This is a genomic window from Streptomyces sp. GDS52 (genome assembly GCF_052246875.1).
GTDB lineage: Bacteria > Actinomycetota > Actinomycetes > Streptomycetales > Streptomycetaceae > Streptomyces > Streptomyces cathayae.
Genome location: NZ_CM125966.1, coordinates 3,356,113 through 3,411,630 on the forward strand (window position 1 = coordinate 3,356,113; position 55,518 = coordinate 3,411,630).

51 protein-coding genes (2 of these 51 cut by a window edge) are annotated in these 55,518 nt (G+C 71.6%); 16 read left to right on the forward strand and 35 right to left on the reverse strand.

From position 1 onward, the window contains the following. On the reverse strand, positions 1-1,248 hold the 5' portion of the coding sequence (locus ACTWJ9_RS15205; RefSeq protein ID WP_443295889.1) for a serine/threonine-protein kinase. The gene continues 861 nt to the left of window position 1, outside the view; 1,248 of the gene's 2,109 nt are visible here — the first part of the coding sequence; the start codon lies at positions 1,246-1,248; the stop codon falls past the left edge of the window. Between the two features lie 304 nt (positions 1,249-1,552). On the opposite strand from ACTWJ9_RS15205, the gene ACTWJ9_RS15210 reads away from it, so the two are divergent. The 3 genes from ACTWJ9_RS15210 to ACTWJ9_RS15220 all read left to right on the forward strand — a co-directional run bounded on the left by ACTWJ9_RS15210 (position 1,553) and on the right by ACTWJ9_RS15220 (position 4,567). Next, a complete protein-coding gene (locus ACTWJ9_RS15210; RefSeq protein WP_443294302.1) occupies positions 1,553-2,908 on the forward strand; it encodes an aspartate aminotransferase family protein in 1,356 nt (451 codons plus the stop codon). A 149-nt stretch (positions 2,909-3,057) separates the two neighbouring features. Further along, on the forward strand, positions 3,058-3,765 hold the full coding sequence (locus ACTWJ9_RS15215; RefSeq protein ID WP_388703915.1) for a GntR family transcriptional regulator: 708 nt from the start codon (positions 3,058-3,060) through the stop codon (positions 3,763-3,765). Between the two features lie 151 nt (positions 3,766-3,916). Continuing rightward, the gene (locus ACTWJ9_RS15220) at positions 3,917-4,567 is read left to right on the forward strand and encodes a hypothetical protein (protein ID WP_279334762.1); all 651 of its coding nucleotides are present in this window, start codon (positions 3,917-3,919) and stop codon (positions 4,565-4,567) included. Between the two features lie 153 nt (positions 4,568-4,720). Here the strand turns inward: ACTWJ9_RS15220 and ACTWJ9_RS15225 are convergent, their stop codons facing one another. Beyond that, on the reverse strand, positions 4,721-6,004 hold the full coding sequence (locus ACTWJ9_RS15225) for an adenylosuccinate synthase (protein WP_279334763.1): 1,284 nt from the start codon (positions 6,002-6,004) through the stop codon (positions 4,721-4,723). Between the two features lie 185 nt (positions 6,005-6,189). Between ACTWJ9_RS15225 and ACTWJ9_RS15230 the strand changes: the two genes are divergently transcribed. Next, entirely contained in the window at positions 6,190-7,047 is an 858-nt protein-coding gene (locus ACTWJ9_RS15230; protein ID WP_443294303.1) for a diacylglycerol kinase family protein, read from the forward strand. Positions 7,048-7,056: 9 nt separating this feature from the next. Here ACTWJ9_RS15230 and ACTWJ9_RS15235 read toward each other — a convergent pair whose 3' ends face one another. Together ACTWJ9_RS15235 and ACTWJ9_RS15240 are read right to left on the reverse strand one after the other, a co-directional pair. Next, a complete protein-coding gene (locus tag ACTWJ9_RS15235; RefSeq protein ID WP_279334765.1) occupies positions 7,057-7,647 on the reverse strand; it encodes a Uma2 family endonuclease in 591 nt (196 codons plus the stop codon). Positions 7,648-7,726: 79 nt separating this feature from the next. Continuing rightward, positions 7,727-8,230 (reverse strand): GbsR/MarR family transcriptional regulator, encoded by a 504-nt coding sequence (locus tag ACTWJ9_RS15240; protein WP_388703923.1) that lies wholly within the window; start codon positions 8,228-8,230, stop codon positions 7,727-7,729. A 103-nt stretch (positions 8,231-8,333) separates the two neighbouring features. On the opposite strand from ACTWJ9_RS15240, the gene ACTWJ9_RS15245 reads away from it, so the two are divergent. Together ACTWJ9_RS15245 and ACTWJ9_RS15250 are read left to right on the forward strand one after the other, a co-directional pair. Further along, entirely contained in the window at positions 8,334-9,359 is a 1,026-nt protein-coding gene (locus tag ACTWJ9_RS15245) for an ATP-binding cassette domain-containing protein (RefSeq protein ID WP_443294304.1), read from the forward strand. Then, positions 9,356-11,017, forward strand: a complete 1,662-nt coding sequence (locus ACTWJ9_RS15250) for an ABC transporter permease (protein WP_443294305.1) — start codon at positions 9,356-9,358, stop codon at positions 11,015-11,017. The genes ACTWJ9_RS15245 and ACTWJ9_RS15250 overlap by 4 nt, the downstream gene beginning before the upstream one ends. Before the next feature lie 390 nt (positions 11,018-11,407). On the opposite strand, the gene ACTWJ9_RS15255 is transcribed toward ACTWJ9_RS15250, so the two are convergent. Together ACTWJ9_RS15255 and ACTWJ9_RS15260 are read right to left on the reverse strand one after the other, a co-directional pair. Beyond that, positions 11,408-12,628: a cytochrome P450 gene (locus ACTWJ9_RS15255; protein WP_443294306.1), complete on the reverse strand. Its 1,221-nt coding sequence runs from the start codon at positions 12,626-12,628 to the stop codon at positions 11,408-11,410. Positions 12,629-12,735: 107 nt separating this feature from the next. After that, positions 12,736-13,629 carry an aminoglycoside phosphotransferase family protein gene (locus ACTWJ9_RS15260; protein ID WP_443294307.1) on the reverse strand — a complete coding sequence of 298 codons (894 nt, stop codon included), beginning with the start codon at positions 13,627-13,629 and terminating at the stop codon, positions 12,736-12,738. Between the two features lie 98 nt (positions 13,630-13,727). On the opposite strand from ACTWJ9_RS15260, the gene ACTWJ9_RS15265 reads away from it, so the two are divergent. Then, on the forward strand, positions 13,728-14,270 hold the full coding sequence (locus ACTWJ9_RS15265) for an MOSC domain-containing protein (RefSeq protein WP_443294308.1): 543 nt from the start codon (positions 13,728-13,730) through the stop codon (positions 14,268-14,270). Positions 14,271-14,321: 51 nt separating this feature from the next. On the opposite strand, the gene ACTWJ9_RS15270 is transcribed toward ACTWJ9_RS15265, so the two are convergent. Then, positions 14,322-14,513, reverse strand: coding sequence for a DUF397 domain-containing protein (locus ACTWJ9_RS15270; protein ID WP_279334772.1), 192 nt, complete (start codon positions 14,511-14,513; stop codon positions 14,322-14,324). 8 nt (positions 14,514-14,521) lie between these two features. After that, a complete protein-coding gene (locus ACTWJ9_RS15275; RefSeq protein WP_279334773.1) occupies positions 14,522-15,373 on the reverse strand; it encodes a helix-turn-helix domain-containing protein in 852 nt (283 codons plus the stop codon). A 225-nt stretch (positions 15,374-15,598) separates the two neighbouring features. Here ACTWJ9_RS15275 and ACTWJ9_RS15280 point away from each other — a divergent pair, with 225 nt between their 5' ends. Then, on the forward strand, positions 15,599-16,030 hold the full coding sequence (locus tag ACTWJ9_RS15280) for an ATP-binding protein (protein WP_443294309.1): 432 nt from the start codon (positions 15,599-15,601) through the stop codon (positions 16,028-16,030). Here ACTWJ9_RS15280 and ACTWJ9_RS15285 read toward each other — a convergent pair. The 9 genes from ACTWJ9_RS15285 to ACTWJ9_RS15325 all read right to left on the reverse strand — a co-directional run bounded on the left by ACTWJ9_RS15285 (position 16,000) and on the right by ACTWJ9_RS15325 (position 25,771). Continuing rightward, positions 16,000-16,665 carry a response regulator gene (locus tag ACTWJ9_RS15285; protein ID WP_443294310.1) on the reverse strand — a complete coding sequence of 222 codons (666 nt, stop codon included), beginning with the start codon at positions 16,663-16,665 and terminating at the stop codon, positions 16,000-16,002. The genes ACTWJ9_RS15280 and ACTWJ9_RS15285 overlap by 31 nt on opposite strands. Next, positions 16,662-18,026: a sensor histidine kinase gene (locus ACTWJ9_RS15290; protein WP_443294311.1), complete on the reverse strand. Its 1,365-nt coding sequence runs from the start codon at positions 18,024-18,026 to the stop codon at positions 16,662-16,664. The genes ACTWJ9_RS15285 and ACTWJ9_RS15290 overlap by 4 nt, the downstream gene beginning before the upstream one ends. Before the next feature lie 119 nt (positions 18,027-18,145). After that, on the reverse strand, positions 18,146-18,808 hold the full coding sequence (locus tag ACTWJ9_RS15295) for a response regulator transcription factor (protein ID WP_279334777.1): 663 nt from the start codon (positions 18,806-18,808) through the stop codon (positions 18,146-18,148). Next, on the reverse strand, positions 18,805-20,187 hold the full coding sequence (locus ACTWJ9_RS15300; protein WP_443294312.1) for a sensor histidine kinase: 1,383 nt from the start codon (positions 20,185-20,187) through the stop codon (positions 18,805-18,807). Before ACTWJ9_RS15300 ends, ACTWJ9_RS15295 begins: the two co-directional genes overlap by 4 nt. Positions 20,188-20,197: 10 nt before the next feature. Further along, a complete protein-coding gene (locus ACTWJ9_RS15305) occupies positions 20,198-21,436 on the reverse strand; it encodes an acyltransferase family protein (protein WP_443294313.1) in 1,239 nt (412 codons plus the stop codon). Further along, positions 21,429-22,385 carry an alpha/beta hydrolase gene (locus ACTWJ9_RS15310; protein ID WP_387036055.1) on the reverse strand — a complete coding sequence of 319 codons (957 nt, stop codon included), beginning with the start codon at positions 22,383-22,385 and terminating at the stop codon, positions 21,429-21,431. Before ACTWJ9_RS15310 ends, ACTWJ9_RS15305 begins: the two co-directional genes overlap by 8 nt. A 185-nt stretch (positions 22,386-22,570) precedes the next feature. Continuing rightward, complete coding sequence (locus tag ACTWJ9_RS15315) at positions 22,571-23,440, reverse strand: alpha/beta hydrolase (protein WP_443294314.1); 870 nt, start codon at positions 23,438-23,440, stop codon at positions 22,571-22,573. A 224-nt stretch (positions 23,441-23,664) separates the two neighbouring features. After that, a complete protein-coding gene (gene kynU / locus ACTWJ9_RS15320; RefSeq protein ID WP_443294315.1) occupies positions 23,665-24,948 on the reverse strand; it encodes a kynureninase in 1,284 nt (427 codons plus the stop codon). Next, complete coding sequence (locus tag ACTWJ9_RS15325) at positions 24,941-25,771, reverse strand: tryptophan 2,3-dioxygenase family protein (RefSeq protein ID WP_279334783.1); 831 nt, start codon at positions 25,769-25,771, stop codon at positions 24,941-24,943. The genes kynU and ACTWJ9_RS15325 overlap by 8 nt, the downstream gene beginning before the upstream one ends. Positions 25,772-25,941: 170 nt before the next feature. Between ACTWJ9_RS15325 and ACTWJ9_RS15330 the strand changes: the two genes are divergently transcribed. Beyond that, on the forward strand, positions 25,942-27,117 hold the full coding sequence (locus ACTWJ9_RS15330; protein WP_279334784.1) for a PP2C family protein-serine/threonine phosphatase: 1,176 nt from the start codon (positions 25,942-25,944) through the stop codon (positions 27,115-27,117). Between the two features lie 18 nt (positions 27,118-27,135). On the opposite strand, the gene ACTWJ9_RS15335 is transcribed toward ACTWJ9_RS15330, so the two are convergent. The 3 genes from ACTWJ9_RS15335 to ACTWJ9_RS15345 are packed head-to-tail and all read right to left on the reverse strand — an operon-like array spanning position 27,136 to position 30,871. Further along, the gene (locus tag ACTWJ9_RS15335) at positions 27,136-28,560 is read right to left on the reverse strand and encodes a sugar porter family MFS transporter (protein ID WP_279334785.1); all 1,425 of its coding nucleotides are present in this window, start codon (positions 28,558-28,560) and stop codon (positions 27,136-27,138) included. Beyond that, positions 28,557-30,023, reverse strand: a complete 1,467-nt coding sequence (locus ACTWJ9_RS15340) for a glucose-6-phosphate dehydrogenase (protein ID WP_443294316.1) — start codon at positions 30,021-30,023, stop codon at positions 28,557-28,559. The genes ACTWJ9_RS15335 and ACTWJ9_RS15340 overlap by 4 nt, the downstream gene beginning before the upstream one ends. Then, complete coding sequence (locus ACTWJ9_RS15345) at positions 30,020-30,871, reverse strand: SMP-30/gluconolactonase/LRE family protein (protein ID WP_443294317.1); 852 nt, start codon at positions 30,869-30,871, stop codon at positions 30,020-30,022. The genes ACTWJ9_RS15340 and ACTWJ9_RS15345 overlap by 4 nt, the downstream gene beginning before the upstream one ends. Positions 30,872-30,984: 113 nt before the next feature. Here ACTWJ9_RS15345 and ACTWJ9_RS15350 point away from each other — a divergent pair, with 113 nt between their 5' ends. Both ACTWJ9_RS15350 and ACTWJ9_RS15355 read left to right on the forward strand, forming a co-directional pair. Next, positions 30,985-32,232, forward strand: coding sequence for an FUSC family protein (locus tag ACTWJ9_RS15350; protein ID WP_443294318.1), 1,248 nt, complete (start codon positions 30,985-30,987; stop codon positions 32,230-32,232). A 222-nt stretch (positions 32,233-32,454) separates the two neighbouring features. Further along, the gene (locus tag ACTWJ9_RS15355) at positions 32,455-32,877 is read left to right on the forward strand and encodes a DUF3151 domain-containing protein (RefSeq protein WP_279334789.1); all 423 of its coding nucleotides are present in this window, start codon (positions 32,455-32,457) and stop codon (positions 32,875-32,877) included. Between the two features lie 21 nt (positions 32,878-32,898). On the opposite strand, the gene ACTWJ9_RS15360 is transcribed toward ACTWJ9_RS15355, so the two are convergent. The 7 genes from ACTWJ9_RS15360 to ACTWJ9_RS15390 form a co-directional block, all read right to left on the reverse strand. Next, on the reverse strand, positions 32,899-34,431 hold the full coding sequence (locus ACTWJ9_RS15360) for an MFS transporter (protein WP_443294319.1): 1,533 nt from the start codon (positions 34,429-34,431) through the stop codon (positions 32,899-32,901). A gap of 63 nt (positions 34,432-34,494) precedes the next feature. Next, complete coding sequence (gene fbaA / locus ACTWJ9_RS15365; protein WP_279334791.1) at positions 34,495-35,526, reverse strand: class II fructose-bisphosphate aldolase; 1,032 nt, start codon at positions 35,524-35,526, stop codon at positions 34,495-34,497. 179 nt (positions 35,527-35,705) lie between these two features. Continuing rightward, positions 35,706-36,254 carry an orotate phosphoribosyltransferase gene (gene pyrE, locus ACTWJ9_RS15370; RefSeq protein WP_279334792.1) on the reverse strand — a complete coding sequence of 183 codons (549 nt, stop codon included), beginning with the start codon at positions 36,252-36,254 and terminating at the stop codon, positions 35,706-35,708. 20 nt (positions 36,255-36,274) lie between these two features. After that, positions 36,275-37,099, reverse strand: coding sequence for an aldose epimerase family protein (locus tag ACTWJ9_RS15375; RefSeq protein ID WP_387038718.1), 825 nt, complete (start codon positions 37,097-37,099; stop codon positions 36,275-36,277). Between the two features lie 70 nt (positions 37,100-37,169). Further along, entirely contained in the window at positions 37,170-38,078 is a 909-nt protein-coding gene (locus ACTWJ9_RS15380) for an SRPBCC domain-containing protein (protein WP_443294320.1), read from the reverse strand. Between the two features lie 112 nt (positions 38,079-38,190). Next, on the reverse strand, positions 38,191-39,801 hold the full coding sequence (locus ACTWJ9_RS15385; RefSeq protein ID WP_279334795.1) for a polyamine aminopropyltransferase: 1,611 nt from the start codon (positions 39,799-39,801) through the stop codon (positions 38,191-38,193). Positions 39,802-39,890: 89 nt separating this feature from the next. After that, a complete protein-coding gene (locus tag ACTWJ9_RS15390) occupies positions 39,891-40,409 on the reverse strand; it encodes a DUF2617 family protein (protein ID WP_279334796.1) in 519 nt (172 codons plus the stop codon). A gap of 784 nt (positions 40,410-41,193) precedes the next feature. Between ACTWJ9_RS15390 and ACTWJ9_RS15395 the strand changes: the two genes are divergently transcribed. Beyond that, positions 41,194-42,381: a pyridoxal phosphate-dependent aminotransferase gene (locus ACTWJ9_RS15395; RefSeq protein ID WP_279334797.1), complete on the forward strand. Its 1,188-nt coding sequence runs from the start codon at positions 41,194-41,196 to the stop codon at positions 42,379-42,381. 104 nt (positions 42,382-42,485) lie between these two features. Here the strand turns inward: ACTWJ9_RS15395 and ACTWJ9_RS15400 are convergent, their stop codons facing one another. After that, positions 42,486-42,866 carry a peptidase inhibitor family I36 protein gene (locus ACTWJ9_RS15400; RefSeq protein WP_387038709.1) on the reverse strand — a complete coding sequence of 127 codons (381 nt, stop codon included), beginning with the start codon at positions 42,864-42,866 and terminating at the stop codon, positions 42,486-42,488. Between the two features lie 1,161 nt (positions 42,867-44,027). On the opposite strand from ACTWJ9_RS15400, the gene ACTWJ9_RS15405 reads away from it, so the two are divergent. Continuing rightward, positions 44,028-45,206 carry a serine hydrolase domain-containing protein gene (locus ACTWJ9_RS15405; protein ID WP_443294321.1) on the forward strand — a complete coding sequence of 393 codons (1,179 nt, stop codon included), beginning with the start codon at positions 44,028-44,030 and terminating at the stop codon, positions 45,204-45,206. Positions 45,207-45,323: 117 nt separating this feature from the next. Here the strand turns inward: ACTWJ9_RS15405 and ACTWJ9_RS15410 are convergent, their stop codons facing one another. Continuing rightward, entirely contained in the window at positions 45,324-45,851 is a 528-nt protein-coding gene (locus ACTWJ9_RS15410; protein ID WP_443294322.1) for a YbjN domain-containing protein, read from the reverse strand. 188 nt (positions 45,852-46,039) lie between these two features. Next, entirely contained in the window at positions 46,040-48,637 is a 2,598-nt protein-coding gene (clpB, locus tag ACTWJ9_RS15415; protein ID WP_443294323.1) for an ATP-dependent chaperone ClpB, read from the reverse strand. Positions 48,638-48,787: 150 nt separating this feature from the next. Here clpB and ACTWJ9_RS15420 point away from each other — a divergent pair, with 150 nt between their 5' ends. After that, entirely contained in the window at positions 48,788-49,204 is a 417-nt protein-coding gene (locus ACTWJ9_RS15420) for a pyridoxamine 5'-phosphate oxidase family protein (protein WP_279334802.1), read from the forward strand. A gap of 197 nt (positions 49,205-49,401) precedes the next feature. On the opposite strand, the gene ACTWJ9_RS15425 is transcribed toward ACTWJ9_RS15420, so the two are convergent. Beyond that, a complete protein-coding gene (locus tag ACTWJ9_RS15425; RefSeq protein WP_387038699.1) occupies positions 49,402-49,737 on the reverse strand; it encodes a hypothetical protein in 336 nt (111 codons plus the stop codon). 360 nt (positions 49,738-50,097) lie between these two features. On the opposite strand from ACTWJ9_RS15425, the gene ACTWJ9_RS15430 reads away from it, so the two are divergent. Beyond that, positions 50,098-51,066: a helix-turn-helix transcriptional regulator gene (locus tag ACTWJ9_RS15430; protein ID WP_387038697.1), complete on the forward strand. Its 969-nt coding sequence runs from the start codon at positions 50,098-50,100 to the stop codon at positions 51,064-51,066. Next, positions 51,063-52,040: a helix-turn-helix transcriptional regulator gene (locus tag ACTWJ9_RS15435; RefSeq protein ID WP_387038695.1), complete on the forward strand. Its 978-nt coding sequence runs from the start codon at positions 51,063-51,065 to the stop codon at positions 52,038-52,040. The genes ACTWJ9_RS15430 and ACTWJ9_RS15435 overlap by 4 nt, the downstream gene beginning before the upstream one ends. Here the strand turns inward: ACTWJ9_RS15435 and ACTWJ9_RS15440 are convergent. From ACTWJ9_RS15440 to dnaJ, 4 genes are all read right to left on the reverse strand, one after another. Next, positions 52,003-53,034: a helix-turn-helix transcriptional regulator gene (locus tag ACTWJ9_RS15440; protein WP_387038692.1), complete on the reverse strand. Its 1,032-nt coding sequence runs from the start codon at positions 53,032-53,034 to the stop codon at positions 52,003-52,005. The genes ACTWJ9_RS15435 and ACTWJ9_RS15440 overlap by 38 nt on opposite strands. A 249-nt stretch (positions 53,035-53,283) precedes the next feature. Further along, entirely contained in the window at positions 53,284-54,390 is a 1,107-nt protein-coding gene (locus ACTWJ9_RS15445; RefSeq protein ID WP_387038689.1) for a sugar ABC transporter substrate-binding protein, read from the reverse strand. 377 nt (positions 54,391-54,767) lie between these two features. Further along, a complete protein-coding gene (locus ACTWJ9_RS15450) occupies positions 54,768-55,220 on the reverse strand; it encodes a heat shock protein transcriptional repressor HspR (protein WP_202280005.1) in 453 nt (150 codons plus the stop codon). A 5-nt stretch (positions 55,221-55,225) separates the two neighbouring features. Beyond that, a protein-coding gene (gene dnaJ, locus ACTWJ9_RS15455) for a molecular chaperone DnaJ (protein ID WP_279334815.1) crosses the window boundary here: on the reverse strand, positions 55,226-55,518 show its final stretch. 898 nt of this gene lie beyond the right edge of the window; only the last 293 of its 1,191 coding nucleotides appear in the window; its start codon lies beyond the right edge, outside the window; the stop codon is at positions 55,226-55,228.

Here is a 55,518-nt window from a genome sequence, read left to right on the forward strand (position 1 = left end):
CACCGGCGCCCCGTCACCGGGGGTGCCCGGCGCGGGCGGGGCGGGTGCGTGGGGCGGGGGCTCCGGTGGGGCGGAGGCGTCGGGGGCGGGGGCGTGCTCGGGGGTGGCGGCGGGCGCGGAGCCGTCCGGTCCGGGAAGCCCAGACGGCGCAGACGGCGTGGACGGTGCGGGGAGCGCAGCCGGTGCGGGCGGCCCGGGCGGTGCGGACGGCGTGGGCTGCCCGGCGGCCCCTGCCGCACCCGCCGCCGCTGCCGCCGCTGCCGGGGGTGCCGCCGCTGCCGGGAGTGCCGGGGGCGCTTCCGGGGCCTCCGCGTCCAGCAGCCGCACGGCGTGCCGGCCGAGCTGGGCGACCAGGGCGCCCGGCAGCCAGGGATCGCGGGAGCGGCCGTCGACGACGGTGTCCTCGGCACCGGTGCGCTCCAGGATCTGGTCGAGCGTGGGCCGCTGGGCGGGGTCCTTCCTCAGGCAGTCCCGCACCAGGTCGGCGAGGCCCTCGGGGACCCGGCCGAGGTCGGGTTCCTCCTGGGCGATGCGGAACATCAGGGCGTGCACACCGCTGTTGGCGGTGCCGAAGGGAAGCTCCCCGGAGGCCGCGTAGGCGAGCACCGAGCCGAGGCAGAAGACGTCGCAGGCGGAGGTGATCCGGTCGCCGCGCACCTGCTCCGGCGCCATGAACCCGGGCGAGCCGACGAGCGCGCCGGTGCGGGTGAGTCCGCCGTCGGTCACGGTCTCCATCGCCCGCGCGATCCCGAAGTCGATGACGCGCGGCCCGTCGATGGTGACGAGCACGTTGGACGGCTTGAGGTCGCGGTGCACGATGCCGACGGCGTGGATGTCCTTCAGCGCGTGCGCGAGACCGGCGGCGAGAATGCGGACCGAACGCTCGGGCAGCGCGCCGTGGTCCCGCCCGACCACCTGCTGGAGGCTGGGCCCCGCGACGTACCCGGTGGCGACCCACGGCACCGGGGCCTCGGTGTCCGCGTCCAGCACCGGCGCGGTCCAGGCGCCGCCGACCTGCCGTGCGGCCTGTACCTCCTGGCGGAAACGGGCCCGGAACTCCTCCTGCTGGGCCAGCTCCTCGCGGACCAGCTTGACGGCGACGGTGCGTCCCCGGTCGGAACGGGCCAGGTAGACCTGCCCCATTCCGCCGGCCCCGAGCCGCGCGAGCAGCCGGTACGCGCCGATCCTCTCCGGGTGCCGGTCGCCCGGCGCCCCCGCCGCGGCGTCCCCCGGCCCGTGCATCTCCATCGTTGCGCCGCCTTCCCCCACAGTGAGCAACAGCCCGAGAATAGACCGGGCCGGGTCCGGAGTGACCAGGGCTTCGTCCACGGTTCCGTAACAGGAGGGCCCGGTTCGTCGCGCACGGCGGACAGGCGTTCACCGCGTGGACCGCCTGTGCGAACCCCGCCGCGCCGCACGCCTCCACCGCGCCGGTCGCCGGTCACCGGCTCCTTCGGTAGCGACGGCCGTCGACGCTCTGTCGCGGAAGGCGGCGGGCCGCGGACAGCCCGCCGATGTCGCGCGGCCGGTGCCACGGCCTACCCTCGGCGCCATGACTCCTCAGCCGAACCCCGAGGCCGGGGCCGCCGTGAAGGCCGCCGACCGTGCGCACGTCTTCCACTCCTGGTCCGCGCAGGAGCTCATCGACCCGCTCGCCGTCGCCGGGGCCCAGGGGTCGTACTTCTGGGACTACGACGGCCGGCGCTACCTCGACTTCACCAGCGGCCTCGTCTACACCAACATCGGCTACCAGCACCCGAAGGTCGTCGCCGCGATCCAGGAGCAGGCCGCGCGGATGACGACGTTCGCGCCCGCGTTCGCCGTCGAGGCGCGGTCGGAGGCGGCACGGCTGATCGCCGAGCGGACACCGGGCGACCTCGACAAGATCTTCTTCACCAACGGGGGCGCGGACGCCGTCGAGCACGCCGTGCGCATGGCGCGGCTGCACACCGGGCGGCCCAAGGTGCTCTCCGCGTACCGCTCGTACCACGGCGGCACCCAGCAGACCGTGAACCTCACCGGTGATCCGCGCCGCTGGGCCTCCGACAGCGGCACGGCCGGGGTCGTGCGCTTCTGGGCGCCCTTCCTGTACCGCTCCCGCTTCCACGCCGAGACCGAGGAGCAGGAGTGCGCGCGGGCGCTCGAGCATCTGGAGGCGACGATCACCTTCGAGGGGCCCTCGACGATCGCGGCGATCATCCTGGAGACCGTCCCGGGCACGGCGGGCATCATGCCGCCGCCGCCCGGTTACCTCGCCGGGGTGCGTGCGCTGTGCGACACGTACGGCATCGTCTTCGTCCTGGACGAGGTCATGGCCGGGTTCGGCCGGACCGGCACGTGGTTCGCGGCGGACCTGTACGACGTCGTGCCGGACCTGCTGACCTTCGCGAAGGGCGTGAACTCCGGGTACGTGCCGCTCGGCGGCGTCGCGATCTCCGGGGCGATCGCCGACACGTTCGGGAAGCGGCCGTACCCGGGTGGGCTGACGTACTCCGGGCATCCGCTGGCCTGCGCCGCGGCCGTCGCGACGATCGAGGTCATGGCCGAGGAGGGCGTCGTCGAGAACGCGGCGCGGCTCGGCACCTCGGTGGTCGGACCCGCGCTGCACGAGCTCGCGGAGCGGCACCCCAGTGTGGGCGAGGTCCGCGGGGTCGGCATGTTCTGGGCGCTGGAGCTGGTACGGAACCGGGAGACCCGGGAGCCGCTGGTGCCGTACAACGCGGCCGGCGAGGCGAACGCCCCCATGGCCGCGTTCGCGGCGGCCGCGAAGGCGGGCGGGCTGTGGCCCTTCGTGAACATGAACCGCACCCATGTGGTGCCGCCGTGCAACACGACCGAGACCGAGCTGAAGGAGGGCCTGGCGGCACTGGACTCGGCCCTGTCGGTGGCGGACGAACACGTGGAGTGACCTGACACCCCGTGCCCGCCGGGGCCCGCCGAGGGCTGCCGGCCCCGGCGGGCACTCGAACAGGTTCGGGAGAAGTGAACGCGTAAGGTGGCGGAACCGTGCACAGATGTGTGCACGTCATTCGAACGCGATGAGGGAGACGCCCGACCATGCCCGGCACCAGCGGCAACGGTGCGGTGACCCGCAGCACGCTGCGGCAGCAGATCGCCGACGCGCTCCGTGACGAGGTGCTGGCCGGGCGGCTCCAGCCGGGGCAGGAGTTCACCGTCAAGGAGATCGCCGACCAGTACGGGGTGTCCGCGACCCCGGTGCGGGAGGCGCTGGTCGATCTGTCGGCGCAGGGACTGCTCGACGCCGACCAGCACCGGGGGTTCCGGGTGCAGGAGTACTCCGTCGACGACTTCCGCGACATGATCGAGGCCCGCGGCCTGGTGATCGACGGGATGTTCCACGCCCTGACCTCCCCCGACGGACGCCTGGCCTCCCTGCGGCCCGAGGAGCCCCGGGTCGCCGCCGCGCTCGCCGGGGTCCGGCGGCGCGGCGAGGAGGCGCAGCGGTCGGCCCTCGCCGGGGACCTCACCGTTCTGATCGGCTACGACCTGCGTTTCTGGCGCGAGCTCGGGGCCCTGTTCGGCAACTCCTACCTCACCGCCTTCCTGCACCGGCTCCGGGTGCAGACCTGGGTGTGCGCGGTGCAGCATCTGCGTCGGCTGCCCGATCTACGGGGACGGCTGTGGTCCGAGCACACCGATCTGGTCGATTCCCTGTCGCGCCGCGACACCGTTTCCGCGCGCGCGATCATCGACTCGTACAACGCCCACTCCCTGAGCCTCGTCGAACGGCTCCCCCCGGACTGAGCGAACCGAGCGGGGCCGGGGCGCGGCGCCCGCGGCGTCCGTGTTCGTATGGGTGGGGGCCTGCACGGGGGGAGCCGCCCCCGCCCCCCCGCCGATACCCTTCTCTGACGACCTGTGTGTCTTCGACCTACGTGCTGTGCGAGGAGCTCTCTTGGCCTGTGACCTGTGGCTGGTACCGCTCGTCGACGTGTTGTGCCACACGCCCGACAATCCGTTCGCCGAGGAGATCGCGCAGTACAACAAGGTGCTCGCCGAGGCCGGACTGCCGCCGGTGCCGGTGTTCCAGTACATGCCGGGACTGTCCGGCGAGGTCGCCCCGGTCGCGGGTTTCGACTACGACGCGCTGCACTTCCTGCGGCGCACCTATCTGCTCCAGGTGTCCGGGCTGCCGGTCACGCCGGTGGGCGAACTGGGCGGTGACTACGAGCAGTTGCTGGAGATGTTCGAGGCGACGGCCCAGCAGTCGCACCTGGTCTGGCACTACGACCACGCCGGGGCGTACGTCCCCGTGGACTTCCCGACCCCGCTCTCCAGCGACGAGCTGCTCGCCGGCGGCGGCCCGCTGGGCTCCTCCCACGCGCTGCTGCGGGAACTGGAGCTCGTCGCCCCGGCCCTCGGCATCGACCCCGCGAACCCGCCGGCCACGCCGGATCCCCCGCAGGGACCGACCGAGCTGGAGGAGCCCGCCGTCCCGCCCCCGTACGACCCCAGCCCCTTCGCCCGCGAACGCCACGTCTGGCTCGGCCTGCACGCGGCCGCGACCCGAAGCCTGGCCCAGGGCTCGATGATCGTCTTCAGCTGACCCCGGGCGGGCACGGGCTCGCCCCGGACGCCCCGGACGCCCCGGACGCCCCGGACGCCCCGGACGCCCCGGAAACGAAAACACCCCCGGAGACAAGGACGTCCCGGTGACCCTGGACGGGTCACCGGGACGTCGGGTACGGCAGGGCCGGTCCTACAGGAACGAGTTGATCTCGATCGTCTCGTCGCGGCCCGGGCCCACGCCGATCGCGGAGATCGGGGCGCCGGACATCTCCTCCAGCGCCTTGACGTAGGCCTGGGCGTTCTTCGGGAGGTCGGAGAAGGACTTCGCCCCGGTGATGTCCTCGGACCAGCCGGGGAGCATCTCGTAGACCGGCTTCGCGTGGTGGAAGTCCGTCTGGGAGTAGGGGAGCTCCTCGACGCGCCTGCCGTCGATCTCGTAGGCCACGCAGACCGGGATCTGCTCCCAGCCGGTGAGGACGTCGAGCTTGGTGAGGAAGAAGTCGGTCAGGCCGTTGACACGGGTCGCGTAGCGGGCGATGACCGCGTCGAACCAGCCGCAGCGGCGGTCACGGCCGGTGGTGACGCCCCGTTCGCCGCCGATGCGGCGCAGGGCCTCGCCGTCCTCGTCGAAGAGCTCGGTCGGGAACGGGCCGGCGCCGACGCGGGTGGTGTACGCCTTGAGGATGCCGATGACCCGGCTGATCTTCGTCGGGCCCACGCCGGCGCCCGTGCAGGCGCCGCCCGCGGTCGGGTTGGACGAGGTGACGAAGGGGTACGTGCCGTGGTCGATGTCGAGCAGGGTGCCCTGGCCGCCCTCGAAGAGGACCACCTTGTCCTGGTCGAGCGCCTCGTTGAGGACCAGGACGGTGTCGGTGACGTAGGGCGCCAGCTTGTCGGCGTAGCCCAGCAGCTCCCCGACCACCTGCTCGACGGCGATCGCGCGCCGGTTGTAGAGCTTGGTGAGCATCTGGTTCTTGGCGTCGAGGGCCGCCTCGACCTTCTGGGTGAGGATCGACTCGTCGTACAGGTCCTGGACCCGGATGCCGACGCGGTTGATCTTGTCGGCGTAGGTCGGGCCGATGCCGCGGCCGGTCGTCCCGATCTTGCGCTTGCCGAGGAAGCGTTCCGTCACCTTGTCGACGGTCACGTTGTACGGCGTGATGATGTGCGCGTTGCCGCTGAGCAGGAGCTTGGACGTGTCGACGCCCCGCTCGTTCAGCCCGCTCAGCTCGGAGAGCAGGACGGAGGGGTCGACAACGACGCCGTTGCCGATGACCGGCGTGCAGCCGGGGGACAGGATTCCGGAAGGGAGCAGGTGCAGGGCGTACTTCTGATCGCCCACGACTACCGTGTGGCCGGCGTTGTTGCCGCCTTGGTAACGCACCACGTAGTCGACGGAACCTCCGAGCAGGTCCGTCGCCTTTCCCTTGCCTTCGTCACCCCACTGAGCACCGAGCAGCACAAGTGCGGGCACGCGCGTACACCCCTTCCGGGCGGGGCATGTCCAGGGTCAGGGGCGTACGCGGTGGATCTCTGTCGCGTGCACCGCGACCACCGTTGACCGCCAACCGTCGGACCGGGTGCCCCGGAATAGACGAAGCCCCTGCGCAAAAGTGCAAAGGGGCTCTTGCACAAAGATGCTACCCGAGGAAGCGAGGCATGGCCGAGGTGGCGACTTCCCCGACGTCCGATCAGCTCCTGGTGGTCATCGATCCGGTCGCCCGCCGCAGGGACGGCGAGTCCGTGCGCATCGCGAAAGACGTGCTCAGCGGGGGTGCGCCGACGAAGGTCTGCCTGCCGGACGGGCCGGAGGAGTTCGCCCGCGCGCTGGCCCGGCTGGGTTCCCGGCGGCCGGTGGTGATCGGCGACGACCGGGCCCTGATGCGGGCGGTGGAGGTGCTGCACCGGCAGCGCGAGCTGACCGGCTGCGCGCTGTCCCTGGTGCCGGTCGGCGGCACGCTGTCCCTCGCCCGGTCGCTGGGGGTGCCCACGGAGACGGTGGCGGCGGCGCGGGCCGTGCTGGACGGCGCCGAGCGGCGACTGGACCTGCTGGTGGACGACAGCGACGGCGTGGTGCTCGGCGCGGTGCGGATCCCGCCGGTCGGAGGTGTGACGCCGGTACGGGAGACGGTCGGCGGGGTGGGGCGCCCCTGGCTGCAGACGTGCCGGTCCCTGGTACGGACCCTGGTGCCGGCCCGGCCGTCCGAGATCGCCCCCGTCACCGAGGCGCATCCCTCCCGGCTGCGGGTGGAGGTCGACGGAGAGACCCTGGTCGACCTGCACCAGCCGGTGCAGGCCGTGTCGGTCGTCCCGGGCGCCTCCGGGACGGCCAGGGTCGAGGTGCGTCCGGCGTCGGTGGGTGCGGAGGCGTCCCCGCTGCTGGCGGAGGGGCGGGCGGTGACGGTCTCGGGCGCCCACTTCCGCTACCGCGCGGACGCGGTGGTCTCGGGGCCGGTGCGGACCCGGACGTGGGTGGTGCTGGAGGGTGCCCTGGGGCTGACCCTGCCGAAGAGCTGACCGACCGGCTCAGGGGGCCTTGAAATCGGTCGTGTCCAGCAGGCAGTCGAACGGCTGGGGAATCGGCAGCTTCTCGCCGAACGGCTTGGAGCAGCGAGCCTCGTAGCCCTTGGCCGAGGGCATCGAGAAGACCGTGGCCTGTTCCTCCTGCATGTCGAGGAGCAGGTAGACGGGGATACCGGCTCGCCCATAGACCTCGACCTTGTCCGTCAGGTCGTCGTCCCGGGTGGAGGAGGAGGTCAGTTCGGCGACGAAGGAGAGGGCTTCGCCATCCAGACGGTTACTGGTCGTCTCGAAGGCACGGTCGGACGCTGCATGGATATCCGGTCCGTACGCACTCTCGTCCCCCGGGAAGACATACAGGAACGGGCCGCAACTGATGGAATGCCCTGCAGGAAGATGCGGCTCCAGTTGTTTGCACACCAGGTGCATCACGCGCTGGTAGTAGCCCTTCGACCACGGCGACACAACGATGTTCCCCCTGATGATCTCGGCCTTGAAGCCGTCGCGCAGATGCAGCTCGTCGAGGAGGTCCAACAGTTCCTCGAAGTTGCCGGACTCAGTGCCGCTTATCATCGGTCGCTCTGCCATGACTGTCATGATGCGCCCTCCCTTTGATGCGGACCAGCCACCACTCAGAGTATCCGATCACTCACAGAGCCGTGACCGGCTTCCGCACCTATGCCCCACCCCGCCCGAAGCGCTCCTCCCGCTGCACGCGCCAGCGCGCCATCATCCCCTCGACCTCCTTCTCCACGAACTCGAAGAAGGCCAGGGTCTCCGCCAGCCGGCGGCCCGCCGGGGTGCCGGGCCCCAGGCTGGTGACGCCCTCGCGCAGCGCGTCCTCCCAGCGCCGGATGACGGCCTCGCGGTTGGTCAGGGCCTCGTACCACTGGTCGCCGCGCACCCGGTACCGCTCCCGGCGCGAGCCGGGCTCGCGCTCGCGGGAGACCATGTGCTGCTGCGCCAGATAGCGCACCGCGCCGGAGACCGCGGCGGGCGAGATCCGCAGCCGCTCCCCCAGTTCGGCGGAGGTCATGACACCGGTGTCGGAGGAGAGCAGCGCGGCGAAGACCCGGGCGGGCATGCGCGGCAGTCCGGCCTCCACCAGCTGCGCCGCGAAGTGCTCGACGAACCGTGAGACGGCCTCCAGGTCCCGCCTCGTCGCGCTCGGCTCCGCCATGCCTCGATCATCTCCCCTGTTCAGACGCCGTTCGCCAGTCTAGCCACCGTTTATACAGTTCCTTAACTTCACAAAATTCTGAAGGAAATGTACGTTCGTCGTCATGACGAAGGCCATCACCGTGTCCGGACTCCACAAGTCGTTCGGTCGCACGCGCGCACTCGACGGTCTCGACCTGGACGTCGAGTCCGGCGAGGTCCACGGCTTCCTGGGCCCGAACGGCTCCGGCAAGTCCACCACCCTCCGCGTCCTGCTCGGCCTGCTGCGTGCCGACTCGGGTGCCGCCCGGGTGCTCGGCCGTGATCCGTGGGCGGACGCCGTGGAGCTGCACCGCCGCCTCGCCTATGTCCCCGGCGACGTCGAGCTGTGGCCGGGCCTCACCGGCGGCGAGGCCATCGACCTGCTGGCGCGGCTGCGCGGCGGCCTGGACAGGAAGCGGCGCACCGAGCTCATCGAGCGCTTCGACCTGGACCCGACCAAGAAGGGCCGCGCCTACTCCAAGGGCAACCGGCAGAAGGTCGCCATCGTCGCCGCGCTCGCCTCCGACGCCGAGCTGCTGCTGCTCGACGAGCCGACCGCGGGACTGGACCCGCTCATGGAGGTCGTCTTCCAGGACGTCATCGGCGAGGCCAAGGCGGCCGGCAGGACCGTCCTGCTCTCCAGCCACATCCTGGCCCAGGTGGAGAAGCTCGCCGACCGGGTGAGCATCATCCGGCTGGGCCGCACCGTCCAGTCCGGCACCCTCGGCGAGCTGCGCCACCTGACCCGCACCACCATCGAGGCGGAGACCGAGCGTCCCGTCACCGGTCTCGCCGAGTTGCCCGGCGTGCACGGCCTGCAGACCCTCGACGAGGCCGGCGGCCGGGTCCGTTTCGCCGTCGACGGCGGCCAGGTCGGCGCGGCGGTCCGCAGGCTCACCGAGTGCGGCATCCGCAGTCTCGTCAGCCACCCGCCGACCCTGGAGGAGCTGATGCTCCGCCACTACGGCAGCGAACTCGCCGCCAACGGCCACGGCACGGACGGGCCGGACACGGGTGCACCGGACACGACCGGGCCGGACACCGAACAGGCCGAGCAGGCCGAGCAGGCCGGGCAGGCCGGGCAGCGCACGGACGGAGACCCGCGATGACCACCGCGACCTCCGCCCCCGAGGTGCCGGCCCCCGCCGGACCGGCCGCGGGCGGCAACGCGCTGGCCGGGACCCGGACGCTGATCCGCTTCGCCCTGCGCCGCGACCGGATCCGGCTCCCGGTGTGGATCCTGGCCCTGTTCCTCGGCACGCTCGCCACGGCGAACAGTTTCACCACGCTCTACAGCTCCCCGGAGGACCGGGCAAACGCCGTCCGGAGCATGGACAGCCCGGCCGGCCTCGCCATGTCCGGCCCCCGCCACTACCTCGACGACTACGGCTTCGGCTCCATGCTGAGCCACCAGATGCTCGGCTTCATGGCCGTCCTGGTCGGCCTCATGAGCGTGCTGATCATCACCCGGCACACCCGTGCCGAGGAGGAGACCGGCCGCGCCGAGCTGGTGCGCTCGACGGTGGTGGGCCGCCACGCCCACCTCGCCGCCGCCCTGTCCGTCGCGGTCCTGGCCAACCTCACCCTCGCCCTGCTGCTGGCCTTCGGCCTGGCCGGCCTGGGGACGGAGGGCATCGACACGGCGGGCTCGCTGCTCTACGGCTTCGCCCACGCCGCCGTCGGCCTCGTCTTCGCCGCCGTCGCCGCGGTCACCGTCCAGTTCACCGCGCACACCCGCGGCGCGTCCGGCATGGCGCTCGCGGTCATCGGCCTCGCCTACGTGCTGCGCGCCGCCGGCGACAGCGGCGCGAACGACGCCCTGTCCTGGCTGTCCCCGATCGGCTGGGTGCAGCGCAGCTACCCGTACGTCGACGACCGCTGGTGGCCGCTGCTGCTCTGCCTGGTGTTCGCGGTGGTGTGCGCGGCGGCGGGTTTCGTGCTCTCCACCCGCCGCGACGTGGGAGCGGGCCTGCGTCCGGAGAAGCTGGGCAGCCCCACGGCCTCCGACGCGCTCGCCACACCGCTCGGCCTCGCCCTGCGGCTGCACCGCGGCACGCTGATCGGCTTCGGCGCGGGCCTGTTCCTGATGGGCGCGATGTACGGATCGATCCTCGGGGACGCCGAGGAGATGCTGAAGGGCATCGACGAGATCCAGGAGGCCCTGGCCCGCCTCGGCGGGGCGGGCATCGCCGAGTCCTTCGCCTCCATGGTCATGGTCGTCCTCGCGGTCGTGGCGGCGGTGTACGTCGTCATGGCGGCGCTGCGGCCCCGCTCCGAGGAGACGGCGGGCCGCGCCGAACCCCTCCTCGCCACCGGCCTCTCCCGCACCCGCTGGGTCGGCGGCCACCTGGCCGTGGCCATGGGCGGCGGCACGGTCGTGCTGCTGCTGGCCGGGCTCGGCTTCGGCATCGCGGGCGCGGCCTCGACCGGGGACGGCTCGCTGCTCCCGAAGCTGGTGGGGGCGGCCCTCGCCTACGCGCCCGCCCTGTGGGTCACGGTCGGCGTGGCCGTGGTGCTCTTCGGCTGGTTCCCCCGGGCGAGCCAGGCGGCCTGGATCGTGCCGGTGTACGCCTTCGTGGTCGGCTACCTCGGCCAGATCCTCCGGTTCCCGGGCTGGATGAACAACCTCTCCCCCTTCGGCCACGTCCCCCGGCTCCCCGCCGCGGACATGAACTGGCTCCCCCTCCTCCTGCTCTCCCTCACCGCCACCGGCCTGGTGTGGCTGGGCCTGACGGGCTTCCGCCGCCGGGACCTGGAGACGAAATAGCCTCGCCGCAGCCCCCTGTCCTGCCCGGCCGAGAAGCACCCTCGCCGGGCAGGGCAGGACCGTCGCGGGTCGGGGGCGGTCGGCTGCTCGTGCGGGCGGTGTTCCGCGACCGTCCGAAGGGACGGCGGCCTCAATGTGTCCTCCTTGCGACACTCACCCATGCCCCGGAGGGGGGACACACCACCCCAAAACCGTGAGCGCTTCGGCCACAACTGTCCCGATCGCGCTCAGGTGAGGGCTCAAGTGACACATGCCCGCCGAGTGCTCACGGTTTTCGGCAAGGACCCCGTCTCCGGCTCCGCGGCCCCGGGACCACGGATCTCCCCTTCGCGGAAGCGGAACGGGCCCGGTGCCTCGCCCTCAGGGGTGACGCGGTTCGGAGTGGCGGGCTCAGACCTCGACCGTCAGCCCCTCCAGGCCCCGGATCACGAAGTTCGGTGTGCGCTTCGGTTCCTCCGCCAGGCGCAGCGTCGGGGCCTGCTCCAGCAACGCCGTCATGGACGCGGCGAGTTCGATACGGGCCAGGGGTGCGCCGATGCAGTAGTGGATGCCGGCGCTGAAGGAGATGTGCGGGTTGTCCGCGCGGGTGAGGTCCAGGCGGGCGGGGTCGGCGAACACGGCCGGGTCGTGGTTGGCGGAGCCGAAGAGCATGGCGATCTCCGCACCCCGGGGGATCACCGTGCCGTCGATCTCGATGTCGTCCAGGACCCAGCGTTCGAAGAGCTGGAGCGGGGTGTCGTAGCGCATCAGTTCCTCCACCGCCGTGGGGACCAGGGAGTGGTCCGCGCGGAGGGCGGCCAGCTGGTCGGGGTGCCGGAACAGCGCCCACCAGCCGTTGACCGTGGAGTTCACCGTCGCCTCGTGGCCCGCGTTCAGCAGCAGCACGCAGGTGGAGATCATCTCCTGCTCGGTGAGCCGGTCGTCGTCCTCGTCGTGGGCGGCGATCAGCCCCGAGATCAGGTCGTCGCCGGGCTTCGCACGACGCTCGGCGATCAGCTCCCGCAGATAGTCCGAGAACTCGACCGACGCCCTGACGGCCTTCTCCGCCGACTCCCCCGACGGGTTCAGCTCGTACATCCCGCAGATGTCGGCCGACCAGGGGCGCAGCGGGGCCCGGTCGGACTCCGGGATGCCCAGCATCTCGGCGATCACCGCGACCGGCAGCGGTTCGGCGACGTCCGTCAGCAGGTCACCGCCGTCGGCGTCGACCAGCGCGGCCACCAGGTCCGCCGCCAGCCCCTCGACGTACGGCTTGAGCCGCTCCACCGTGCGCGGGGTGAACGCCTTCGACACCAGGCGCCGGATCCGGGTGTGGTCCGGCGGCTCCAGGTCGAGCATGCCGTGGTCGTTGAGGGTGTGGAACGGCTCCTGCTCGGGCGGCGGGGCCGTCCGGCCGAACTCCTCGTGGGTGAAGCGGTGCTGGTACGTCCGCCCCAGCCGCCGGTCGCGCAGCAGCGCCGAGACGTCCGCGTGGTGCGGCACCAGCCACTGGTTCGTCGGCTCGAACCAGTGCACCCGCCCCCGTTCCCGCAGCTCGGCATAGCCGGCATACGGATCAGCGACGAACGCCGGGTCCCAGGGAGCGAACACGAGGTCGGATTCAGCCATCATGCCCGGACCATAGGCCGCCGACCTGCCCCGTGCCCAGAGCCGCCCGACCGGAAGCAGCTTCTCCTGACTGCACTGCGGTACGGAGACTGCCTCAATCGGCGGGCGGATCAGCTGCCGGCCAGGGTCGTGAGGAACCGGGTTTCCGCGTCGTCCCGTCCCGCACACACTCTGGGGACCGCAAGGAGGGCGGCCAGTGCCCCGCACCAACCCAGCACGCGCTCAGGAGACATACCGGGAACCAGCGCCGCCAGCCTCTCGACCCTCCGCTCCAGCACGGATGCATCCTCGACCCCGTCGAGCGCCCAGTCCACGGCGTCGAAGTCCGGGTCGCCCCACGCCGGCCTCGGGTCGATCGCCACCGTGCGGGCACCCGGACCGGACAGCACGTTGGCCGAGTGGAGATCACCGTGCACGAGTGCCACCGGTCCGCTTTCGGCGAGTTCCAGGGCCCTCGCCCGGGCCCGCCCCAGCACCGCGGGGGCGTCCAGGCCGTTCCCGGCGTTCACCGCCGACCTGCGGTCGGCCAGGTCGAACAGAAAGCGGATCCGGTGCGAGAGAGGCCGCAGTACCGAATGCTCCCCCGGCAGGGGAGGCGGGACCCTCAGGTCTCGCAGCAGGGCCGCGACCTCGGGCGGATTCCAGCCCTGCTGCCGCACGGGCACTCCCGGCTCCACGTGCTCCAGCAGCAGGGCCCCGGCGGCCACGTCTTCTGCCAGCAACGTGACGACCGACGGCGTCCCCGCCCAGGCCCGCAGCGCTTCGGCCTCCTCGCGGGCCGGCGCGGACTCCGGTGTGAGCTTCAGCCACACCGGGGCACCCGTGCCTCGCCTCACGCAGCGGAACACCCGCGAGGTGCCTCCGCCACCCGCCGCGACCAGCTCCAGACCCCAGCGAGCGGCGAGTTCACTGACGAGGTCGGGCAACTCGTCGCACCAACCGAGCACCTCGGATCCGAACCGGACGACGAGCCGGTCCCGGGCCTCCGGAGCGACGTGGGCCAACTCCCTCAACGTGCCTCCCGCGGATGATTCCGGGCTGATGTGCTTGTGTGGCCCAGGAGTTAGGGTCGTGGATCGGCATTGTCACTGGGGGTCCGCTGATGAACGGGACAGTCACGGCAGTCAGCAGCAACGGTGAGTACTCGTTCACCAAGCCGAACCGGGACAGCATCACGCTGCTCGCCGGGCTCGGGGTCGAGGGGGACGTACACGCCGGCGTCACGGTCAAGCACCGCTCGCGGGTCGCGCAGGACCCCACCCAGCCGAACCTGCGCCAGGTCCACCTCATCCATGAGGAGCTCTTCGCCGAGGTCGGTGCGGAGGGATTCGAGGTGGCGCCCGGTGACCTCGGCGAGAACATCACCACCCGGGGCGTCAATCTGCTCGGCCTGCCGGTCGGCACGCTGCTGCGCATCGGCGACGACGCGGTGCTGGAGGTGACCGGCCTGCGCAATCCCTGCCTGCAGATCGACGCCTTCCAGGACGGGCTGCTGAAGCAGGTCGTCGGCCGCGACGAAGCCGGGAACCTCGTACGCAAGGCCGGAATCATGAGCATCGTGAAGGAGGGCGGCGTGGTGCGCCCGGGCGACGTGATCGAAGCAGAACTCCCCAGCGGACCGCACCGGCCTCTGGAGCGGGTCTGACTCACAGGCCGCCACACCCACGCCGCGGTCGGCCTGCCCCAGCTCACCCGCCTATCCGCGCGACCTCTTGACCGACTCTACGAAGGCGCCGAAGGAGCGGGCGGGGAAGGAGAGAGTGGCGCGGGCGGGGGCCTTGGAGTCGCGTATGGCTATGCGGGGGTGCGCTTCCGCTATCTCGACGCAGGTATCGCCGTCACCGCCGCTTGAATAGGTGGACTTCCGCCAGTTCAGGGCCTCGGTCATCGTGCGCCTCACAGTTCCTTCGCCAGCCGGTGGATGACGTCTCGCGACGCCACAGGCTCCAGCGCCGCGCTCTCCACCTTATGGAACAACGCACGGAGCCATTTCAGTTGGGCCTGTGCATCGCAGAAGACGACGCCCGTGGGCGAATCGCGCAGCCCAGTGTCCAGTTGGGGCACCGGACCACCGAGGTACATCATCGAAGCTCCAGCTCCCGCGAAGCCTTCGAAGTCGACGGGGATGACACGCACCGTGGCATGCCCCTTCTCGATCTCATCCAGGATGAAGCGCAGTTGAGCACGTGACGCCTGGCGATCGACCACATGAACGCGCAGGGCGAATTCATGGATGACCGTTTCATACGGCGTCGGGCTGTCACGCTCGATGATCACGCGTCGGTTCATCCGGTGCTCCACGCGCGCAGCCACCTCGCTCTCGGAGAGTTCGGGGCGCATGTAGCTGAAGACGGCACGCGCGTAGTCCGCGGTCTGCAACAGACCGGGCACGTGCATGATCACCACTTCGCGCAGGTATGTCGCGTGGTGCTCGGCTTCGGCCGTGTCCAGGAATGCCGGCGGCAGAATCCCCCGGCACTCCTCCCACCAACCGCGCGTACGGTCGGTCGCCATGACCACGAGCGCGTCGATCAACTGGTCGTCCATGCAGGCGTAATGGGCGGCCATGCGGCGAATGCGCTCCGCGCTGACAGCTGCGATGCCGAGCTCTATGTGACTCATTTGACCCGAGGTCGAGTTCAGAAGTGCTGCCACCTCCCGGGCCTTCAGACCGGCAGCCTCGCGCAGCCTGCGCAGTTCTGTTCCCAGGCGCACCTGTCGCGCAGTGGGATTACTCCTCGGCGGCACGCGCCCTCCCGCTCAACATCCCTGTACTGGACCCACATTCGGGTGTAAGGCTACGCCAACCAGTTGCACTGGCACCAATTAGTGCCATACCGTCAGTGACGCGACGCACACGCTACGGAACACCGGGGTACCGGAAGTGCACCGCTTCGTCCTGTCATGACGGTTGCGGCAATGACACCGCCCGGTGGCTGCGACGCCCCTCACCTCACCGAACGGAGTTGCCGCATGCCCGAGGACGAGCCCTGGGAGTACTCCCTGTACATCCCGAACGACCCGCGCGCCGTCACCATCAGCCGCCGCACCCTCCGTCTCATCCTCACGATGCACGGCCTGATCCGTCTGGTCGACGTCGCCGAACTGCTGGCGACCGAGTTGGTCACCAACGCCGTGCGGCACGCCAAGGGGCCCGCCGCGCTGCGGGTGCGGTGGGCGGCCGGCGTGCTGCGGATCGGGGCGTGGGACGCGGACCCCGAACCGCCGCTCCCTCCCGCCGGGTCGGACGGTGGCGACACCGAGGAGGACGGCCGGGGGCTTGCCCTCGTCAGGGCCTGCTCCGACCTGTGGGGCTGGCATCCGCTCTCCCGATTCGGCAACCGGGGCAAGTACGTGTGGTGTGAGCTCTCCGGTCAGCCCGGTGTCACCAGTCGGGCCTCGTAGGCGAAGACGGCTGCCTGGGTGCGGTCGCGGAGGCCCAACTTCACCAGGATGCGGCTCACATGGGTTTTGATCGTCGACTCGGCGACCACCAGCCGTCCGGCGATCTCCGCGTTCGACAAGCCCTGCGCGATCAGCGACAGCACCTCCGTCTCGCGCTCGGTCAGGTCGCCGTAGGCCGCGTGCGCGGACGGCATCAGGCGCGGAGCCTCGGACAGCTTGGAGAACTCGGTGATCAGGCGTTTGGTCACCGTGGGGGCGAGCAGCGCCTCTCCGGACGCGACGATCCTCACCCCATCGGCGAGTTGGCGGGCCGAGGCGTCCTTGAGAAGGAAGCCGGAGGCGCCCGCGCGCAGCGCCTGGTAGACGTACTCGTCGAGGTCGAAGGTGGTCAGCACCAGCACCTTCGCGGCGCCGTCGGCGGCGACGATCTCGCGGGTCGCCTCGATGCCGTTCAGCTCGGGCATGCGGATGTCCATCAGGACGACGTCGGGGGCGAGTTCGCGGACCCGGTCCACCGCCTCCCGGCCGTTGACGGCCTCACCGACGACCTCGATGCCCGGCATCGCGTTCAGCAGCACCGAGAAGCCCTCGCGCACCATCATCTGGTCGTCCGCGATCAGGACGCGAATGGTCATGCGTCACCTTCGTTCTCGTTCACCGAGGCGACCGGCAGGAACACCGTGACCTCGTAGCCGCCGTCGTCGGTCGGGCCGGCCGTCATCTCGCCGTTCAGCATGGTGACCCGCTCACGCATGCCGGTGACGCCGTGTCCCGCCCCGGGCGAGGGCTTCACCAGGTTCGGGGCGGGGACCGGGCCGTTGACCACGCGCAGGCCGAGGCCGCCGAGGACGTACCCGATCTCGACCCGGGCGCTCGCGCCCGGCGCGTGCCGCAGGGTGTTGCTCAGCGCCTCCTGCACGATCCTGTACGCCGACAGCTCCACGCCCTGCGGCAGCTCGCGCACCGCCCCGGTCACCACCTTCTCCACGTCCAGACCGGTGTCCCGCACGTTGGCGAGCAGGGCGTCCAGGTCGGCGAGGGTGGGCTGCGGGGCGTCGGGAGCCTCGTAGTCCTCGGCCCGGACCACGCCGAGGACCCGGCGCAGCTCGGTGAGGGCGGCCACCGCGTTCTCGCGGATGGTGGCGAAGGCGCGCTCCAGCTCGGGCGGTGGGTTCTCCACCCGGTAGGGGGCGGCCTCGGCCTGGATGGCGACGACCGACATGTGGTGCGCGACCACGTCGTGCAGCTCGCGGGCGATGGTGGTGCGCTCCTCGAGGAGCGTGCGCCGGGAGCGTTCGTGCGCGGTGACCGTCTGCTGGGCGGTCACCTCCTGCTGGGCGGTGTGGCGGACGTGCCGGAAGGAGACCACGAGCAGGGCGAAGGCGGACGTCACCATCATGGGCCCGCTGTTCGTGTAGTAGTACGACCCGCCGAAAACGATGTCCGAGAGGAAGGCGTACCCGGCGGTGAGGACCCACATCCAGGCGGCGGTGCGGGGCCGGGTGCGCAGCGCCACGACGACCAGCACCGCCAGATGGCAGATGAACGTGCCGGGCATCCACGGCCATTCGACTCCGCTGCCGCTGAGGAGTGCGACCACCGGGGTCACCGCCAGCGACAGCCAGAACGCGCCGACCGGCCGGACCAGCGTGGCGAGCACCGGAAGCGCGCACAGCAGGCCGATCAGCAGGGCCGGCACGTTCCCGCCGGGCAGGCCGCTCGACAGCGCGCCGGTGGACAGGGCGAGCAGCGCGGCCGCCCCCACGGCCGCATGCGGGAGGTTCGCCGCGGCCGACCGTAGCCGGGCGGGCAGTCGGCGGACGAACGGGCCGTCCGTGCGCCGGGGTGGCAGCGGGCGGTAGGCGAAGGGGTCGTGGAACAGGTCCTGGCGCATTCCCCGCAGGGAGTTCCGGGCCAGCCGGTACTCGGGGCTGCGGGTCCCGTGCCCATCCCCGCGCGGGGCGGCCAGGGGCTGCTGATGAGTCGTCTCGGTCACGCTCACACGGTAGGCCGACCGGGTGACCGCGGTCGTCCCCGCTGAGACGGGTTCCCGGGCGTCCGTCTCAGGTACTACGTGGGCCGCGCGAACGGCCTGCCGGCCCTCCCTCGGAAGGGTCAGTACCCGGAGGGCCGGACCAGCCCCGACTCGTACGCGAAGACCGCCGCCTGGGTGCGGTCGCGCAGGCCCAGTTTCACCAGGATGCGGCCGACGTGCGTCTTCACGGTCTGCTCGGCGACCACCAGCCGCAGGGCGATCTCCGCGTTCGACAGGCCCTGCGCGATCAGCGACAGCACCTCCGTCTCGCGTTCGGTGAGGTCGCCCACGCGGTCCCTGAGCGGAGGGCGGGGTCTGGCGTCCATCCGGGAGAACTCGGCTATCAGGCGGCGGGTGATGCCGGGCGCGAGCAGGGCGTCTCCGGATGCCACCACCCGTACCGCCTCGGCGAGTTGGTCGGAGGAGGCGTCCTTGAGGAGGAAGCCGGAGGCACCGGCCCGCAGTGCCTCGTACACGTACTCGTCGAGGTCGAAGGTGGTCAGCACCAGCACTCGGATGTGCGGTGTGGCCGTGGTGATGCGGCGGGTGGCCTCGATGCCGCCGAGTTCGGGCATGCGGATGTCCATCAGGACGACGTCCGGGGCGAGTTCGGCGACCTGGGCGACCGCGTCCAGCCCGTCCACCGCCTGGCCGACCACCTCGATGTCGGGCTGGGTGTTCAGCAGCACGGTGAAACCCTGCCGGACCATCTGCTGGTCGTCGGCGACGAGTACGCGGATCATGCGGGGCCGTCCTGTGGAGGGGTGTCGGAAGCGTGCGGGGCGGAGACCGGGAGGTGGGCCTCGACCTTGTAGCCGTGGCCGGTCCGGGGGCCGGCGGTGAGGGTACCGCCGAGCATCGCGGCCCGTTCCCGCATCCCGAGCAGTCCGTGCCCGGCGCCCGAGGACAGCGGTGCCTCGCGGGTGGGGCGGCTGTTGAGGACCTCGATCCGCAGCCCGTCCCGGTCGTAGGCGAGGCGGACCTGGGCGGTGGCGCCGGGTGCGTGCCGCAGGACGTTGCTCAGCGCCTCCTGCACGATCCGGTACGCCGACAGTTCCACGCCGGGCGGCAGCGGGCGCCGCTCTCCGGTGATCTCGGTGGTGACGGTGAGTCCGGCGGCGCGGGTGTTCTCCACCAGCGCCCCCAGCCGGTCCAGGGTGGGCTGCGGGGCGTGGGGCGCGTGGGGCGCGGCGGCGGGGCCGTCCGGGCGCGGGCCGGGCACGCCCTCGTGGTCGCCGGTGCCGACGGGGTGTTCGGAGCGCAGGACGCCCAGGACGCGGCGCAGCTCGGTCAGCGCGTCGACGGCGTTCTGCCGGATGCCGGCCAGGTTCTCCTTCAGCTCCTCGGACGGGTTCTCCACCAGGTGCGGGGCGACCTGGGCCTGGATGGAGATGACCGACATGTGGTGGGCCACCACGTCGTGCAACTCGCGGGCGATCCGGCTGCGTTCCTCCAGCAGGGTGCGCCGGGAGCGTTCCTCGGCGGTGAGCGTGGTCTGCTCCACGAGTTCGGCGCGGGCCTCGCGACGGCCGCGCAGGGCGATGCCGAGCACGACCACGACGGTGGACAGGGAGGCGGCGAGCACGCCGGTGGACGAGTAGTCCGGGCCGCCCCAGAGTGCCTGGAAGACATAGGTGACCAGCAGAGTGAGCACCAGGGCCTCGACCGAGACGCGGGTCCGCACGCGCAGCGTGAGCAGCAGCAGGACCAGCAGATGGGCGACGATGCCGGCAGCGGTCCAGGGCCACTGGAAGCCGGCCGCCGGGCCGTAGAGCAGGTGATGGACCGCGACCGCCCCCAGCACCGTGGACCCCAACGACATCCACCAAGCGGTGATCGGCCGCCACAGCCCGACGATCACGGCGCCGCCCTGTCCGACCGCGACCGCGGTCGCGAAGCCGATCTCCACGTACCCGTGGTCCCGGAGCTGGGCGAAGCCACCCCCGAAAATCCCGAATCCGGCCAGGCACAACACCCCGTGCGGCAGCCAGCGCAGCCATGTGAACGGCGGCAGCGGGTCCGCCCGCGCGGTGCACAGGTCATCGCGCAGCACACGCAGCCAACGCACCACCCGGCCCGCCACCATCCGCCCGAACACCCCCGCGACCCCCGATTCCGTCATCCGCGCCAGCCTAGACATGCCGTACTCCCTCCACCGCGCCCCGGTCCGTCAACTGCTGCTGTGTGCACAGCACTTGGGTTCGTGCCCGGCCAGGCGTCCGGGGCCCTCCGCGCCTCCGCCCGCCCTGCTGCTCCCAGGTCCGGAACGCGGCCCGGCACACAGCGAGGGCGCAGACGAGCACCGGCAGCCAGGCCAGCCGGGCGGCGATCCAGCCGAGGTCGTCGGGGCGGGTGTGCAGGCCGGGCAGACGGCCGGCGAGCAGACCGGTGGCGGTGGTCGCCATGAGGGCCGTCTGGTGCCAGAGGAAGATCGTCATCGCGGAGAGGTTGACCAGTGCCACCGCCGTCCACGCGACCGGCCGCCGCATCGCGTCCCGCAACCGCTCCCGCAGCAGCAGCGCCAGTCCGCACTGGGCGAGGCCGAAGGTGACGGCGGCCAGGGTCGGCGGGTTGAGGTTGGAGACGGCGGCGCCCGGGACGCCGACCATCGAGGCCGGGTAGCCGGCCCAGACGACGAGCGCGGCCGTGGCCGCCGTACCGCCGGCGAGCAGGAGCAGGCCGGAACGGCGGCGTTCCAGCTCGCCCCGGGTCCAGGCGGCGCCCAGGGTGTAGGGGACCAGCCAGCCGGCCGCGAGGTTGATCCAGCCGAGCCAGGCGGGGCCGTCGAGACCGAAACGCACCACGTCCACGTGCAGGACGACGGCGAGCGGCCACAGCGGGTGGAGCCGGGCCAGCAGCGGGGTCGCGGCGGTGAGGGCGGCGAAGACCAGCAGGAACCAGAGCGGGGACAGGGCGAGTTTCACCAGCGTGCGGACGGTCGCGTACTCGGTTCCGGAGAGCAGGAGCGCGACCGCGACAACCGTCCACAGGCTGAGGACGGCGGCGACCGGCTTGAACAGCCGGGTCAGCCGGTCCCGCAGCCAGCGGTGGTACGGGACGCCCCGGGCACGGGCGGAGGCGTACCCGCGGGTCGCGACATGGCCGCCGACCAGGAAGAACACGGCGAGCGTCTGGAACAGCCAGGAAACGGGGGCCAGCCACGGCAGGTGCTGGAGGGGGCTGGCCGTGCGCAGGGTGCCGCCGTCCGCGACGAGGGCGGTGACCAGCCAGTGGCCGAGGACGACACCGAGGACGGCGAGGGCGCGCAGGGCGTCCACGGCGCGGTCGCGGTGGGCGGGGGTGGCGGCGTCGACGCGGTCGGCGGCCTGCCGCAGGGCGTCGCGTACGGCGTTCGGGCTCAGGTCAGTCATGGGTCACCGCCGTGGTCCGGCCGAGGACGATCCGGGTCAGGTTGGCCAGGGAGGGGGAACCGGGGGCGAAGTAGTCGCTGTGGCCGCCGTCGCCGGCCGCGAAGACCCGGGCACCGAACTCCGGTGCCACGGGGTCGGTGCCGAAGCCGACGGTGGTGCCGAACAGATCGGCGCTGAGGTGCGGGACGTTCGCCACCCAGTCGTCGGCGCCCCGAGCCGCCCAGATCCGGGCCCGGGTGTGCAGCGCGGCGGCGGTGTCGACGCCGGTTCCCGGACTGCCGACGAGGGCGATGTCGCCGACGTCCAGGTCGGCGGCGGCACCGGCGCACACGACCGAGCCGTAGGAGTGGCAGATCAGGGAGATGTGGGCGCGCGGGCCGGAGACGGCACGCACGTCGTGGACGAGAGAGCGCAGTTCGGGGGCGGCCCGGTCGGCCCGGTCGGTGGTGGCGACGGCGGCGTCGACCGTGCCGGGCGTCTCGTAGCCGAGCCAGGCGACGACCGCCGTCCGGGTGCCCGCCGGGGCGTCCCGGGTGAGCCGCGTGTGCAGGGCCTCGGCGGCGGCACGGAACCGGCCGTAGGTGTCGATGTCGGTGTCGGAGCCCGGGACCAGGACGGCGACCCGGTCGGCGTGCGCGAGGTCGCCGAGGACCTCGGTCACCAGCCCGGAGCCGCGGCCGTCGAAGGCGAGCAGCTGCCGGTCGGGGCCTGCCAGGGCGCGGTCGGCCGCCGCGCGCCGCCGGTCGCCGTGGTCGGCGGCCATCCGCGCCGCCGCCTCGGCGTCGGCACGGTGGGCGGCGTAGGCGGCGTCGAGGGTGGCCGCGGTCGGCGGGGCCAGCCCGGCGGGGGCCGGGGCGGGGACCTGGGGGCGGGCCGCACCGGCCACGGGCAGGGTCACGGCCGAGGCGATGAGAACGGCGAGTGCGGTACGGCGCCACCGGAACCCCATGATGGTCTTCCCCCCTGTTCGCCCGGGTCATCGGGCTTGTCAGGGAAGGAAGTTACGGATCGGCGCGGGTAACCCGCGTCCCGCCGGGGGACTCACCCGGGAGGTAGCTCTCAGGTATCACGGGTATGACGGGGCCGACGGGTACGACGGGTACGACCGGGGACCCGGTGCCCCGGCGCCCCGGTTCACCAGGCGAGTTGGGCGATCTCCTCCGCCACCACCGCGCAGGCGTCCGCCGCCGGGTCGATCAGCGGGAAGTGACCGGCGTCCTCCAGCAGCGTCAGGCCCACCACCTCGCCGGCCTTCGCCGCCGCTTCCGCGTAGGACTCGGCGACCACCTGCGGGACGTCGATGTCCGTGCGGCCCTGGACGAGGGTGGTGGCGATACCGGTGGGAAGCAACAGCGCCGGGTCGGCGTAGGGCCGGCGTTCGGCGAAGTGATCGTCTCCGCCCAGGAACTGGCGGGTCGCGCCGCCGCACAGGTCCAGCTTGTCGGCGACCGCGAAGTCGGCGATCGGGGCGAGCGCGACGACCCCGCGCAGCGGGGCGGGGCCGTCGGTGCGCCACGGCGCGTCGGCGGGCAGGACGTGCCGGGCGGCGGCCCACAGTGCCAGCTGGCCGCCGGCCGAGTGGCCGGTGAGCACCGTGCGGCGCGGGTCGGCCGCCGGCAGGTGCTGCCGGACCAGCTCGGGCAGGGCGTCCAGCGCGGCGGCGACGTCGTCGAGGGTGTCGGGCCACCGGCCCGCGACCGGGTCCCCGCCGGCCTCCGGCTCCGCACCGCGCCGGTATTCGACGACGGCCACGGCGAAGCCCCGCCCGGCCAGGAACGCGGCGAACGGGCTGATGTGGCGGCGGTCGTGGGGGGCGCGCCAGGCGCCGCCGTGCAGGACGACGACGACCGGCGCGGGTCCGCCCGCGCCGCGCGGCGCGTAGAAGTCGATCAGCTGGTCCGGGTGGTCGCCGTAGGCCGCGGTGGCGTCGGGGTCGACGGGCGGGTGGGAGAAGGCCGACTCCTCCTCGGCGGCGGCCCGGGCGGCTGCGGAGTCGTCCGTCATGCTCCAACCTCTCAGCGATGAAACGTACTTGGCGGACGGGAGAAGACGTCGGCCGTTGGCCGGGACGGTATCAGCCCGACGACGGGCATGGACATGGGGATATCACGCTCGGTGAACACCCTGCGGAGCGGTTCGGCAGCACACCGTGCCGCACCGGCCTCCGCCCCCGTCCACACCCCGTCCACACCCGCACCGCGCGGGCACCGTCCCGGCCGGGCCGTCGCCTAGGTCCCGGGCTCCGCCGAGGCATCCGCCGAGGTCTCCGCCAGGACGTCCGCCAGGACCCGCGCCGCCCGCTCCACGTCCGCGAAGCCGACGTACAGCGGGGTGAAGCCGAAGCGGAGCACGTCCGGGCGGCGGAAGTCGCCGACGACCCCGCGCTCGATCAGCCGCTCCATCACATCACCGGCGTCCGGGCAGCGCAGGGCGATCTGGCTGCCCCGCTCCCGGTGCGCACGCGGGGTCACGCACGCGACCCTGCCCTCGGGGACGTACGCCTCGACGCACTCCAGGAAGAAGTCCGTCAATGCGAGGGACTTGGTTCTCACCGCCTCGACCGTGACGCCGTCCCAGACCTCCAGCGCCGCCTCCAGGGCGAGCATGGAGAGGATGTCCGGGGTGCCGACCCGCCCGCGCGGCGCGCCCGGCGCCGGTTCGTAGTCCGGGCGCATCCCGAAGGGCTCCGCGTGGGAGTTCCAGCCGGGCAGCGGGGAGTCGAAGAGGTGCTGCAGGTCCTCGCGCACATACAGGAACGCCGGTGCACCGGGGCCGCCGTTCAGGTACTTGTAGGTGCAGCCGACCGCCAGGTCCACGCGGTGCGCGTCCAGTCCGACCGGCAGCGCGCCCGCACTGTGGCACAGGTCCCACACGACGTACGCCCCCACCGCGTGCACGGCGGCCGTGAGCGAGGGCAGGTCGTGCAGCCGGCCGGTGCGGTAGTCGACGTGGTTGAGCAGCACGGCGGCGGTCCGGGCACCGAGCGCGCCCGCCACCTCGGACGGCGGTACCGGGCGCAGGGTGCAGCCGGTCATCCGGGCCGCCGACTCGGCGATGTAGCCGTCCGTGGGGAACGTGGTCGCGTCGACCACGATCTCGTCCCGCCCCGGGTCCGTCAGCCGCGCCATCCGCACCGCGGCCACCAGTGCCTTGAACACGTTGACGCTGGTGGAGTCGCCGACCACGATCTGCCCGGCCGCCGCGCCGACCAGCGGCGCGATGCGGTCGCCGATCCGCTCGGGCGCCGTCCACCAGCCGCTCTCCGTCCAGGACCGGATGCGCAGCTCGCCCCACTCCCGGCGGACCACGTCCTCGATCCGGCCGGGGACGGCGGCGGGCAGCGCGCCCAGCGAGTTGCCGTCGAGGTAGACGGTGTCGCCGTCCTCCTCCAGCACGAACTCGCTCCGATTGACGGCCAGTTCGTCGGCCGCGTCCAGTTTCTCGGCCTTCTCGGCCTTCTCGGCTTTCACGGCCTTCTCGGCTTTCTCGGCTTTCTCGACCAGTTCAGACATGGGATCGCGCCGTCCACAGCTCGGGGAACACGTTCTTCCGCGCCCGCTTCTCCAGCCAGGCCACCCCGGCGGAGCCTCCGGTGCCCGCCTTGGCGCCCATCGCGCGGCGGGTGGCGACCAGGTGGTCGTTGCGCCAGCGCCACACCAGTTCGGCGACATCGGTCAGCGCCTCGCCGAGGCGGGCCGTCTCGTCCCGTTCGTCACCCGAGTAGACGGCCGTCCAGACCGCCTCCACCTCCGGTGACGGCTCGTACCGCCGGGACACGTCGCGCCGCAGCACGTCCTCGGGGATCGCGTGCCCGTGCCGCGCGAGGAAGCGCAGCACCTCGTCGTACAGGCTCGGCTCGTGCAGCGCCTTCTCCAGCTCGGCGTGCGCACGCGGCGCGCCCCGGTGCGGGACCAGCATGGACGCGGACTTGTCACCGAGCAGGAACTCCAGGCGCCGGTACATCGCCGACTGGAAGCCGGAGCCCTCGCCGAGCGCGCCGCGGTAGGCGTTGAACTGGGCGGGAGTGAGCTGTCCGAGTGGCTTCCAGGAGGCGTTCAGCGCCTCCAGCTCCCGCACGGACCGCTTCAGCGCGTCGATCGCGGTCGGTACGTCGTCACCCCGCAGCGCGTTCGCCGCCGTCTCCCACTCGTGCACGATGACGGTGAACCACAGCTCCATCACCTGGGTCGTGACCAGGAAGACCATCTCTCCGGGATCGTCGGAGAGGGTGTGCTGGAGGTGGGTGAGGACATCCGCCCTGACGTAGTCCTCGTAGGGGGTCGTGCCCTCGAAGTCGAGATGCGGGGTCTCCGGCTCAAAAGCCTCGTGGGACATCGCTGTCTCCTGAAATGTACTCCGGGTAGCGGTCCGCCCCTGCCGTTACCGACACGGGGGCCCCGGTCCCCACGGTGCATCCTGCTCATGCTCCCCCACGACCGCAAGGTCCGCCCGGTGGGAACCTCGCCGGGTCTGCCGGGGGCCCGATTCCCTGAGACGATCGGGTCATGGGCCGCGGAACGCGTATCGGTCGCAAGGAGTCGAGCGGCCGCGAGGAGTCGACGGAAAGGGTGCCTCGGCTGCGCTGGCTGCCCGCCGCGATCATCGTGGCCGCGCTCGTCCTCAGCTTCTTCACCCACGGGGGCCTCAACACCTTCCCCCTGCTCGTGGCCGCGCCGGTGGCGGCCGCGCCGCTTCTCTCCCTGCGCGGGACGATCACCACCGGCGTGGTGGCGAACCTCGTGGGGCTCGGCCTCGTGTTCCTGAAAAGAGAGCCGAGCGTCGACGAGCTCGTCCCGTTCAGCAGCCTGGTCGTTCTCACCGTCGTCGCGGCGTTCCTCAACGTGCTGCTGACCCGCGACCGAAGAGAGCTGAAGACGAGCCGCGAGGTGGCGGCCGTGCTGCAGCGGGCGGTGCTCCCGGACCTGCCCGACCGGGTGGGGCGACTGGCCGTGGCCACCCGGTACGAGGTCGCCCACAAGGAGGCCGCCATCGGCGGTGACCTCTTCGCGATCCACGAGACGCCCCACGGCATCCGGATGCTCATCGCCGATGTGCGCGGCAAGGGGGTCGAGGCGGTCCGTACGGTCAACGCCCTGCTCGGCTCGTTCCACGAGGCCAGCGACCACCGACCGGATCTGCCGGACGTCGTCCGGCAGCTGGAGGGCCGGATGCAGGCAGGCATCAGACACGCGAGCGGAGCGGAAGCCGAGTCGTTCGCCACGGCCGTCGTCGCGGAGCTTCCCCCCGACTACTCCGTGCTCCGCGTCGCCAACCGGGGCCACGAGGCACCCCTGCTGGTCCACGAGGGCAAGGCGCTCCTGCTGGAACCGACCACTCCGGCGCTGCCCCTGGGCCTCGGCCTCCTCGACGCCGACGACGAGATCCCGGTCGACCTGTTCGACCTGCCCGTCGGAGCCACCCTGGTGCTGTACACCGACGGCATCAACGAGGCCCGCGACGCGGACGGGGTCTTCTTCGATCCCGTTCCGGCGCTGTCCCGGCACTTCCCGCCCGATCCGGACGCGGTACTCGACGCCGTCCTCTCCGCCGTCTCCCGGCACACCGGGGGCAATCTCCAGGACGACGCCGCCCTCTTCGCCGTCACCCTGGACGACGCCGTTCCCGGGGCGGACCGACAGCGGCCCGCCCCGGAGACGGGCCGTCCGGAGCACAGCGCGTAGCCCGGCCCCGGTGTCCGTTCACGCCGTCGGCGCGTTCCACCGCCGGCGCAGGTCCGCGCCCACCTCGTCGGCGTGCCGGCTGCGCGTCTCGGGGACGAACCGGGCGACGAACCCCACACCCAGGACGCAGATCACGGCGAAGATCCAGAAGGTGGGCCCTTCCCCGATGGCCGAGATCAGAGGAAGGAACACCAGGCTCACCACGAAGTTGGAGAGCCAGTTCACGGTCGCACCGGCGCTGGATCCCTCGGCGCGTTGGGCAGGGGGGAAGAGTTCGCCGAGCAGCACCCAGAAGACCGGGCCCAGACCGACCCCGAACCCGATGATGTACAGCATCATGAAGATGAGCATGAGCACCGGGGGCAGACCCACGGCGAACGCCACCCCCAGCAGCGCGATGGAGACCGCCATCGCCGCCAGGGAGAAGAGCAGCAGGGGGCGGCGGCCGAGCCGGTCGACGAGGTTGAGGGCGACCACGGTGATGATGACGTTGATGACGCCGATGAAGACCGAGTAGAAGATCGCGTTCGAGGCGGACAGACCGGCCTGGCCCATGATCGTCGGCGCGTAGTAGAGGATCGTGTTGATCCCGGAGAACTGCTGGAGGGCGGCGAGGATCACACCGACCAGGAGCGCGGGGCGGACCGCCGGGGCCAGCAGCGCCTTCAGGTTCCCGGAGCCGCTCCCGGGCTCCTCCCGGCGCTGCCCGCCCTCCCGGCCGGTGCGGCCGAAGCGTGCGACGACCAGGTCCGTGCCGCCCGGTTCGGTGACCTTGTCGAGCGTCCTTCGGGCCTGGTCCGTCTTGCCGTGGGTGAGGGACCACACCGGGGATTCGGGCAGCCACAGGCACGCCAGGACGAGGAGCGCGGACGGGATGCCGCCGATCCAGAACATCCCGCGCCAGTTCTCGGAGCCGGAGAAGGCCCAGTTGACGAGGTAGGAGACGAGCAGACCGGTGCTGATGAGCAGTTGGTTGAGGCTGAGGACGCGGCCCCGGACCTGAGCCGGTGCCATCTCACCGAGGTAGGTCGGCACCGTGGCCGACACACCGCCGACGGCGAGGCCCATGACGATGCGGCCGAGCAGCAGCATCCAGTAGCCGGTGGCCGCGGCGGCGAGGACGATCCCGAGGAAGAACAGGACACCGAGGCCGGCCAGGAGCGGACGCCGTCCGTAGCGGTCCGCGATCCTCCCGCTGGCCAGCGCGCCGACGACCGCGCCGAGCAGCAGGACGCTCACCACCGAGCTCTGCTCGAAGGAGTCGAGACCGAAGTCCTCCCGGATGAACAGCAGCGCGCCGGAGATGATCCCGGTGTCGAAGCCGAACAGGAAGCTGCCGAGGGTGATGGCCATCGCCCAGCGGCGGACACGGTGCACCCCCTGCGGGGTGAGGTGGACGAAGTGGCTCTCCTCCCTGGGGCGTGTGTTCAGTGGCTCGCTCATGGCCTCCTGTCCTCCCAGGCCGCCGGACCGGCACTGCCGGCCTGGTACTCCTCGAGCGGGACCCGGCCGTCGCGCCACGCGTCCAGCACCGGCTGGACGATGCGCCAGGACTCGACCGACATGTCGTCGCGCACCGACAGGGGCTTCTCGTCCTCCAGGACGCCCCGCAGCACCTCGCCGTACTCGAACAGCTCGCCGGGGCCGAAACGCGTGTCGAGCGTGACCGGGGAGATGGTGGACGGGTCGCCCGGCCCGTTGATGTTGAGGTCCATCTGGAGGCGACGCGGGCCGAGGCCGATGTGCAGCCGGTTGGCGCGGACCTCGCCGGCGAGTCCGTCCGGGACGTGCCGGGGGGCCTTGAACCAGAACGTGACCTCCTGACGGGGTGAGCCGATCGCCTTGCCCGAGCGGACGCGGAACGGCACCCCGGCCCACCGCCAGGTGTCGACGGCGAACACCACCTCGGCCAGGGTCTCCGTCCCCCGGGCGGGGTCGATGCCCTCCTCGTCGACGTACGACGGGAGGGAACGGCCGTCGATCGTGCCGGCGGTGTAGCGGGCGCGGCGGCTGAACCGCTCGGGGCGGTCGTCCCAGACGCGGGTCGCCCGGAGGATGTGCGCCTTGGAATCCCGTACCTCGAGCTGTTCCAGCGTGCTCGGCGGGGGCATCGCCGCGATCGCCAGCACCTGGAGCAGATGGCTCTGGATCATGTCGCGCAGGGCGCCCGTCACGTCGTAGAAGCCGGCCCGGCCCTCGAGGCCGAGCGTCTCGTCGAAGACGATGTCGACCGCCTCGACGTGCTCCGCGGAGAGCAGCGGTTCGATCACCCGGTTGGCGAACCGGACGCCGAGGATGTTGAGCACCGTCGACATGCCGAGGAAGTGGTCGACGCGGTGCACGTGATCCTCGGGCATGAAGCCGTGCAGCAGTTCGTTCAGCGCGGTGGCGCTGGCCGCGTCGGTGCCGAAGGGCTTCTCCAGCACCAGGCGCGTACCGTCCGGCACGCCGATCCGGGCCAGCGCCCGGCAGGCCTCGACCGTCACGGCCGCCGGCAGCGCGAAGTACAGCGTGAGACGGCCGCGGCGGCACTCCAGCAGGCGGCGCAGGTCGTCCTCGTCGGTGGCGTCCGCGGCCGCGTAGCGCGCGTTGCGGACGACGGTGTCGACGGCCGGCCCGCTCGCCTCACCGGCCGCGAACGCCTGCGCGACGACCGCTTGCCACTCCGCGTCGCCCTGCTCGCCCCGGTCGCTGCCGACGAGGAAGAGGTCGGTCAGCGAGGACGAGGCGACCAGGCCGCCCAGTCCCGGAAGGAGCAGCCTGGCCGTCAGGTCGCCGCGCGCGCCGAGGATGAGCAGGGTCTGCGTCTGCCCGGACTCGGTCCCGACCTCGGAGCCGGCCTGCTTCCCGGTCCGCCCGGCACGCTCACTCTTCGAGCCGCCCGCGGGGGCGTCGGCGCCGCTCATCCCGCGTACTCCCGCACGGGCACGCCCCGGACACCGGGTGTGCAGGCGAACAACGCGCCCGCCTCCGGCTCGGCGCCGGGTTCGAGGTGCTCGCGGGAGGTCGTGATGAACAGCCGGTCGAGTCCCGGCCCTCCGAAGGTGCACGCCGTGACCTTGGTGGCCGGAAGCGTCACGACCTCGTCGAGGGTGCCGTCCGGCGCGTACCGGCACACCGAGCCGCCGCCGTACAGGGCGACCCACACGCCGCCCTCCGCGTCGACCGTCAGTCCGTCCGGACTGCCGCCCGGACCGCCCGGTACGGCGGCGAACGGGCGCCGCCCGCTCAGCCCGCGCTCACGGTCGTAGTCGAAGACGTCGACGCGGTCCGTCGCGGTGTCGGCGTAGTAGGCGCGGTCGCCGTCGGGACTCCACTCGAGACCGTTGGAGATCGTCACGCCGTCGAGGACCGTCGTCGTCGAGCCGTCCGGATCCAGGCGGTGCAGCGAACCGGCTCCCGGCCGGTCGTCGTAGGCCATCGAGCCGCAGTAGAACCGTCCGTCAGGATCGCATCCGCCCTCGTTCATGCGGACACCGTCATCACTCCACAGGGAATCCAAGAGGGTCACCTTTCCGTCCGCGTCCTCGAGCGCGAACCCACGGGTGACGCCCATGACGGCGCCCCCTCGTCGTCTGGGCCGGACCGCGGCCACCACGGTGTCGATGTGCCGCCGCGTCACGCTCCCGTCCGCGGCGAGCGACAGCACGTCCCCCGCCAGCATGTCCAGCCACCGGAGGCCGCCCCACGCCGCGGACCAGACCGGCCCCTCACCGTGGTAGGCGATCGGTTCGGTCACCTGCTCGACCTTCACCGTCGACACCTTCCGTCCGGCGCGGGCACGAGCGCAGGCACGGACACCGGCGTGGCTCGCCGGGGGCGGTCGGCGCCCGGCGGGCGGGGTGACCGGCTGGCATGATGAGCCGGGTGAGCGCGCCGCGGTCCCGCAGAACAGCCCGCGGAGTCGGCGCGGTGGCACGCCGGACGGTGTCGGGGCTCTCGGTCGGCGGCCGCCGGGTCGCCCTGGACGTGTGGCTGCTCCTTCAGGCCACCGCCAGCGCCACGGCGGCGTGGCTGGTGGCCCGCTACGTGTTCGGCCATCCCGCCCCGTACTTCGCGCCCATCACGGCGATGGTCGCGCTGACCGCGAACCTCGGCGAACGCGGACTGCACGCGATCCGGCTCCTCCAGGGCGTGCTCCTCGGCCTGCTGGTCGGCCAACTCGTGCTCGCCGTCCTGGGAAAGGGCCCGGGCACGATGGCGCTCGCCGTCTTCGTCTCGCTCGCGACCGCCCGCGCCCTGCGGAGCGCACAGGTCGTCGTCGTCCAGGCCGCGGTGAGCTCCATCCTGGTGGTGGCGCTGGGCAACCAGGCGAACGGTGTCCAGCGCCTGGTGGACGCACTGACCGGCGCGGGCATCGCTCTCGTGTTCTCGCAACTCCTCTTCCCGCCCGAGCCCCTGGCGCTGCTGCGCCGCGCCGAGGCGGCCGCGCTCCACGCGATCGCCGACGGCCTGACCACCCTGGCCGACGCCATCGACCAGGACGACGACGAGCTCGCCCACCAGTCGGTCGGGGAACTCCGCGAGGTGCTGGACCACCTGCTGGAGCTGCGCCGGGTCGGGCGGACCGACACGCGCGTCACCCGTCGGGCGCTGACCTGGCGGGCGAAGGTCGTCGTGCGCGAGAAGGAGAACGCGGAGCACCTCGATCTGCTCGGTGCCAGCTGCCTCATGCTCGCGCGCCTCGTCGCGTCGGCCGACTCCGACACCCGTGGCCGGCTCCAGGAGCCGGTGCGCGGCCTGACGGACGTCATCGCCTCGCTGGCCGGCGGACTCGACGACCGCGATGTGCGCCGGCGCGCCGCGGACCGCTCGCTGGAACTCGCGACGCGGATCACCGCGGAGACGGCCGGGGCGGCCGCCTCGGACCGCACCTTCCTGGCCTACGGCCTCCGCACGGTCGCGACCGACATCGTCACGTTCGCGGGAGTCGACCTCACCGACACGCTCGAGGCGATCCGCGCGGGCGCGCTGGACCAGCGCGTGCCCCCCGCCAAGATGCCACCCGGACGACTGCACCGCTGGGCCGGCCGCCTCCTCGGCCGGTCGAGACGACTCCGGGGCAGGGCCCGCCGGTCCTCCGCCCGGAACGGGCCCTCGAAAGAGCGATCGTGAGGGCGGTCGTCGGGCCGGGAGGGCAGGCTGTGTCCCGCCGTTCCTGAGCATGGCAACTCCGTCCGGGATCGTGGCCAGAGGGGCGGACGTCCGAAGGCGGTACGAGGGCCCGCAGACGACGCGGGAGCATCACCCGTCCGATGGTCGCCCGCACCCCGGCCACCCGCATCTCCACCGCACGGCCCCGGAAGGGCACCGCGCCGTAGATGGCAGACTGGCGGCATGACCACTCAGAAGAACCTGCTCGGTGGCCCGGACCCCACGCATCTGCCGGAGAACGAGGAGGCGTACCGCCTGCTCGCCGAGGACTCCCTGCCGCCGGCCGAGGTGGTGGCGAAGTTCCCCACGTTCTCCCTGGCCTGGGCCATGCTCGCCGACGACGCCTTCGAGGCGGGGCGGGTGGTGGAGTCGTACGCGTACGCCCGGACGGGTTACCACCGAGGACTCGACGCGCTGCGCCGGTCCGGCTGGAAGGGCCACGGCCCGATCCCGTGGAGCCACCGCGCCAACCGCGGCTTCCTGCGCTGCCTCGCCGCCCTCACCCGCGCCGCCGAGGCGATCGAGGAGAAGGACGAGGCGGAGCGGTGCCGCCAGTTCCTCCAGGACAGCAGCGCCGAGGCGTACGAGGAGCTGAAGCGGGCTTAGAGCCCCGGACTCCCGAGGCGCTCAGGTTCCGGGAGTCCGGGGCCCGGGCGGTGGTGGTGTTTCACGTGGAACACCACCTTTCCGCCCCACCTCGGGCCCGGTTTCGGTCTCGGCCTCCAGCGGGGGCACGGCCACGCTGCCGTGGGTGCGGCACTCGGGGCGCCGACAGCCCGGCGCGGGACGCCGTACGGTCGCGAAGGCGAGGGCCGAGCCGACCACCAGGACCCCGGCGCACAGCACCATCGCCCGCCGGAACGCGTCGTCGAAGGCGGCCGGCTCCCGGTACGCCTCCGGCCCCATCCCGACCAGCAGCGGCAGCGCGGCCACCGCCACCAGGCCGGCCGCGCGGGCCGCCGCGTTGTTGATGCCGCTGGCCAGACCCGCCCGCGCGGTGTCCACGGCGGCCAGGACGGTCGCGGTCAGCGGCGCCACCAGGGTGACCATGCCGAGGCCCAGCACCAGCAGCGCCGGCAGCACATCGGTGAGGTACGAGGCGCCCGGCCCCACCCGCGTCATCAGCAGCATCCCGGCGGCACACAGCAGCGGTCCGACGGTGAGCGGGATGCGCGGCCCGATGCGCTCGCCGAGTTCACCGGAGCGGGCCGAGAGCAGCAGCATCATCGCGGTCGTGGGCAGCAGGGCCGTACCGGCGGCGAGCGCGGACCAGCCGACGGCGACCTGGAGCTGGAGCGCGGCGAGGAAGAAGAAACCGCCGAAGGCCGCGTACACGCACAGCGTGACGACGTTGACCGCCGTGAACTGGCGGGAGGCGAAGATGTCCAGCGGCATCATCGGGTGCTCGCGGTGTTTCTCCACGGCCACGAAGGCGACGGCGGCGGCCAGCCCGGCGACGGCGGCGACCGCGACCACCGGAGAGCCCCCACCGGCCTCGATCAGCGCGTACGTCACCAGGGCGAGGGCCAGCGCGCCGAGGACCGCGCCGAGCACGTCGAAGCGGCCGGTGGCCTGCTGCCCGCCGTCCGACTCCGGTACGTGGCGCACGGCGATCGGGGCGCACACCACGGCCAGCGGCACGTTGATCAGGAACACCCAGCGCCAGCCCGGCCCGTCCACCAGCCAGCCGCCGAGGAACGGGCCGACCGCCGCGCCGATCCCGCCGAAACCGGACCACAGGCCCACCGCCCGGCCCCGGTCGTCGGGGTGGAAGGACGCCTGGATCAGGGCGAGCGAGCCGGGCGTGAGCAGCGCGCCGCCGACGCCCTGCAGGGCGCGGGCGGCGATCAGCACACCGGCGTTCGGGGCGATACCGCACAGCAGGGAGGCCGTCGCGAACCACAGCACCCCGACGACGAACACCTTCCGGCGGCCGAACCGGTCCCCCAGCGCCCCGCCCAGCAGGATCAGCCCGGCCAGCGTGACCATGTACGCGTTGACCGTCCACTGCAGGGCCGCGAGGTCCGCGTCGAGGTCGCGGCCGATGCGCGGAAGGGCGACGTTGACGACGGTGGAGTCCAGCAGGGCCATGCTGGAACCGAGCACCGTGGTCAGCAGGATCCACTTGCCCTGCGGGGAGGCCAGCCGGACATCGGGCATGCAGGGAGCATACGGAAGAGCCCGGCACCTGAGCAGGTGCCGGGCTCGACGCGTACGAGCGGATTACTTGATCCGGGTGCCCGTGGAACGCAGGTTCTGGCAGGCCTCGACGATGCGGGCGGACATCGACGCCTCGGCCAGCTTGCCCCAGGTACGCGGGTCGTAGGTCTTCTTGGAGCCGACCTCGCCGTCGACCTTCAGGACACCGTCGTAGTTCTTGAACATGTGGTCGACGACCGGACGCGTGAAGGCGTACTGCGTGTCCGTGTCGATGTTCATCTTGACCACGCCGTTCTCCAGGGCGGTCAGGATCTCCTGCTCGCTGGAGCCCGAGCCGCCGTGGAAGACGAAGTCGAACGGCTGCGAACCGGCCGGCTTGCCGTACTTGGCGGCGGTGCCCTCGTTGAGCTCCTTCAGCAGCTCGGGACGGAGGACCACGTTGCCCGGCTTGTACACACCGTGCACGTTGCCGAAGGAGGCGGCCAGCAGGTAGCGGCCCTTCTCGCCGAGGCCGAGCGCCTCCGCCGTACGGATCGCGTCGTCGACCGTGGTGTAGAGGGAGTCGTTGATCTCGTGCGAGACGCCGTCCTCCTCGCCGCCGGTCGGGGTGATCTCGACCTCGAGGATGATCTTCGCGGCGCGGGCGCGCTCCAGCAGCTCCTGGGCGATGCTCAGGTTGTCGGCGAGCGTCTCGGCGGAGCCGTCCCACATGTGGGACTGGAACAGCGGGTTGCGGCCGGCCTTGACCCGCTCCTCCGAGACGGCGAGCAGCGGACGGACGTACCCGTCGAGCTTGTCCTTCGGGCAGTGGTCCGTGTGCAGGGCGATGTTGACGTCGTACTTCTCGGCGACGATGTGCGCGAACTCGGCCAGGGCGACCGCGCCGGTCACCATCTCCTTCTTGTGCTGGCCGCCCAGGAACTCGGCGCCGCCCGTGGAGATCTGGACGATGCCGTCGCTCTCCGACTCGGCGAAGCCGCGCAGTGCCGCGTGCAGGGTCTGGGACGAGGTGACGTTGATGGCCGGGTAGGCGAACTTTCCTGCCTTCGCCCGGTCCAGCATCTCGTTGTAGACCTCGGGAGTTGCGATGGGCATCTGTCCGCTCCTTATGCGTGCGGTGTGGCGTACTGGGTGCTGTCGGCCCTGACCTGGAACCTTGGATGCGACGTCATTGTCGGCCCCATCCTCCCAGACGTGCCCGGCTGGTCGACGGCGCAGGTCAAGTCGTTATGTCGGATGATGTCGGACGGAGGTCCGGCCGGTCGGCCACGGCCTCAGTCCAGGCCGAGCTGGTCCTTGCCGAAGGCGAACAGGTACGGCACCCCGGCGCCCTCCTGGATCTTCTCGGCGGCGCCGGTCGCCCGGTCGACGATGGTCGCGACGGCCACCACCTCGGCGCCGGCCTCGCGCACGGCCTCGACGGCGGTGAGCGGGGAGCCGCCGGTGGTGGAGGTGTCCTCGACGACCAGGACCCGGCGGCCCTTGATGTCCGGGCCCTCCACGCGCCGCTGCAGGCCGTGCGCCTTGGCCGCCTTGCGGACCACGAAGGCGTCCAGCCTCCGGCCGCGCGCGGCGGCGGCGTGCAGCATGGCGGCGGCCACCGGGTCGGCGCCCATGGTCAGTCCGCCGACCGCGTCGAACTCCAGCCCGTCGGTGAGGTCCAGCAGCACCTGGCCGACCAGCGGGGCGGCCTCGCCGTCCAGGGTGACGCGGCGCAGATCGACGTAGTAGTCGGCCTCGAGACCCGAGGAGAGGGTCACCTTGCCGTGCACCACGGCCTTGTCCTTGATCTGCTGCAACAGTGCGCTGCGTACCTCACTCATGGCAGCCAGGGTAGACCGCCTCAGAGCCTGCGCCAGGTCCAGGTGGTCGTGGCCTCCAGCGGCTCCAGCGGGGTGACCAGGCGCGGGTGGCTGTTCAGCCCGTCGGGCGGGCCGGTCTGCGGCTCCACACAGACGGCCTCACGCGGCTCGTCGTAGACCACCACCCACTCCTCACGGCTGGCCACCTTCAGCTCCAGCCGCCCCGGCCAGGTGAGGGTGACGTCGACGCCTCCCGGCATGCCGAAGCAGTCGTCCCAGGGGCCGGGCTTCGGGTCGATCCGGCGACCGGTGGGCAGGTGGTCGGCGCCGCGCTCCTCCTGCCACGCGGGCGTGAAGCCGATGCGTACGTCCGCTGTGCCCGCCGTGCCTGCTGTGTCTGCTGCGTTCGTGCCGCCGAGGGTGCGGTTGAACCAGGGGTGCCAGCCGATCTGCGCCGGGAAGGAGGACTCGTACGTCTCGACGGCCATGGCCAGGGTCAGCGAGTCCGCGCCGAGCGTGATCACCTGCGTCACCCGCCCGGGGTACGGCCAGGGCTCCCCGAGGTCGTACGTGATCACGGCCTCGTCCTCGCTCGCGCGGGCGGTACGCCAGGCGGTGTCACGGGCGGTGCCGTGGATGGCGTTCGGCGGGGCGTTCAGCGGCATCCGGTGGACGGTGGCACCGTTCCGGAACCGGCCGTCCCGGATCCGCCCGCACCAGGGAACCATCGGGAAGCACCCGTAGCGGTCGCCCTGGCGCAGCAGTTCGACGCCCCCGACCCGCAGTCCCGAGACCCGCCCGCCGTTTTCCGGCCGCACGGTGACCTCCGCGTCGCCCGCGGTCAGAGTGATGTCCGTGTTACTCACGGGACGACCCTACTGGGGTGATCAAGAGGGCTCCCCGGGTTTCGGGCCGGGCCCGCGCCCCGGGCCGGGGTCAGCGACGTCTGCGCAGTGCCCGCACGGCGACGATCGCCGAGGCCACCGCCAGGGCGGCCGCCGGGGCGGCCCAGCGCAGGGGGGTGGCCGTGGAGACGGTCTGCGGGGCGGGGACGGGGGCGTAACGGCCCCGGGGCGGGGCGTGGTCCACCTCCTCGGCACTGCGACCGATCATCGTGCGCCGCGCGTGCGCCGCCTCGGCGACGGTGTCGTCGGCGCCGTCGAGGTCGTCGAGGTCGTCGATACCGGCGATGTCATCGATGCCGTCGACATCGTCGAGACCGACGACCTCGTCCACGTCGTCCGTGAGATCCGTGTCGTCCATGCCGTCCGTGCCGTCCGTGCCGTCCATGTTCTCCATGCCGTCCCCGGCCTCGTCCTGGGGCTCGGGGCCGAGGGGCGGCAGAGAGGGCTCCGGGTCGAAGACGGGGGCCGGTGCGGGGGCCGGAGGCTCGTCCGTGGGCGGCTCGGGTGCGGAGGGCTCCCCCACCGCCGTGCCCAGGTTCTCCGCGAAACGGTTCAGTAGACGGGCCACCGCCGACGCCACCGCGTCCGCCGGGAGCTCCGTGACCCGGCCGTCGGCCGTCGCCGTGCCGTCGACGGTGAGCGTGGCGCCGCCCTCCGCGGCCAGCGGACGCAGTCGCAGCGCCAGTCTCACCGCGCCGGTGCCGCGCGTCTCGACGGCGTCACCCTCGACGGCGTAGGAACCGTCCGCGCGCCGGGACACCCGTACGGAGCCCCGGTAGGTGATGGAGTGGCTGCCGACCCGGAGCTTCAGCCGGCCGGCGACCGGATCCGCCCCGGCGTCGTGCTGGAGCCCCGGCACCGCGCGGGCGACCCGCGCAGGATCGTCCAGCGCCTCCCTGAGCCGCTCCACCGGAACCGGAACAAACACCTCGTGCTCCATGACTGCGGAGCCTACCCACGGCGACGCCGGGCTGTATCCCCGTCGGCGCGAAAGAGCGGCACAGCGGCACATCGGCACAGCGGTGCAGCAGTACAGCGAGGTGCGAGCCGGCTCAGCGGGCGTACCTGGGGTGCAGCAGCGTCGACGGCGGCAGACCGGGAACCCGGGTGCGTGCGGCGGCTCGCGCACCGGCCGCGAGGGAGCCGTCGGTGACGGTACGCGGACGGGGGCCGGCCGGGTCCAGGCGCAGCTCGGGGACGGAGCGGGCGGCCAGGACGAAACCCCGGTCGCCCCTGCTGTACGGGAGGGTGCGGAAGCCGGCCGCGCGGACCGTCGACTCCACCGTCCAGAACGTCCGGGGCCGGGACACCACCGGCCCGGCGTGCACCACGAGCCGCCCGCCGGGCGCCAGCACGCGCCGGGCCAGGCCGTAGAACTCCTGCGAGTACAGCTTGGTGCTCCCGGTGGCCTCCGGGCGCGGCAGGTCGCAGACCACCACGTCGTACGCCGCCGGGGGCGCCCGGCGCAGCCAGTCGAAGACGTCCGTGGTGCTGACACGGACCCGCGGGTCGTCGAGGGCGTGGTCGTTCAGCGCGGACAGGGCCGGGTCGCGGCGGGCCAGCCGCACGACGCCCGCGTCGAGCGCGACGACGTCGACCCGCCGCACCCCGTGGTGGCGCAGCACCTCGCGGGCGGCCAGTCCGTCGCCGCCGCCGAGGACGAGCACGCGCGGGTGCGGGCCGGTCATCGCGGGGTACGCGAGTGCCTCGTGGTAGCGGAGTTCGTCCCGGCTGCCGGCCCGCAGCCGGCCGTCCAGGAACAGGTCCAGGGGCCGGCCGTCGAGGCCGCCGGTGAGCACCACTTCCTGCACGTCGGTCTGCAGGGCGACCCGGACGTCCGAGCCGTACATGGCGTGGCGGGCGGCCCGTTCGAAGTCGTCGACGAGGAGAACGGCCGAGCCGAGGACGGCCAGCACGCAGAGGTTGCTGATCAGCAGCAGCCGGCGGGCGCGGCGGGTCAGGTCCTGCCGGAAGAGTCCGAGCACCAGTGCGCCGCCGACCACCGTGTTGACCGCGCCGGTGATCAGCGTCCCCGTCAACTGGCCCAGGAACGGCAGGAGGAGGAAGGGGAAGGCGAGCCCGCCGACGAGGGCGCCGACGTAGTCCGCGGCGAACAGGTCGGCCACCGCGCCACCCGCGTCCTGGCGGCGGATCCGCTGGATCAGCTCCATCAGCAGCGGTACCTCGGCCCCGATCAGCAGGCCGACGGCGAGGGAGAAGGCGACCAGCAGGACGTGCGGGCCGTGGGCCCACGGCCCGCCCCAGGAACCGGTCCAGGCGAAGACGGCGTACAGGCCCATCGCGCTGCATCCGCCGACCAGGGCGAGCGCGGCCTCGACGGCGCCGAAACCGGCCGCCGCGTGCCGGCACAGCCGCTTGGCGGCCAGCGAGCCGATCCCCATGGCGAAGACCATGACGGACAGCACGACGGACGCCTGGGTCACCGAGTCGCCCATCAGGTACGAGGCGAGCGCCACGAGTTCGAGCTCGTAGACGAGTCCGCAGGCCGCACAGACGAACACACCGGCGAGGACCAGGAACCGGCCGGTGGCCTGCCGCACCGGCAGCTTCAGCGAGCTGTCCGAGGGACTGTCGCCGTTGCCGCCCGGCCTGTCCCGGGGGTGCGTGGGGCGGGGCGGAGCGGGAGCCTGCGATTCGATCACCCCTGCGACGTTACGTTACGCCTCCGGCACGGATCGTCACCCACACGTGTGGTGTTTGTTTCATGCTGACGGAACCTGCGCGACGCCCCTCAGACGGCCGCCTTCACCCGTACACCCACCCTCGTCCGGGTCATCACCAGCTGGCCGTCCTGGGGGTAGGCGTGCCAGGTCCGCCAGTGGACCTGGCTCTCGTGGCGCTGGGCGAGCATCGCGGTGAACGCGTGCGGACTCCCGGGGAACACCCCGGCGAGACCGTGCGGATGGTCGGAGACCAGGGCGAGCAACTCCTGTGCACGGCCCCCGAAGGAGCCGGGGGAGAGCATCTCCACATGGGCGGCGAACTCGTACTCCCAGTCGCCCACCTGTGTGGCGACGCCCAGCGGAAGGGGCGTGCTGCTGCCCGGAAGGCAGGCCACCGTCTCCGAACAGACCCCCCGATCCTCTTCCAGCAGCACCTGGTGGGACGCGCCGAGAAGCCTCAACTGGACCTTGGCCCCGGTCAGTTCGAGGTCGAGTGTGGCCAGCGCGGGCAGCGGCTCGCGCCCCAGGGCCCAGGCGAGGTCGGCCGCGCGCGTGTCGGTGTAGGAGGTGGTCAGAGTCGTGAGCATGAATCGGCTCCGCAAGCGGACAAGGAGGGGCAGGAGAGGGAGATGGAGGGACCGCCGCACCCCGGTCACGCCGGGGAGTTCGGCCCGTCAGCCCGGTCGGACGGCCGGAAAGGGGATCCGCGGGGAGCCCGAGGGCTGTGTCGGTGATTTAGAGGGAATCACGAACTGTGGTGCTGCCACAGCGTTTTTACCCAACTTCGTGCGCTTTCCATCCCCCCGGGGGCTCTCCAGATCACCTGTTCAACCCAGCGCACACCCGACACATACGCGGGCGCGTACGCGGGCGCACTGCACGGTGGGGCCCGCACCTGGGCGCGGACCCCACCGTCGCGGACGCGTCACCCCCGTACGGAGGCGGGCCGCCCCCCGTCAGCTGCCTCCACCGCATCCGCCGCCGCCCCCGCACGACGACCCGCCCCCGCAGGACGAGCCGCCGGAGGACGAGTCACTTCCGCAGGACACCCCGCCATGACTCCCCCCTGCCCCGGTGGAGTTCCCCCCTGAATCCCCGGCCCACCAACTGCCGCGCCGGCTCCCGGACGCCCCCGCCCGGCGGCCGGAACGGCGCCCCGGTGCCACCGCGAACGCCTTGTACAGCACGAAGACCAGCGCGAAGAGCAGAACCAAGGTGATGCCGATGACCATGACGTCACCGTCCTTTCGTCCCCCGTGAATCCCCCGAAGCAGCCCCCCGTGGGTGCCTCGCTCACGCGTGTGGACGGGAGATGCCCGCTGCCCGCGCGAGCCAAAGCAGACTTGAGGAACTCCAGAGGTTCGGCGCAGGATGACCGGTATGACCTCCAGCGCGCGCCCCCTCCTGAACCGCCGGCTCGCCGAGTTCGGGACCACGATCTTCGCGGAGATGTCCGCCCTGGCCCTGCGGACCGGTTCCCTCAACCTCGGCCAGGGTTTCCCCGACACCGACGGCCCCGAGGAGATCAGGGAGGCGGCGGTGCGGGCGCTGCGGGACGGCCGCGGCAACCAGTACCCGCCCGGCCCCGGCGTCCCCGAGCTGCGCACCGCGATCGCCGCGCACCAGCAGCGCCGCTACGGCCTGTCGTACAACCCCGACACGGAGGTCCTGGTCACCGCCGGCGCCACCGAGGCGATCGCCGCAGCCCTGCTCGCGCTGCTGGAACCCGGCGACGAGGTGATCGCCCTGGAGCCGTACTACGACTCCTACGCGGCCTGCATCGCCATGGCGGGCGCCACCCGCGTGCCGGTCACCCTGCGCCCCCGCGAGGGCCGTTTCCGCCTCGACCTCGACGAGCTGCGCGACGCCGTCACCGACCGCACCCGCCTGCTGCTGATCAACACCCCGCACAACCCGACCGGCACCGTCCTCACCCGCGAGGAGCTGTCCGCGATCGCCGCGCTGGCCGTCGAACGCGACCTGCTCGTGATCACCGACGAGGTCTACGAGCACCTGGTCTTCGACGACGCCGAACACATCCCCCTGGCCACCTTCCCCGGCATGCGGGAACGCACGGTGACCATCTCCAGCGCGGGCAAGACCTTCTCCTTCACCGGCTGGAAGGTCGGCTGGGTGACGGGCACCCCCGCCCTGGTCACCGCGGTCCGCTCGGCCAAGCAGTTTCTGACCTACGTCTCCGCGGGCCCCTTCCAGTACGCCGTCGCCGAGGCCCTCGCCCTGCCGGACGCGTACTTCGACGCCTTCCGAGCCGACCACCAGCGCAAGCGCGACCTGCTGGCGAAGGGCCTGAGCGCCGCCGGCTTCGAGGTCTACCGCCCCCGGGGCACGTACTTCATCACCACCGACATCGCCCCCTTCGGCGAGAAGGACGCCCACGCCTTCTGCCGCGCCCTCCCCGAACGCTGCGGCGTCGTCGCCGTCCCCAACTCCGTCTTCTACGACGACCCACAAGCCGGCCGCAGCCAGGTCCGCTTCGCCTTCTGCAAGAGGGACGACGTCCTCCACGAGGCCACCAGCCGCCTCGCCCGGCTCGGCTGACGTCCTGACATCGCGCCCCCAGCCCGGTGCGGGCTGGGGGCGCGTCGGGCTCACGGGGTGCTCACTGCTTCGGTTCCATGAGCACCGCCGTCCTCCGGGTGGTGTCAGCAGCCGCTGCCGACGCGAAGGGACGTCATCTTGTCGTTGAAGTGCGAGGCCACGGCCGCTTCGGAGCCGCCCGGCGCGACCGTGAACATGCACCCGACGTAGTTGGAGTGCTCGTAGACGCTGACCGTCTTACCGGTGCGGTTCCAGTACGAGGTCATGCGGTCGTTCATGTAGTCGCCCACATTGGGGTTCGACGAGGTGTAGTGCCTGAAGTCGCCCCGGTAGCTGGACTGCTCCCACACACAGAAGGATCCGGACGGGCACTGGGTGTAGTCGGCTGCCGCCGGACTCGCGGTCAGGAAAACGGTTCCCGCGGTGAGTGCCAGGGCCGCAGCGGCGGTCCATAAGCGCGAGGAGATGCTTCCGATTCGAGACATGCTTTTCCCCTTTTTGTTTTGCGGTCGACTGCACAGTACCGCAGCCGCAGCCGACGTGATCGGTACTTCGATAAGTGGCTGGACGGGATATGCTGCATGGCCGAATCGCCGGTATTTCCAAACCCGTGAGCACCGGACCTGCCATGAGGTAGGGGAGATCTCCGCCTGCGGCTTTCGACGGGATGCCGGGGGTGTTTCCCTTGGAGGTCTTCCTCGTGTCAGGCCGTGAGGCCGCCACGTCGGCCATTTCCGATCGGCGCTCCGTTCAACTTTCACCGGGACCACCGGGCTGGAGTCGGTTCCGCTCGGCATCGCGGACGCGATGCCGCCGGACACGGACCGGGACGGAGCACGGTGGGGCTTCGTAGTGCAGATCCCGTCATCGGTGGGCGTCGGGCAGGGCCGCCCGATATCACTCCGCCTTCCGGTGAACGTGAAGCACCGGAGGCCATTCGGCGTCCATCGGATGTCGAGTGAAGGCGTACACCAGGATTACGGTCGAGGTCTCCGGGCTGACCGAATAGCGACCCCGGCCCCCACTGATGATTTCATGTTCCCACTACTCCGGTTCGAATCCCTTCCGTTCCTTGGTCGCACGCCTGCCGCACATCTGGTGTCGACGGTTCCGGTTGACACGCGACAGCGGATGACATTCCAGCCACTCAGCGGCGGGACGCTCGCCCGGTCGCCCTTCCTGAATTCACTCGCTCACCTCGGACGGGCCGAAGTCCACATCACCGAGCGGGCGGAGTGCTGCCCCGAGCTGGCCGGGGTCGGCGTCGTTGCGGGCAGTCGCCCGCCACGGAACGATCGCTCGGTGCACAGCCTCCCTGGCGCCCGGTGCAGCGGCGTCGGACAGCGTGAGCAGAAGCGACCTGGCGCCGTCCGCCTGCGTCATCAGAGCCGGAAACAGCCGGGACGCGGTGGTCGGATTCCCCTCGGCGCACTCCGCGTGTACGGCCGTGGTCGACACCGTGTCGGGCGCGTCCCGGTGTGTGACGCGCGGACACCCCGGAGCAGCAGCCCTGGCTGCCACGGCCTTCGGCTTCCGGGACAGGACGGCTCTGGTTTCTTCCGGGCCCGTGTCCATCCCGGTGGCCCCCGATGCGGCGGGGGGTCGGCCGGATGGGCGGTGGGGCGGGTTGTTCCTAGCCTCGGGGCATGGTTCTTCGTCGATTGTCGTTGTCCGCCGCTGTCCTGGCGCTGGCTGTGTCGGCCGTCCCGCCCGCCGTGGCCTCGCCGTCCGTGCCGCCTCCTTCGGCCGGGGACCGGTCCGTGCAGCAGGGCGCCGACGCGCTGCGTGATGCCGGGGTCACGGGGGTCTCGGTCCGGCTGGAGACTCCCCGGGGGACCGTCACCGCCCGCTCCGGTGTGGGGGACCTGGTCAGTGGCCGTCCGGTTCCCGAGGACGGCCATCTGCGTCTGGGCAGTGTCACCAAGACGTTCGTCGCGACCGTCGTGCTGCAACTGGTGGACGAGGGGCGGCTGTCGCTCGACCGGACGGTGGAGCGATTACTGCCCGGGGTGGTGACCGGCGCCGGCAACGACGGCGATGCGATCACGCTCCGCGACCTGCTGCAGCACACCAGCGGACTGTACGACTACACGGCCGACGTGTTCCCCGAGCACAGCGCCGCGACGTACTACGCCCACCGCCGGCACGCCTACCGGCCCGCGCAGCTGGTCGCCCTGGCCATGCGCCACGAGCCCGCCTTCCCGCCGGGAACGGACTGGGAGTACTCCAACACGAACTACGTCCTCGCCGGGATGATCATCGAGAAGGTCACCGGCCGCTCCTGGGAGCAGGAGGTCCGCGACCGCGTCCTGCGCCCCCTCGGACTGCGGCACACGGACATCCCCGGCACCCGGCCCTTCCTGCCGCAGCCGCACGCGGCCAACCACCAGCAGTTCACCCCGGGCGGCCCGATGGTCGACACCACGATCCCCTACCGTCCCTTCGACCTCGGGGCCGACGGAGCGATGACCGGCACGGCCCGCGACCTCAACCGCTTCTTCACCGCCCTGGTCCGCGGCCGGCTGCTGGAACCCGCCACCCTCGCCGTCATGCGGACCACCGTCCCGATGCCCCGGGACAGTGACCATCCGGCGGGCACCCGAAGCGGCCTGGGGCTGTTCTTCACGCCCTTGTCCTGCGGCGGCGGGTACCTCGGTCACGGGGGAAGCGGATTCGGCTACCTCGTCCGGGCCGCCACCACGACGGACGGCCGGCGCAGCGTCACCGTCTCCGTGCACAGCCGCCCGGGAGACGCGGGCACGGCGGACCGCCAGGAGGACGTTCTGCGCGACCTCGTCGACCGCGCCCTCTGCCGTCCCGTGTGAGAAGCGGTCGGACGGCGCCGGTCCTGCGGGGAGACCGAAGGAGCCCGGCCCCGGAGTGACCGTGGGGTCGCTCCGGGGCCGGGCTCCTTCACGCGTACGCGTGGGGAAAAGGGCTCCCTACTCGTCGTCCTCGGGCTTCTCCGCGTCGTTGATCTCCTGCTCCAGGCCGAGCTGCTCGACGAGCCACTTGTCGAACTCGATCGCGGCCCGCACCCAGCTGACCGTCGAGGAGACGAAGTGCTCCAGGCTGACGCCCATGCCGATCAGCGTCTGGGCCTCACCGATGAGACGGACGGTGCCGTCGTCGTGGGTGTGGGTGTAGACCTTGGGCCACAGAGTGCGGCGGTTCCAGTCGTCGATCGACTCGAGCAGCTGCTGCTTCTCCTCGATCTGGTGCGGGCGGTCGTAGAAGGTCCGCACGGAGAAGATCTGCTGGTCGTCCTCCCCACGGAACATGAAGTAGGTGCGGAACTGCTCCCACGGCGCCGCGAGGTCACCCTCGTCGTCGACGACGTACTTGAGCTCCATCTGGTCGAGGAGCTGCTTCACGAGGTCCTGATCCGGGACGACGGGGCCCGCCGGTCCTTGGGGCTGCGGCTCGGGCTGGCCCCCGAAATTGGGAATCGAGGACGGGTCGATGGACATGCTGGGACTCTCCTGCGGTCGTCTGGCGTCCGGCCGTGGATGTGGGACCAGACGTATTCCCCACCCTCTCTCTCTTGCCCCGTGCCGGGCAACCTGCCTGGCCGATGGGCTTCGGCCATGGTCCGGTCTCCGTGATCACATCTCGTCGATCATGGAGACCGGACCGCCGGACCGGTGCCCCCGGACCGCTACAGCGTCTTGCCCGTGGCCGGGCCCACCAGGAGGCCCTCGCCGGAGCGGTCCACGCGGACCGTGTCGCCGTCCTTGATCTCGCCGGAGAGGATCTCCTTGGCCAGCCGGTCCCCGATGGAGGTCTGCACCAGCCGGCGCAGCGGACGGGCGCCGTAGGCCGGGTCCATGCCCTCCTCCGCCAGCCAGGCCAGCGCCTCGGGGGTGATGTCCAGGGTGAGCCGGCGTTCGGCGAGGCGCTTGGCCAGCCGGTCGAGCTGCAGTGCGGCGATGCGCTCCAGCTCGGCCTTGGTCAGCGCGGAGAAGACGACCAGGTCGTCGAGCCGGTTGAGGAACTCCGGCTTGAAGGAGGACCGGACCACTTCCAGGACCTGTTCCTTCTTCTGCTCCTCGGTGCTGATCGGGTCGACCAGGAACTGGCTGCCCAGGTTGGACGTGAGCACCAGGATCGTGTTGCGGAAGTCGACCGTGCGGCCCTGGCCGTCGGTGAGCCGCCCGTCGTCGAGGACCTGGAGCAGGATGTCGAAGACCTCGTGGTGGGCCTTCTCCACCTCGTCGAGCAGCACCACGCTGTAGGGGCGGCGGCGCACGGCCTCGGTCAGCTGGCCGCCCTCCTCGTAGCCGACGTAGCCGGGCGGGGCGCCGACCAGGCGGGCCACGCTGTGCTTCTCGCTGTACTCCGACATGTCGATGCGGACCATCGCCCGCTCGTCGTCGAAGAGGAAGTCGGCGAGCGCCTTGGCCAGTTCGGTCTTGCCGACGCCGGTGGGGCCGAGGAAGAGGAAGGAACCGGTGGGCCGGTCCGGGTCGGCGATCCCGGCGCGGCTGCGGCGCACGGCGTCGGAGACCGCCCGTACTGCCTCGAGCTGGCCGATGAGCCGCTTGCCCAGCTCCTCCTCCATGCGCAGCAGCTTCTGCGTCTCGCCCTCCAGCAGGCGGCCGGCGGGGATGCCGGTCCAGGAGGCGACGACGTCGGCGATGTCGTCGGCGCCGACCTCCTCCTTGACCATGGTGTCCTTGGCAACCTCTTCCTCGGCCTCGGAGGCGGCCTCCAGGTCGCGCTCCAGGGCCGGGATCTCGCCGTAGAGGAGCTTGGAGGCGGTGTCGAAGTCGCCTTCGCGCTGGGCCCGTTCGGCCTGGCCGCGCAGGTCGTCGAGCTTCTCCTTCAGTTCGCCGACGCGGTTGAGGGACTGCTTCTCCTTCTCCCAGCGGGCGGTGAGGTGGCGCAGTTCCTCCTCCCTGTCGGCGAGGTCGCGGCGCAGTTTCTCCAGGCGCTCGCGGGAGGCGGCGTCGGTCTCCTTGCCGATCGCCAGTTCCTCCATCCTCAACCGGTCGACGGAGCGCTGGAGTTCGTCGATCTCGACGGGCGAGGAGTCGATCTCCATACGGAGGCGGGAAGCCGCCTCGTCGACGAGGTCGATGGCCTTGTCGGGCAGGAAGCGGGAGGTGATGTAGCGGTCGGAGAGGGTGGCGGCGGCCACCAGGGCGCTGTCGGCGATCTGGACCTTGTGGTGGGCCTCGTAGCGGCCCTTCAGGCCGCGCAGGATGGCGATGGAGTCCTCGACGGACGGTTCGGCGACCAGCACCTGCTGGAAGCGCCGCTCGAGCGCCGGGTCCTTCTCGATCCGCTCGCGGTACTCGTCGAGGGTGGTGGCGCCGACCATGCGCAGTTCACCGCGGGCGAGCATCGGCTTGAGCATGTTGCCGGCGTCCATGGCGGAGTCGCCGCCGGCGCCCGCGCCGACGACCGTGTGCAGCTCGTCGATGAAGGTGATGATCTGCCCGTCGGATTCCTTGATCTCCGCGAGGACGGTCTTCAGCCGCTCCTCGAACTCACCGCGGTACTTGGCCCCGGCGACCATCGCCCCCAGGTCGAGCGCGACGAGCCGCTTGTTCTTCAGCGACTCGGGCACGTCGCCCTTGACGATCCGCTGGGCGAGCCCCTCGACGACGGCGGTCTTGCCGACGCCGGGCTCACCGATGAGGACGGGGTTGTTCTTGGTGCGGCGGGAGAGCACCTGCACGACCCGCCGGATCTCCTGGTCCCGTCCGATGACCGGGTCGAGCCTGCCCTCGCGGGCGGATTCCGTGAGGTCGGTCCCGAACTTCTCCAGGGCCTTGTACTGGCCCTCCGGGTCGGCTGTCGTCACCCGGCGTGCTCCTCTCGCCTGCTGAAAGGCATCCTGCAGTTTCTTCGCGGTGGCGCCCTGCCCCGTCAGCACCTCGCCGGCGGCGCCGCCCTTCGCGGCGATGCCGAGGAGCAGGTGCTCGGTGGAGAGGTACTCGTCCCCCAGGTCACGCGCGCGGGACTGGGCGTCGGCGATGACGGCGAGCAGTTCGCGGTTCGGCTGGGGCGGCGCGACGGTGGACCCGGTGACGCTCGGCAGGCCGGCGAGGACGCGCTCGGCTCCGGCCCGTACGGCCGCCTGGTCGGCGTCGACCGCGGCGAGCAGGTCCGTGATGTTCTCGTTGTCCTGGCCCTGCAGCAGGGCCAGGAGCAGATGGGCGGGGGTGAGGTCGGGGTGCCCCTCGGTCACGGCCCGGTTCCCGGCGGCGTTGATCGCTTCCCGGCTCCGGTTGGTCAGCTCGGCGTCCACGTGTCCGTTCTCCTCCTTGCGACGACCGTGCAGCGGTCCTCATGGCCGGCTCGGCAGCCCGGCCTGGCTGACTCGGTCAGCGTACACAAACTTGAGTCTATTCCACTCAAGGCGGGAGCGGGAGTGCAGCAGGGGCTAGGTTCCGGGGTCATGAACCACTCGTACTCGGTGGATCCGGGCGATCCGGACGCCCCGTATCTCAGCTTCTGGCGCGAACGGCACCTGTGCACGCTGACCACCCTCCGCCCGGACGGCACCCCGCATCTGGTACCCGTCGGAGTGACCTACGACCCCGGGGCACGGCTTGCTCGGGTGATCACGAACAAGGAGAGCGCGAAGGTGCGCCATGTGCTGGCGGCGGGGCCGGAGGGCGCGGCCGTCGCGGTCTGCCAGGTGGACGGCCGGCGGTGGGCGACGCTGGAGGGGCGGGCCGTGGTCCGCTCCGAGCGGGAGCACGTCGAGGAGGCGGAGCGGCGGTACGCGGAACGCTACGGACGGCAGCCGTCGCCGAACCCGTCCCGGGTCGCCATCGAGATCACGCTCACCCGTGCGATGGGGCGCGGATGACGCGGACGGGGTGAGCAGGGCACGCAGGGCGAGCGGGAGCCGTTCGAGCCGCCGGGCGACGGGTTCCGGCCATCGGGCGATCATCCGATACCCGGAAATACCGCCGGAAACTGCAGCGGCGTCACCGTGTTCAGGTCACGGTGACGCCGCTGCGGGGGGAAGCACCTGCGCGATCTTTTTACGACGGGGGAATCGCGTCAGGCACTGCGGGGGGTGGCCGAGATGGTCCGGTGAGCAGGGGAGTCGGACTCCATCTGCTCATGGTCCCGCTGGTCAAGGTTCACAAAGATCATTCCGTACCGGATGGCACATCGCACGGGCTGCGGCGCCCCCCGAGGGCGTCGCAGGCACCGGTACGCCCGGACGTCCTCGTCGTCGTCCCGCGTGACCACGACCGGTTCACCGAACACGGTCACCATCAGCGAGTCACCGCTGTGGGGGATGGCGGTGACCAGGTCGATGAAGTGCCAGCCGGACCGGTAGGCGGTGGCCATCTCACGGCGGAACGAACGGTCATCGGGTGGAGTGGTCACGTTAGCTCCACGCGGTATCCGCCGGGACGGCGACCGCGTCGTCACCATCAGCCGCGCCAACGGCTCCACTCGACCAGGCGGTGTCCTGCTGCACATCGTTCGTCGCGCCGGAGAGGCCACTCAGCGCACCGAAGGCCACACAGGCGGAGAAGGCGGCAGCAAGCACCGAGCGAAGCATTCTCTTACGCATAGTCGGCTTCGTCCTCACTTGAAGGTCCCCTCTTCCCCCGTCAAGTAAGACGATGGCTCATTCGGGCACGTCATGGCCACACGATCGGTGCATCATGTTCCTGCATGTTCAGGACCCTGGGGGGTGGAGTTTTGCCATCAAATCGGACTAAAGAGACGCATCCCCATGCCATGGCGGAGTTGTGCGTGGAAGGAAGTCGTCTTTACGCGAACGCGCTCCGCATGGGACGTATCGCCCGTGCCGACGTGGAGGCCGCCCCCTGCCTGGTGGAGTTCTCCCTGCTCCATCCCGACCCCGATGACGCGAACTGGCTGCGCCCGGTTCCCCCGTCGGTCGTGCTGGCCCAGCGACTGGACCCGATAGAACGCGAGATCGCCGAACGCCGGCGGCTGTCGATGGAGCTGGCGGACGCCCTTGAGCCGTTCATGGGACTCAGCGCCCCGGTGACGGAGTCCGTCCACTCGATCACCGTGCTGGAAGGGCTGGACCGCATCAACGAGGCGCTCGACCTGGCGACCTCCCAGTGCCGACACGAGGTGCTCACCGTCCAGCCGAGCCACCGCCACCCCGAGCACCGCCTCGTCGAGGCACTGGAGCGCGACAGACCGCTGATCGAACGCGGGGTGCGGATCAAGACCCTCTACCAGCACACGGCCAGGTACAGCCCGGAGCGCATCGCCTGGGTGGAGCAGTTCCCCGACGGCAAGGTGGAGTACCGCACCATCGACGAACTGGTCGAGCGTCTGATCATCTGCGACGAGACGGTCGCCTTCATCCCCACGCGGGACGACCGGCAGGTCGCCCTGGAACTTCGCCACCCCGGCCTGGTCCGCTACCTGGTCAAGGTGTTCGAGTTCATGTGGGGCCGGGCGGTCCCGCTGAGCGCGGGCACTCCCTACGAGACCGCTCCGGACGGCCTCACGGACATCCAGCACTCCATCGCCAAACTTCTCGTGGAGGGGCACGTCGACGAGGCGATCGCGCGCCGTCTGGGCATGAACGTCCGCACGTGCCGGGCCCACATAGCAAAACTCGCCTCCACCCTCGGCAGCGGCAGCCGCGCCCAACTGGGCTACCTGATCGCCCAGTCGGGGATCCTCGAACAGGACAAGCCGAGCCGGGGGGCGGGCCGCGCATGAACGGGAACGCGCACGACGACGCATCGGCGGAGCTGTGTGAGGCGGACCTGGACCTGTACGCCCGCGCACTGCACCAGGGGCGTGTACTCGCCGACGGGACCGATGAGGCCGCGCACCTCGCAGGCCTCGGCCTCCTGGAACCCGCCCTCGACGACCCGAGCCGGTGGGAGCCCGTCGCGCCGCACATCGTCCTGCACCGGCTCCTGCGGGCCTCGACGGACCGGATCGCCGGGGAACGGCGGCGGGAGGAGCGGCTGGTCGAGGTGTTCGAGCCGCTACTGCGGGCGGGCCGACACGACGGCGTCCCGACGATACCCTTCCTCACGCTCCACAGCGGCAAGGAACGCATCGGCCGGGTCATCGACGAAGCCATGGCCGATGCCGGTGAACTCCTGACCGTCCAGCCGCACAAGAGCTACACACACCCCAAGCCGGACTTCCACGAGGCCGCGATCCGGCGCGACCAGGCCCTGCTCCGCCGCGGTGGCCGCATCCGCGCCCTCTACCAGCACACCCTTTGCCACTTGCCCTCGCTCACCGCCCGCTACGAACGGCTGACCGGTGACGTCGAGGCCCGGACGCTGGACGAGATCACCGAACGCCTCATCGTCGTCGACCGCGCCGTCGTGTTCATCCCCGCCGACGCCGACCGCACTTCGGCCCTGGAGGTCCGCCACCCGGCGCTCGTGGGGTACCTCGCCACCACCTTCGACCGCTTCTGGCGCCTCGCCACTCCGATGTACCCACGGGCGGTCCGGCGGCCCACGCTGAACGGCATCACGCCCCGTCAGCACGCCATCGCCGCGCTCCTCGTCGAAGGCCACACCGACGCCGTCATCGCGGACCGCCTCGGTATGAACGTCCGCACCGCCCGCGTGCACATCGCCAAGCTCGCGGCGACGCTGGGCAGCGGCAGCCGTGCTCAGCTCGGGTACCTCATCGCGCGCTCGGGGATCCTCGACCAGGAGGAGTGACCACCACCCGGCGCACGTCGTCCAGGCCGACCTGCGCGATCCGCACCCCCAACTGCGTACGGCTCGCCGCGCCCAGGGTCTCCGAGAGGCGGGCGATGTGCGTCCGGCAGGTGCGGACGCTGATGCCGAGGCGTTCCGCGATCACCGCGTCCTGGTGCCCCTCCGCCAGCAGCGCCGCGATGGACCGCTCCCGGTGCGAGATGCCCTCGATGCCGGTGTCGGGCAGCGGGGCGGTCAGCGGGATGGCGAGGCGCCACAGGCGGTCGAAGACCGTGCCCAGGTACTCCACGAGCGCCGGGTGGCGCAGCTCCAGCGCCATGGTGCGCTCGGAGTTGGCGGGGATGAAGGCGACCGTGCGGTCGAACAGGATCAGCCTCTCGGTCACCTCGTCCAGGGTGCGCGCCTCCACCGCGTCACCCATCAGCTCCAGGTAGGTGTGCAGGCCCTGGCCGTGCCGGGCCACATGCGTGTAGAGGTCCCGCATCCGCACCCCGCGCCCGCGCAGCGCCGTCGCCCGGTGCAGGCCCTCCGAGAGCTCCGCCTCGCGCCGGATACCGCCGGGCTGGACCGTGAGCACCTCGGTGGTGCACGCCTGCGTCGCCTCGTCCATCGCGGCCTGGATACGGGCCAGCCCGTCCAGCACCCTGATCGCCGGGCCCTCCCTGGCCGAGGGGGAGGCCGGCGGCTGGTGGCCCAGGCCGGTGTACCACTCGAACGCCGCGACGACCGAGCCCACCCGGCGCCGGCTCGCGCTGATCTCCTCGTACATCCCGCGCAGCAGCCGCGTCATGACCTCCTGCGGGGCGGTCGGCACCAGCCAGTCCATGTCGTCGGGGTCCGGGTGCAGCAGGGCGAGGTCCAGCAGACAGGGCACCGGCTCCGCGTCCCGGCGCGGCACCCGGCCGCGCCGTACGGCCCGGGAGTACACGCGGTCCCCGAAGTCGCACAGCCGGTCAGCACCGTGCGGATGCTCGTCCGTCCCGTGCCCGGCCATCGCCCCGTCCCACCCCCTGGTCCGCCACTTTCCGATGCGCCACTATGCGCGGCCGCACCCGGCTCCGCAACACGGCTCCTGTCGGCGTGGCAGCCGGAAACCCGAGAACCCTGGAACCCGAGAACCCGGAAACCCGGGGGAACGGCGGGACTCGGGACGGTGACGGAACAACACCGCCGGGGAGCACGGTGGTCCGTGCTCCCCGGCGGAACGTCCACGCACCCGGGCGGAAGGCCCGGCGGCCGGCGGCTACTTCAGGCCGACCGCGGCGCACGCCTCCTTGTACTGCGCCGTGCAGATGTCCGCCACCTTGTAGAACCCGTCGGAGATGACCGTGTTCTTGATGTTGTCCTTCGTCAGGGCCACCACGGGCACGAGCTGCGCCGGGATGTCCTTGTCCGTGGGGCTGTCCACCCGCTCACGGGTCAGCGCGTCGAACTGGATGCCCTTGCCCTGGACCCGCGCCACGGCCATCTCCGCGGCGTTGTCGGCCTCCAGCGGGTAGGACTTGTAGACACTCATGAACTGCTCGCCCGCGATGATCCGCTGCACTCCCGCCAGTTCGGCGTCCTGGCCGGTGATCGGGGGCAGCTCGGTCACACCGGCGTTCTTGAGCGCCTTGACGATGGCACCCGCCATGGTGTCGTTGGCCGAGTAGACGGCGGCGATGTTGCCCTTGCCGATCGCGTTGATCGCCTCGACCATGTTGGCCTCGGCGTTCTCCGGCGACCAGTCCTCGGTGTCGTAGGACTTGGCGATGGTGACCTTGCCCTTGAGCTCCGACAACGCGCCCGCCTTGAACTGCTTGGCGTTCGGGTCGGTCGGGGAGCCGTTCATCATGACGATCTTGCTGGTGGCCGCCCCGTCGCCGCCGAGCTTCTCCAGCAGGGAACGGCCCTGGACCTCGCCGACCAGCTCGTTGTCGAAGGAGATGTACGCGTCGATCGGGCCCTCGGCCAGCCGGTCGTAGGCGATGACCGGGATGCCCGCGTCCTTGGCCTTCTTCACGTCCTCGGCGATGGCCTTCGAGTCGACCGCGTCCAGCACGATGACGTCGACCCTGTCGTCGATCATCTGCTGCATCTGGCTCGACTGCTTGTCGGCGTCCGCCTCGGCGTTGGCGTAGGAGACCTTCCCCTTGTCGTTGGTGAGCGACTCCACCTTCTTCTTGAAGATGGGGTAGTCGAACTGCTCGTACCGGGTGTTGGCCTTCTCCGGGAGCAGGAGTCCGACCGTGATGTCGTTCCCCTTCGTGGGGCTCGCGTCGTCGCTGCTCCCTGTCGCGTTGATCACTCCGCAACCGGCAAGCATGACGGACATCGAGGTGGCGGCCACTGATATGGCGATACGACGCATGCGAGGGCTCACTTCAGGTGCGTTTTGGGCGTGGGCACAACATTGCGGCCCATGTGACTGAAAAGCCAACGCTTCAGCCACCACTGGCGTCAAGAGCAACTACTTAACGAGATGAACACGACACGGTGCGCTGAAGTCGTGAGGGGCCGGCGAAAGACTCGCACAGATCCCCTGGAGAAGCACACATCCGCTGATCACAGGCGTGCGCGGGGCGCACGGGACGGGGAGTGAGGGGATGTCAGCCGCGTGCACACACGTGAAGGGCCTGGAGGTTCGGACGAACCTCCAGGCCCTTCAGGACACTTCACTTTTCGGCCAAACGGAACTTTCCCGTCAGCCGGACCACCTGGCCGAACCACCCGGCCGGGTCGGTCGGGTCAGTCGGGCTGCTGCTGACGCTTCGGCCGCCACACCACCAGCGCGCTGGTCTGCTGCACCTCCTGATACGGCACCAGGTCCCGGCGGTACGACGCGTGCACCGCGGCCTCGCGCTGCCGCATGGTCGCCGCCGCGCCGTCCAGCGCGCCCTCCAGCTCCGCCACCCGGGCCTGCAGCGCGGCGACCTGGTTCTCCAGTTCGATGATGCGCTTGATGCCGGCCAGGTTGATGCCCTCCGCCTGCGACAGCTGCTGCACCTGACGGAGCAGCTCGATGTCACGGGCCGAGTAGCGGCGGCCCCGGCCGGCGGCACGGTCCGGCGAGACCAGCCCCAGCCTGTCGTACTGGCGCAGGGTCTGCGGATGCAGACCGGAGAGCTGAGCCGCCACCGAAATGACGTAGACCGGTGTGTCCTGCGTCAGTTCGTACGGATTGCGTCGACGGCCGTCCATCTCCATCAAGCTCCCTTCGCGGCCTGGAACAGCTCCGCCCGCGGATCCTCACCCTCGGTCGCCTCGCGATACGCCTCCAGTGCATCACGAGCCTTCCCCGGCAGGTCCTTGGGAACACTCACCTCCACGGTGACCAGCAGATCGCCGCGCGAGCCGTCCTTGCGGACCGCTCCCTTGCCGCGGGCCCGCATGGTCCGCCCGTTGGGCGTGCCGGGAGGCAGCTTCAGCGTGACCGGCGGACCGCCGAGCGTCGGGACGCGGATCTCCCCGCCGAGGGCCGCCTCCGGGTAGGTGACCG

What these genes read in the sequence shown, in the direction of transcription:
- ACTWJ9_RS15310 (WP_387036055.1), bottom strand. Translation starts at nt 22,385, where the DNA reads ATGGGGTTCCGGTGGCGCCGTACCGCACTCGCCGTTCTCATCGCCTCG.
- ACTWJ9_RS15390 (WP_279334796.1), bottom strand. Translation starts at nt 40,409, where the DNA reads ATGCTCACGACTCTGACCACCTCCTACACCGACACGCGCGCGGCCGAC.
- ACTWJ9_RS15355 (WP_279334789.1), top strand. Translation starts at nt 32,455, where the DNA reads ATGACCACTCAGAAGAACCTGCTCGGTGGCCCGGACCCCACGCATCTG.
- ACTWJ9_RS15405 (WP_443294321.1), top strand. Translation starts at nt 44,028, where the DNA reads ATGGTTCTTCGTCGATTGTCGTTGTCCGCCGCTGTCCTGGCGCTGGCT.
- ACTWJ9_RS15240 (WP_388703923.1), bottom strand. Translation starts at nt 8,230, where the DNA reads ATGGCGGAGCCGAGCGCGACGAGGCGGGACCTGGAGGCCGTCTCACGG.
- ACTWJ9_RS15380 (WP_443294320.1), bottom strand. Translation starts at nt 38,078, where the DNA reads ATGGAGCACGAGGTGTTTGTTCCGGTTCCGGTGGAGCGGCTCAGGGAG.
- kynU (WP_443294315.1), bottom strand. Translation starts at nt 24,948, where the DNA reads ATGTCTGAACTGGTCGAGAAAGCCGAGAAAGCCGAGAAGGCCGTGAAA.
- pyrE (WP_279334792.1), bottom strand. Translation starts at nt 36,254, where the DNA reads ATGAGTGAGGTACGCAGCGCACTGTTGCAGCAGATCAAGGACAAGGCC.
- ACTWJ9_RS15305 (WP_443294313.1), bottom strand. Translation starts at nt 21,436, where the DNA reads ATGACTGACCTGAGCCCGAACGCCGTACGCGACGCCCTGCGGCAGGCC.
- fbaA (WP_279334791.1), bottom strand. Translation starts at nt 35,526, where the DNA reads ATGCCCATCGCAACTCCCGAGGTCTACAACGAGATGCTGGACCGGGCG.
- ACTWJ9_RS15325 (WP_279334783.1), bottom strand. Translation starts at nt 25,771, where the DNA reads ATGTCCCACGAGGCTTTTGAGCCGGAGACCCCGCATCTCGACTTCGAG.
- ACTWJ9_RS15245 (WP_443294304.1), top strand. Translation starts at nt 8,334, where the DNA reads ATGACGAAGGCCATCACCGTGTCCGGACTCCACAAGTCGTTCGGTCGC.
- ACTWJ9_RS15235 (WP_279334765.1), bottom strand. Translation starts at nt 7,647, where the DNA reads ATGACAGTCATGGCAGAGCGACCGATGATAAGCGGCACTGAGTCCGGC.
- ACTWJ9_RS15420 (WP_279334802.1), top strand. Translation starts at nt 48,788, where the DNA reads ATGAACCACTCGTACTCGGTGGATCCGGGCGATCCGGACGCCCCGTAT.
- ACTWJ9_RS15400 (WP_387038709.1), bottom strand. Translation starts at nt 42,866, where the DNA reads ATGTCTCGAATCGGAAGCATCTCCTCGCGCTTATGGACCGCCGCTGCG.
- ACTWJ9_RS15315 (WP_443294314.1), bottom strand. Translation starts at nt 23,440, where the DNA reads ATGACGGACGACTCCGCAGCCGCCCGGGCCGCCGCCGAGGAGGAGTCG.
- ACTWJ9_RS15440 (WP_387038692.1), bottom strand. Translation starts at nt 53,034, where the DNA reads ATGGCCGGGCACGGGACGGACGAGCATCCGCACGGTGCTGACCGGCTG.
- ACTWJ9_RS15250 (WP_443294305.1), top strand. Translation starts at nt 9,356, where the DNA reads ATGACCACCGCGACCTCCGCCCCCGAGGTGCCGGCCCCCGCCGGACCG.
- ACTWJ9_RS15210 (WP_443294302.1), top strand. Translation starts at nt 1,553, where the DNA reads ATGACTCCTCAGCCGAACCCCGAGGCCGGGGCCGCCGTGAAGGCCGCC.
- ACTWJ9_RS15215 (WP_388703915.1), top strand. Translation starts at nt 3,058, where the DNA reads ATGCCCGGCACCAGCGGCAACGGTGCGGTGACCCGCAGCACGCTGCGG.
- ACTWJ9_RS15340 (WP_443294316.1), bottom strand. Translation starts at nt 30,023, where the DNA reads ATGAGCGGCGCCGACGCCCCCGCGGGCGGCTCGAAGAGTGAGCGTGCC.
- ACTWJ9_RS15435 (WP_387038695.1), top strand. Translation starts at nt 51,063, where the DNA reads ATGAACGGGAACGCGCACGACGACGCATCGGCGGAGCTGTGTGAGGCG.
- ACTWJ9_RS15450 (WP_202280005.1), bottom strand. Translation starts at nt 55,220, where the DNA reads ATGGACGGCCGTCGACGCAATCCGTACGAACTGACGCAGGACACACCG.
- ACTWJ9_RS15300 (WP_443294312.1), bottom strand. Translation starts at nt 20,187, where the DNA reads ATGACGGAATCGGGGGTCGCGGGGGTGTTCGGGCGGATGGTGGCGGGC.
- ACTWJ9_RS15270 (WP_279334772.1), bottom strand. Translation starts at nt 14,513, where the DNA reads ATGACCGAGGCCCTGAACTGGCGGAAGTCCACCTATTCAAGCGGCGGT.
- ACTWJ9_RS15255 (WP_443294306.1), bottom strand. Translation starts at nt 12,628, where the DNA reads ATGATGGCTGAATCCGACCTCGTGTTCGCTCCCTGGGACCCGGCGTTC.
- ACTWJ9_RS15265 (WP_443294308.1), top strand. Translation starts at nt 13,728, where the DNA reads ATGAACGGGACAGTCACGGCAGTCAGCAGCAACGGTGAGTACTCGTTC.
- ACTWJ9_RS15285 (WP_443294310.1), bottom strand. Translation starts at nt 16,665, where the DNA reads ATGACCATTCGCGTCCTGATCGCGGACGACCAGATGATGGTGCGCGAG.
- ACTWJ9_RS15445 (WP_387038689.1), bottom strand. Translation starts at nt 54,390, where the DNA reads ATGCGTCGTATCGCCATATCAGTGGCCGCCACCTCGATGTCCGTCATG.
- ACTWJ9_RS15430 (WP_387038697.1), top strand. Translation starts at nt 50,098, where the DNA reads ATGGCGGAGTTGTGCGTGGAAGGAAGTCGTCTTTACGCGAACGCGCTC.
- ACTWJ9_RS15410 (WP_443294322.1), bottom strand. Translation starts at nt 45,851, where the DNA reads ATGTCCATCGACCCGTCCTCGATTCCCAATTTCGGGGGCCAGCCCGAG.
- ACTWJ9_RS15230 (WP_443294303.1), top strand. Translation starts at nt 6,190, where the DNA reads ATGGCCGAGGTGGCGACTTCCCCGACGTCCGATCAGCTCCTGGTGGTC.
- ACTWJ9_RS15280 (WP_443294309.1), top strand. Translation starts at nt 15,599, where the DNA reads ATGCCCGAGGACGAGCCCTGGGAGTACTCCCTGTACATCCCGAACGAC.
- ACTWJ9_RS15335 (WP_279334785.1), bottom strand. Translation starts at nt 28,560, where the DNA reads ATGAGCGAGCCACTGAACACACGCCCCAGGGAGGAGAGCCACTTCGTC.
- ACTWJ9_RS15360 (WP_443294319.1), bottom strand. Translation starts at nt 34,431, where the DNA reads ATGCCCGATGTCCGGCTGGCCTCCCCGCAGGGCAAGTGGATCCTGCTG.
- ACTWJ9_RS15330 (WP_279334784.1), top strand. Translation starts at nt 25,942, where the DNA reads ATGGGCCGCGGAACGCGTATCGGTCGCAAGGAGTCGAGCGGCCGCGAG.
- ACTWJ9_RS15295 (WP_279334777.1), bottom strand. Translation starts at nt 18,808, where the DNA reads ATGATCCGCGTACTCGTCGCCGACGACCAGCAGATGGTCCGGCAGGGT.
- ACTWJ9_RS15395 (WP_279334797.1), top strand. Translation starts at nt 41,194, where the DNA reads ATGACCGGTATGACCTCCAGCGCGCGCCCCCTCCTGAACCGCCGGCTC.